Genomic DNA, 55,795 nt, shown 5'->3' with positions numbered 1-55,795 from the left:
TCGACGTACGGTTCGAGGGCGGCGAGGATCTCGGCCTCCGGATTGGCCTTCGCCGCGTAGTACAGCTCCACGCGCTCGGGCAGGGCGGCCCGTACGGCGGCGGCGTGCGCACGCAGGGCCGTCAGGTCGTAGAGGTAGGCGGGCAGTTCCGTGGCCGCGAGGCCGAGGGCGCGCTCGCGTACGGCTGCGGTGGGGGCGGTCAAAGGGTGCTCCGGGGGGCTTCGGCGTGGTCGTCTTCGGTGTGGTCGTCTTCGGTGTGGTCGCGCAGGACCTGGGACAGCACGTCCTCGGTGAGCGGGGAGGCCAGGCGGACGTATCCGGCGTCGCGGTCGGCCTTGCGCTCCCAGCGGGTGAGGAGGTTCGCCTTCGCGGGCAGCGGCACTCCGGCGAGCAGCGCCGCCAGCCGCGGCGGGCAGCCGTACCGGTCGGCGTGCTCCTGGATCACGGTGCGGACTTGGGACCACAGGGCGGCCTCGGTCTGCGGGTGCAGGTCGGCGAGGGCGGCGAGCATCTCGGCGATGTGGTTGACCAGGAGGCAGTAGACGACCCGGTCCCAGCCGCGCTGGGCGTCGTAGGTCATGGGGGCCGCGACCTCGGCCGGCAGGTCGGCGAGGAAGCCTGCGTGGTGCTCGGGCACGAGCTTGGTGCCCTCCAGGTCGCGGAAGAGCACCTGGGCGGGCATGCCCTCGTCGTCGACGCAGACGACGACGTTCTGCAGGTGCGGTTCCAGGACGAGGCCGTGGTCGAAGTACGCGGACAGGACGGGCGGCACGAGCAGCTTCACGTACGCGGCCCACCAGTCGAGGGCGGCCTGCGGGTCGGCGGTGTCGATGAGACGGGAGATGTGGCCGGGGCCGGTGGGGTACTCGTCGGCGACGGCCGCGGCCAGCAGCGGGGTGGTGCCGGGCATCAGCCGGGCGTGCAGGCCCTCGCGGACGATCACGCCGAAGCCTTCGAGGAGGGCCCGGTCGGGGGTGCCGTCGGCGCCCGGCAGGGCGAGGCTGCGGTAGGCGGGCTCGCGGAGCATGGCGGTGCCGGGGAAGCGGTTCTCCAGTTCCGCGAGCACCGGGGCCAGCAGACGGGTCAGGGCGACGGCGCCCGAGAGCTCATAGCTGGCGTTCTTGCGCAGGCAGTTGGTGATGCGGACGTTGAGGCTGAACTTCAGGAAGGCGTCCCCGTCGTACAGCGTGCGGACCGAAGCGGTGGCGGCGAAGGGCTCCCCGCCGTCACCGAGGTCGAGGATGTCGCCGCGGTCGAGGGCGGCGCCCAGCCCGGGGTGGCCGCTGAGCATCTCGTACTGCCACGGGTGCGCGGGGAGCAGCCGGTAGCCCGGGGGCACGTCGGCGCGGAGCCGATCGAGCGGCCGGGTCGCGCCGTCCTCGGCGGTCTCCTCGATGACCAGGTGCTCGCGCACGGCGAGGTGGCGCAGCCGGAAGGAGGCGCCGGTCTCGGGCGCGTACGCGAGCCAGGACGCGGTGTCGCCGCTGCGGGCCTTGGGGGTGGGGTGGAAGCGGTGGCCGAGGACGAGGGACTGCTCGGACTCCAGGTAGGCGGCGAGTCCGTCGCCGGTCCCGACGGCGGTGTCCGTGGCGGGCCGGCCGGCGCGTACGGCGAGTGCGGCGGAGACGGCCTCGTGGCTGGAGGCGATCTGCTCCAGGAACTCCTCGTTGCGCACGTCGGTCCGCAGGGCCAGCTCGTCCTGGACGTACTCGGCGAGGCGGCGCCAGCCGACCTCGGCCCAGCCGCCGTCCTGCCGCTCCCGCACCGGTCCGGTGAACCGGTGGGCGCCGAGCAGCGAGGTGCGGCGCAGGGCGGCGCGCAGCAGCACCCCGCGTCGGGGCAGCCAGAGCATCAGGTGCCCGTCGGCGACGGCGGTCTGGTGTTCCGGTCCGGACAGCTCGCGCAGCAGGCAGTTCAGGAGGGTGTGCGCGACCGCGTCGTCTGCCGTGGGCAGCGCGGCCGGGGACGCGTGGGCACGGGAGGCGGCGGAGCGGGCACCGATTGCATCGGTCAGGGACATCAACGGCTCCAGCGGGTGCGGAGAGAGCGGAGGGAACGGAGGTGTGGGGCCGGGAGGGCGGTCGCGGCGACGGTGGCCAGGGCCACCGCGGTGCCGGTCAGCACGGGCGCGGACGGCCCGTACAGGCTGTTGCCGACGGCGGCGGCGAGGCCTGCGGCGACGGCTCCGGCCTTGGAGAAGAACTCGATCGAGCCGAACAGCCCGCCGGGGGCACGGCCCCTGGCGCAGTCCGAGGCGATCACGGAGAGGCAGACGAGGCCGAGGGTGAGGCCCGCGCCCAGCAGCAGGCGGACGGCGGCGAGGGTGGCGAGCGAGTCCGCCAGCCCGTGACCGGCCAGCCCGAGGGCTATGCAGGCGAAGCCGAGCGCCACACCGAGCCGGGGGTTGCGGTGGAAGGCGGAGTGCACCCACATCGCGGCGGCGAGGTAGCACAGGTGGGGCAGGGCGAAGAGGACGCCGGAGACGGCGGTGGAGGTGCCGGGGATCCGCTCTTCGACGAGGGAGATCAGGTACGGGAAGGAGATGACCGTGGAGAAGACGAAGGCGAACTCCAGGGCGTAGAGCCCCCGCAGTGAGGTGGCGCGGCCGCGGCCGGTCTCCTCCTCGGCCCGTGCCCCGCCCGCCGCGCCGTCGGCTTCGGGCGTACGGGGCTCCGCGCGCACGCCGCGCGATTCGGGCAGCGCGGCGATCAGCGCCGCGGCCGCCAGCGGCAGGACGGCGAGCAGGGCGTACTGGCGGTGCGGGGACAGCCAGGGCGAGAGGCCGCCGACCACGATCGGGGCGAAGACCAGCGCGGCGCGCGCGGCGCCCTGCATCAGGGTCAGTGCCTTGGACAGCTGCGGGCCCTCCAGGGCGGCGCCCAGGTAGCCGTTGGAGGCGGCGAAGGTCCCGCCGAGCACCCCTTGGAGCACCAGGGCCACGGTGAAGGTGGCGATCGAGTCGGCCCAGCCGGCCAGCAGGAAGGACACCGCCAGGCCGAGCTGGGCGCGGAGCAGGAGCCGTTTGCGGCCGAACCGGTCGGCGAGCCGCCCCCAGAAGGGGGCGCCGACGGCGGCGAAGATGGTGGGGACGATGTAGAGCACGCCCGCCCAGCTCGCGTCGCGGTCGCCGAGTTCGGGGAGGATCTTGGTGAGGAAGGGCGGCAGGCCGAGCGCGGCGAAGGAGGCCACGAAGTAGCAGCCGGCGACCGCGTTCACCTGTCTGCGGGCGAGGACGGGACGGGCCTCGGGGCCGGAGCCGGCGTGGCCGGCTTCGCGCTGGGCCGTGGGCGCGCCGGCGCTCATCGTGAAGCCTCCGGACGCAGCAGGTAGTTGGGTCCGGTGGTGTAGTGCTTGTTGATGTCGGCGGCGCCGGAGCGCTCCTTGCTGAGCAGGGTTCCGGCGGTGACCATCGCCTTGACGGGCAGCTGCGGGGCGTCCAGGACGTGGGCGCGCAGTACGGCACCGGGTTCGCCCGGGCCGGTGCCGAGGCGTGCGGCCGCCTCGGCGAGCCGGTCGCGTACGAGGTCCAGCAGGATGCCGGTCTCCGCACGGCCGTGGCGGGCGAGTCCGAAGGCGTAGGAGCCGGCGCACAGGTGCAGGGTGATGGTGGTGAACAGGTCGGTGAGGGGCCGGTCGTCGTCGCAGAGGGCGCGGGCGTCGTCGAAGCCGAGGGGGGCGTCGGCGCCGAGCCGTTCGCGCACCCGTACGGGGTTGACGCGCGGGGCGTCGTTGTCCTTGAGCAGCAGCCGTATGCGGGTGCCGCCGTCCGGCCCGTGATCCAGGACGAGCGAGATGTTCTGCTGGTGCGACTCCAGGGCGATGCCGTAGCCGAGCAGGGTGGTCTGCCAGTCGAGGAGCAGCGTGAGGTAGGCGTCGAAGAGGGCGAGGACATCGCCGCCGTAGAACCGGGCGGCGAGGTGGTCGGCCACCAGCCGGCCGCCGGGGGCCTCTCCGAGCAGTGCGGCGAGGGGGGTGACGACGGCGTCGTCGAGACCGGCGGGGTAGCGGCGGCAGAGCGCGGCGAGGAGTTCGTGGCCGGCGTGGGCGTAGACGGTTTCGTCGGCGTGCAGGACCGTGTCGCGGAAGCGCGGTTCCGCGGTGATGACGGCTTCCAGCAGGCGCTGGCCGGCGACGCCGTCGATGAGGAAGCCGGGCCGGATGATCCGGCGGTTGCGCAGGCCCAGGGTGGCGGTGGCCATCGGGACCTTGATGTGCAGGGTGGGGTCGTCGGTGACGGCGACCGTGCGCATGGACAGCGTGGGGACCACCTCGAGGTACGGGCGCTCGGCGAGCACCGCGCGGCCGGCCAGGCCCGCGGCGTCCAGGGCCTCGCGCAGCGGCGCCCCGACGGTGAGCGGGTGGACGGGCAGGGCAAGGTGGCTGCCGTCGAGGCCGGGCAGGCCGAGCGCCGCGGGGGTGGGCCAGCAGGCGGGGAGCGCCCCGGGTCCGCCGGCCACGGTGAGGTCCTCCCGCGGTACGGCGATCCAGCGCAGCGGGAAGCGGGGGTGGAACTCGGGGGCGTGGGAGCGCAGCTGGGCCTCGTCCAGGCCGGACCGGCCTCGCGCGGTGGGGTACACCGGGTGGTCGAGGCGTGCGGCGAGGGTGTCGTGGGCGAGCCCGCCCGCGAGGCCGGTCCAGTCGGCGGGGTCCGCGCCGAGTTCGGCGGTCAGGACGGCGGCGACCTCGTCCGCGGTGTCGACGTGCAGCCGCATGGTGGCGAGGGTCTGGCGGCACTCTTCGGCGAAGGCGTCGAACCCGCCCCGGTCGGCGGGGTCGGCAAGCGCGCGCAGGGCGTCGAGGACCTCGTCGGGGGTGGTCAGCTCGCGGCCGTCCGACTCCCGGGCGAGCAGCGGCAGCCGGGCGGCGTACACGCTCTGGTAGCCGTCCTCGGTGACCGGGAGGAGCAGGGCGTCGCCGTCCTGGGCGGGCAGCCGCAGCCAGCGGCCGTCGGCGCGGTCGACCGTGGTGGTGCGGGTCCGCAGGCCGGCGACGTCCTCCCGCAGGAGGGCGCCGAGGACGCGGAGCAGGAGCTCCGCCCCGGTGGCGTCGGGGCGGGCCGGGGCGGCCGGGGTGGTCGTGCTCACGGGGTGATCTCCCAGCGCTGGGCGGCGAGGAAGTCGGCGACGACGCGGTCGACCGTCTCCTGGTCGGTGTTGCGGCCGAGCGCGCGCAGTGCGCCGATGAAGTCGCGGTTGGTGTGGTAGAGGTCGTGCCGCTCCCCCACCGCGCGCAGCGGACGGTAGGTCAGTTCGACCCCGTCCACGACGAGGTCGGCGGCCTCGGGCGCCGCCGTGAGCGTGCCGGCGCTCTTGGCGCACGGGTTGTCGACCAGGGCGACGCCGTCGGTGCGCGCACCCAGGTCCGCGGGCAGCGGCTCCCCCAGGTGGGTGCGCAGGACGAGCTCGAACAGCGGGATGTCCAGCAGCTGGGCGAGCATCAGGTCCGCCTGGTCGCCTATGGCGCGGTAGTTGACCTCGATGATGCGGGCGCGGCCGTCCTTGACGACGAACTCGGTGTGGCAGATGCCGAACCCGACGCCCAGGGCGTCGAGCTGGGCGAGGATCTGCTCGACGACGGGTTCGGGGTGGGCGCCGACGTAGGTGCAGCGCTCCTCGATGAAGTACGGCGGTGCGGAGAGCCGGGTGCGGAAGCCGCCCAGTACGTGGCGGACCCGGCCGTCGCCGAGGGTCTCCAGGCTGCAGAGGTCGCCCGCCAGGTACTCCTCCACCACGAGGGCGGCCTCCGGCCGGCGGGCCTGGATTTCCTTGCAGCGCAGGACCAGTTCCTCGGGCCCCTCGACCAGCACGACGTCCTCGCTGGCGACGCCCTCCCGGGGCTTGACCACGCAGGGGAACGGCACGTCCGGGGTGACGAGTCCGGCCGGGTCCCGGCCGGCGGCCAGCTCCGTCGACCAGACCGAGTCGAGTCCGCTCGCGGCAAGGTGGCGGCGCATCTGGGCCTTGTCCTTGACCCGCAGCGCCGCACGCCAGTCCTTGGCCGGGAGGCCGAAGTAGTCGGCCGCCAGAGCAGCCTGGGTCTGGAGGTGGTCACTGTTGGTGAAGACCGCGTCGGGCGCGTGGTGGGTCGCGATCCGGGTGATGACCGCGCGGAAGTCCCGTACGTCGCACTCCAGGACCTCGACGCCCGGTGCCGACGGGCCGTGGCCCTCGGGGCGGTCGGTGAGGACCGTGACGTCCAGGCCGAGCCGGGCAGCCGCGGGAAGGAACCCCTCGGTGACCGAGTCGGTCGGGTTGAGTGCGAGCAGGTACAACCGCATGGGCTGAGGCCCCTTTCGAGGTCTGGGCGGTGGGGGTGCGCGTGGCTGTTTTCCGGCATGCCGGGGAACCGACGTCTTCCGTGACCGCCGGCAAGGTCAGCTTAGGTTAGCCAATCCTTAGTCTCAACTCCCGCTGGAGTAACAAAGGCTGATGCGTCGGCCGTGATCACAAGCCGCTGAGTTAAGGTAAGCCTTACCTACCGCCTTCGCACCGGAGCTTCGTCCGCACATGAACGAGAACCCATGACCACGCTTCCGCGCACCGCCCCCGGCGCCCTCGGCGCCGCCGCCACCCTCGCGCGGACCTACGGCCGCCTCGCCGAGCAGTGCCCGGCACTGGACGTCCGTGTGGCCGAGCCCACGGCCGCCCGGCCCTCACGGTGTGTCGGCGGCGCCGAGCTGGCGCGGGACCCGCGGGCCCTGGACGCTTTCGTCGCGGCCGAGGCGGCCCGCATCCGGGACGGCCACGGCCACGAACCGCGGCCGGACGTCGCGGCCTCGCGCGCCCTGCACGACTACCTCTGGTCCGTCAGCCTGCTGATGAGCGGCGCCTGGTACCTGGAGCGGCGCGTCCCGCGCGTCCGTCCGCGCGAGGTGTGCGTGGACCTCGCGACGGGCACCTTCGAGATCGTGCCGGGAGCGGGGTTCGCCTGCCTGCCCGGCGATCCGGCGGCGCACCTTCCGGGCGCCCGGACCGTGGCCGGCGAGGAGGCGCTGCGCGCCGAGCTGCGCGCGGCAGTGGCCGATCACGTGCGGCCGCTGCTGGCGGCCGCCGGGCCGCGGGTGCGGCGCCGGGACCGGGCCCTGTGGGGAATGGCGGCCGACGACCTCGTCTCCGGCATCTGGTACCTGGGCCGCACCCTCGGCCAGGAGGACCGGGCCGTACGGGAGGCGGGCGAGCTGCTCCCGACCGCCATCGCGCCCTTTCCCGGCGGCGCGGACTTCAGGCGGCTCGCCACCCGCGACGGCCGGCTGCACCCGACCCGGACCCGGCTCGGCTGCTGCATGTACTACACGCTGGACGCGGCCCAGGCGTGCGCGACCTGCCCCCGGACCTGCGACGCGGAGCGGATCCGCCGCATCGAAGACGCGGCCTGAGCCCCGCCCCGGAACGCCGGCGGCCCCGGGTGCGTACCGCAGTACGCACCCGGGGCCGTCCCGTCGGGGCACCCTACTTGGCGGGGTCCACCTGGAAGGTCTTGGCCAGGTCGTCGAGGATCACGTCCGCGCCCTGGAGGGAGACCGAGGTCATCCACATGGCGTCGTCGACCTCGTGGACCTGGTTCTTCTGGACCGCGTTCAGCCGCTGCCAGAGCGGGTTGGCGGTGAACTTCTTCTTGCGCTCCTCGCCGCCCGAGAAGGAGGTCATGAAGATGTGGTCGGCGTCCGCCTGCTGGATCTGCTCTTCGCTGATCTCGATGTTGAACTTGGCCTCGTCGCGCTGGTTCTCGGGGCGCGTCAGACCCATGTCGTTCAGGACGATGCCGCTGAAGGTCTTCGGCAGGTAGATGCGCGTCGGGCCGTCGACGAAGCGGACGACCGAGAAGGTGGGCTTTCCGTTGGCGCCGCCGCCCTTGGCGTTGATGGCGTCACCGATCTTCTTGGCGCGGGTCTGGTACGCCGTCAGCTTCGCCTGCGCCTTCTCCTCCTGGCCCAGCGCCTGGCCGAGGAAGGTGATGTTCTCCTTCCAGATCGGGCCGGTGGTCTTGACGAACACGGTCGGCGCGATCTGGCTCAGCCGGTCGTAGAAGTCGGCGTGACGGACCGTCGCCGAGACGATGAGGTCGGGCTTGAGGGCCGCGATCGCCTCGAGGTTGGGGTTGTCGAGCGGACCGACGTCCTTGGTGTCCTTCACGGCGTCACCCAGGTAGGCCGGGAAGCCCTTCTGGTCGCGGTACGAACCGATCCCGCCCACCAGCGGCGCGTCGAGCGCCACGACCGCCTCGACCAGGCTGTTGTCCAGCGCCACCACACGCTTGGGCTTGGACTTGAGCTCGGTCTTGCCCTTGTCGTGGGTGATGGTGCGCGGGAAGCCGGCGGACTCGGCGGCGGACGGCTTCGACGGCTCGGCGGCCGACTTGCCGTCCTCGCTGCCGCCACCGCAGGCGGCGAGCGAGAGGGCCATGGCCGCCGTGAGGACGGCGGCCGCGATCCGGCCCGGCCGGCGACGCTGAGTGAAGCTGTTCATCGGTTCTCAGTTCTCCAGAGGGAACGCATGGGGAACGCATGCTGTGAGGCGAGGAAGCCTTAGGTAAGGCTTGCCTGAGTAGCGCGCTGTGAACAGTAGCGGCTCTTCGTGGCCAAATCCAGACGTGACCCGAAGAGGGAATTCGGTTAGGCATCCCTTACCTTGTCTGAGTGTCTCTTAAGCCCGCCACCGCCGATGCCGCCGCGGTCCCCGCCCCAGCCGTGCCACCACCCCGACGGGTCGTGTCCCGAACCCTCGTGCTCACGGTGCTGCTCGCCACCCTGGGCGCCATGGTGTGCGCCTCGTTGGCGATCGGCACGAAGTCCGTGCCGCTCTCCGACGTCCTCGCCGCGATCGGCGGCAGCGAGGAGGGCGACGCCGTCGTCGTCCGGGAACTGCGCATGCCCCGGACCTTCCTGGGGCTGCTGGTCGGCCTCGCCCTCGGCGCCGCCGGCGCCGTCGCCCAGGACATCACCCGCAATCCGCTGGGCGACCCCGGTCTCATCGGCATCAGTGCGGGCGGCTCGTTCGCGGTCGCCGTCAGCATCGGCGTTCTCGGCCTGACCAGTTCGTACCAGTACGTCTGGTTCGCCTTCCTCGGCGGCGCGTTGGCCGGAGTCATCGCCTACGCCGTCGGCGGCACCGGCTACGGAGGCGCCACCCCCGCCAAACTCGCCCTGGCGGGTGCGGCGGTGACCGTACTGCTCGACGCGGGCACCAACACCCTGGTCCTCATGGACGTCCGCACGCTGGACCAGTACCGGTTCTGGGCGGTGGGCTCACTGGCCGGCCGGGACGCGGAACTGGGCACGGAGCTGCTTCCGTTCCTCATCGTCGGACTCGCCCTCGCCCTCGGCCTGAGCGGCCGGCTGAACGCCCTGGCCCTGGGCGACGACCTGGCCAGCTCGCTCGGCACCCCGGTCCGCTCCACCCGCGCCCTCGGCGCGCTGGCGGTGGTCCTGCTGACCGGCGCCGCCGTGGCCGCCGCCGGGCCCGTGACCTTCGTCGGCCTCGTGGTCCCGCACGTCGTACGGTCCTTCACGGGGCCCGACGCCCGCTGGCTGGTGCCGTGTTCCGCCCTGGGCGGGGCCTCGCTGATGCTCGCCGCAGACGTGGTGGGCCGCATGGTCGCCCGGCCCGGCGAACTGGAGGCCGGCGTGGTGACCGCCCTGCTCGGCGCGCCGTTCCTCGCACTGCTGGTCAAGCGCGGCAAGCTCAAGGAGCACGCCCGATGAGCGCGACGAGCACGACCGGCGGGACGGCGCCCGCCGCGGTCCGCCGGAAGTCCCGGCCCCTGCTGAGGCTGGAGGCCGGCCCCTTCGGATTGGCGGTGCGCCCCCGTATCGCCCTCGTGGTGCTCGCCCTCGTGGCGACCGGCTTCGCGGGCCTGATCGCCTCCGTCTCCATCGGCACGTTCGCGATCCCGGTGGGCGACGTGCTGGCCGCCGTACTGGGTACGGGCTCCGGCTCGGCCGACCTGATCGTCCACCAGCTCCGCCTTCCGCGCGCCCTGACGGCCCTGCTGGTGGGGGCCGCCTTCGGGCTCGCCGGAGCCGTGTTCCAGGCCGTCACCCGCAACCCGCTGGCCAGCCCGGACCTGATCGGCATCGCGGCCGGCTCCGGGGCCGGCGCGGTCACCGCCATCCTCATCGGCGGGGTCACCGCGGCCGGCGCGGGCACCTTCGGGGCGGTCCCCTTCGGCGCTCTCGCCGGCGCCCTGCTCACCGGGGTCGCCATCTACCTGCTGGCGTACCGGGACGGCACCATCACCGGCTACCGCTTCGTCCTCGTCGGCCTCGCCGCGAACGGCGCCCTCATGGCGCTGACCCGCTGGATGCTGGCCCGCGCCGACATCGACCAGGCCTCCCGCGCCATGGTGTGGCTGACCGGCAGCCTCAACGGGCGCGGCTACGAGCACGTCCAGTGGGCCGGGCTTGCCCTGGCCGTGCTGCTGCCGCTGACGCTCGCACTGGCCCGCCCGTACCAGCTGCTCCAGTACGACGACGACACCGCGCGGAGCCTCGGCATCCCGCTACGGCACGCGCGGATCGCTCTGCTGGTCCTCGCCACCTGCCTCACCGCGCTCGCCACGGCGGCGGCCGGCCCGATCGCCTTCATCGCCCTGGGCGCACCGCAGATCGCCCGGCGGATCGCCGGCACCGCCGGCATCCCGCTGGTCACCAGCGCGCTGACCGGAGCGGTCCTGCTCATCCTCGCCGACCTCGGCGCCCGCACCGCCCTCGCCCCGACCGAGCTGCCCGTCGGCGTGCTCACCGGCGCCGTCGGCGCCCCCTACCTGCTGCTGCTACTCGCCCGCACCAACCGGGCCGGAAAGGGAGGCTGAACATGACCGCCCCGCTGACCGAGACCCAGCCGACCGGCACCACTCCCTCGACGCTCCGCGCGTCGGGGCTGCGGCTCGGGTACGGCGACCGAATCGTCTCCGAGGACCTCGACCTGGACATCCCGGCGGGGAAGGTGACCGCGCTGGTCGGCCCGAACGCCTGCGGGAAGTCCACCGCGCTGCGGGCCCTGGCCCGGCTGCTGAAGCCGGCCGGCGGCGCCGTCCACCTGGACGGCGAGGACATCGCGGGCCTGTCGGCCCGGGAGTTCGCCCTGCGGCTCGCCCTGCTGCCGCAGACCCCCAGCGCCCCGGACGGCATCTCCGTGCGCGACCTCGTGTCCCGGGGCCGTACCCCGCACCAGCGGTGGTGGCGCCAGTGGTCCTCCTCCGACGAGGCCGCGGTGGACGCGGCCCTGGCGGCGACGGGGTCGCAGGAGCTGGCGACCCGTTCCATCGACGAGCTGTCGGGCGGACAGCGACAGCGGGTGTGGATCGCGATGGCGCTGGCCCAGCACACGCCGGTCCTGCTGCTGGACGAGCCGACGACCTACCTGGACCTCGCCCACCAGGTGGACGTCCTCGAACTCGTCGCGGAGCTCAACCGCGACGAGGGCCGCACCGTCGTCATGGTCCTGCACGAACTGAACCTCGCGTGCCGCTACGCCGGCCACCTCGTCGCCATGCGCGGCGGACGGGTCGTCGCCGCCGGCCCGCCGTCCGAGATCGTCACGCCCGAGCTGGTCCACGAGGTCTTCGGCCTGCGCGCCGCGGTGATCGAGTGCCCCGTCGCCGGCACCCCGCTGGTCGTCCCCCAGGGCGGACGCCGCAGCGAGATCGTCTGACCCGGCCGCGGCCGCAGCGCGCGGTGACGCGCTGCGCCCGTGCGGGGTGCGGGCGGAGGCGCACCGGTGGCTCAACGTGGCACGTGGACGTGGATGGTCTTGCCCTTTCGCGGGCCGTGGTGGTGGATCTCCACGTCGGTCCCGAGCCGGTTGACCAGGTGCCATCCCCAGCCGCCCTCACCCTGCTCACCGGGCGGGCGGGCCCGTGGCTCCTGGCTGCTGCCGTCCGTGACCTCTACGTCGACGCCGTCCGCCCGCAGGCGCAGTTCCAGCGCGCAGTCGCCGAAGGCGTGGCGGACGGCGTTGGTGACGAGTTCGCTGATCACCAGCAGCGCGGCGTCCAGGGCGAGGGCCGGGAAAGGGGGGCCGCCGCTCACCGCCGGGTCGAGGAAGTCACGGGCGGCGCGGCGCGCCTCGGCGGCCGCGCCCCGGCCGTGCAGGGCCAAGTGGAGCGTGGCCGGTGTCGGATGGAGGGGCATCGTCATCGTCTTCCCCGGAAGCGCCTCGTGTCGTAGGTCGCGGAGCACACGGTGCGGGGGCGCTGGCCTGCCCGGGCCGGGGCCTGCGAAGCGGGGGGCGTCAGTGACCGAGGGCGCGCTTCAGTTCGGACTTGTCCATCTTCGAACGGCCCTCGATGTTCTTCTGCTTCGCCTCGTTGTAGAGCTGCTCCTTGGTGGGACCCTGCGAGCCGCTGTGCGAGCGCTGTCCGCCCCGCTTGGAGGAGGAGGTGTCCTGGGTGGAGGAGCGGCTCGCGGTCTTCGCCTCGCCGGAGCGGGCACGTTCCTTGTTGACCGTTCGCGCCGCGATCTCCTTGGCACGCTCCGTGCTCTCGCCGCGCTGCTCGGCACTCTCCTTGATGTGCTCGTACTGACGTTCTCGCTTGGGGCTGGATCCGCGAGGCATGGTCACTCCTCGGCTCGTATGGGGATTCACAGGGCGGATCCGGCGGATCCGCACCATTCGCCTGCCCGGGTGCGGGCGGCTCATTCAGACTGTTTCAGCCGCCCGGGCGTCCCAGTGCGGCGGCGGCCACCGACAGGTCCGCGACCAGCCCCGCGAAGGCGGCCCCGCGGTCCGCGGAACGCAGCACGGCCGACGGGTGGACCGTCGCCAGCAGCTGCCCGGACGCCGGGCCCGCCCCCTCGCCGGCCGGCGAGGGCATCGGCACGAGCACTCCGCGCCGCTCGCCCACCCGGAACGAGGAGCCCAGCAGGGCCTTGCCCGCGGTGCCTCCCAGCACCACCAGCACGTCGGGAGCGACCAGCCGCAGTTCCTCCAGGAGCCACGGCCGGCAGGCGGTCATCTCGCGCAGGCTCGGCGCCTTGTGGATCCGGCGCTTGCCGCGCGGGGCGGGGACGAACTTGAAGTGTTTGACCGCGTTGGTCAGGTACGCGCCCTCGTCGCCGAGCCCGGCCTCGTCGAGCGCCTCGCGAAGCAGCCGGCCCGCCGGTCCCACGAAGGGTTCGCCGCGCAGGTCCTCCTGGTCCCCGGGCTGCTCGCCGACCAGCATCAGCCGCGCGCGGGCGGGGCCGCTGCCGAAGACGGTCTGGGTGGCGTCCCGGAAGAGCGGGCACCCCTTGCAGCCGGAGGCCGCCCGCTTCAGGTTCCGCATGCCTCCCCTCGCGGGGAGGTAGGGCCCGGCGTCGTACTCCTGTCCGGCGGCCCGTTCCGGGCCGGTGCCCGCGCCCATCGCCACCACCTCCGCGCCGTGGACCCGGCTCGTGCGCCCGGTCCGCCCCGCGACCAGGACCGCAGGGCGGCAGACGGCTTCTGCCCGACGGCCCCCGACCCAAACCGGCGGCCCGGACGGCCGGCCCTGAGCGGCCGCTCCGGACCGGTCACGGCCCTCACCCGTCCGGCCCTGCCGGAACCGGGGCCGATTCCCCGTATTCCTGCCGCGGGGAGGTGTCCTGCGTGTTCTGTCAGCCGCACGGGTCACAGTGCGCGACCATACGGACGCCGAGAGCAAGCAGCCCGCATGGTGGAAACACCGAGACAGGAAGAAGGACGGACGTGTCCGGCAGCGAAAGCGAGAACCCCGCAATCCCCTCCCCGGCCGCCACGCCGACCCGCCCCATGACGAACCGGGACTGGTGGCCGAACCAGCTGGACCTCCAGGTTCTCCACCAGCACTCGCCCCGGTCCAGCCCGATGGGCGAGGACTTCGACTACGCGAAGGAGTTCGCGGGCCTGGACGTCGAGGCCCTGAAGCGGGACGTCTTCGAGGTCATGACGACCTCGCAGGACTGGTGGCCCGCCGACTACGGCCACTACGGGCCGCTCTTCATCCGGATGAGCTGGCACGCGGCGGGCACGTACCGGATCGCCGACGGCCGGGGCGGCGGCGGGTCCGGCGCGCAGCGCTTCGCCCCGCTCAACAGCTGGCCGGACAACGCGAGCCTCGACAAGGCGCGCCGCCTGCTGTGGCCGGTCAAGCAGAAGTACGGCCGGAAGCTCTCCTGGGCCGACCTCCTCGTCTTCGCGGGGAACTGCGCGATGGAGTCCATGGGGTTCAAGACGTTCGGATTCGGATTCGGACGGGAGGACATCTGGGAGCCCGAGGAGATCTTCTGGGGTCCCGAGGACACCTGGCTCGGGGACGAGCGCTACAGCGGTGACAGGGAGCTCACCGGCCCGTTCGGCGCCGTGCAGATGGGTCTCATCTACGTCAATCCGGAGGGGCCGAACGGGAATCCGGATCCCCTCGCGGCCGCCAGGGACATCCGCGAGACGTTCGGGCGGATGGCGATGAACGACGAGGAGACGGTCGCCCTGATCGTGGGCGGGCACACCTTCGGGAAGTGCCACGGCGCGGTCGATCCCGAGTACGTCGGTCCGGAGCCCGAGGCCGCGCCGATCGCGCAGCAGGGCCTGGGCTGGATCAACTCGTCCGGCACCGGCGTGGGCGTCGACACGATCACCAGCGGGCTGGAGGGCGCCTGGACGACCGAGCCGACCAAGTGGGACAACGGCTACCTGGACAACCTGTTCCGGTACGACTGGGAGCTGACCCGCAGCCCGGCCGGCGCGCAGCAGTGGACGCCGACGGATCCCGCGGCCCAGGGGACGGTGCCCGACGCCCACGACCCGTCGAAGCGGCACGCCCCCATGATGCTGACGACGGACCTCTCGCTGAAACTGGACCCCGTCTACGAGCCGATCTCAAGGAGCTTCCACGAGAACCCGGCCAAGCTCGCGGACGCGTTCGCGCGCGCCTGGTACAAGCTGCTGCACCGCGACATGGGGCCCGTCTCGCGCTACCTCGGCCCGTGGATCCCCGAGCCCCAGCTGTGGCAGGACCCGGTCCCCGCCGTCGACCACGAGCTGATCGGGGACGCGGAGATCGCCGACCTCAAGGCCCGGGTCCTCGGCTCGGGGCTGTCCGTCTCCCAGCTGGCCGCCGCCGCCTGGGCCGCCGCCGCGTCCTTCCGCGGCACCGACATGCGGGGCGGCGCCAACGGCGGCCGGATCCGGCTGGCGCCGCAGAAGGACTGGGAGGTCAACGCCGGATCCGAGGTGGCCGAGACGGTGGCCGCCCTCGACCGGATCCGGCAGGACTTCGACGCCGCGCAGACCGGCGGGAAGAAGGTGTCCCTCGCCGACCTGATCGTCCTCGGCGGCTGCGCGGCCGTCGAGAAGGCGGCCAGGGACGCCGGGCACACGGTCGCGGTCCCGTTCGCGCCGGGGCGTACGGACGCCTCTCAGGAGCAGACCGACGTGGAGTCCTTCTCCGTGCTCGAACCCAGGGCGGACGGGTTCCGCAACTACCTCCGGGCGGGCGAGAAGCTGTCGCCGGAGACGCTCCTGCTGGACCGGGCCAACCTGCTGACGCTGACCGCGCCGGAGATGACGGTGCTGACGGGCGGCATGCGGGCGCTGAACGCCGGCTTCAAGGGGTCCCCGCACGGCGTCCTCACCGGGCGGCCGCAGACGCTCACCACCGACTTCTTCGTGAACCTGCTGGACATGCGGACGGAGTGGACGGCCTCGGCCACGGACGAGAACGTGTTCGAAGGACGGGACCGCGCCACGGGCAAGGTCAAGTGGACCGCGACCGCGGTCGACCTCGTCTTCGGCTCGCACTCCCAGCTGCGGGCCCTGTGCGAGGTCTACGCGTCGCAGGACGCGGGCGAGAAGTTCGTACGCGACTTCGTGGCGGCGTGGGACAAGGTGATGACCCTCGACCGGTTCGACCTCAGGTGACCGACGGCCCGACGGCCCGACGGCCCGACCGCCTGACCGCCTGACGTCTGGCCGTCCGGCCGGCGGGGGCCGTCCGCCCCGCCGTCCCGGCCGGCCCCCGCCGGCCGGGACGGGACCCGGCCGGTGGGCGTGCGCCCCGCGGGCGGGGCATCCTGGAGGAGGGGACCTCTTGAGCCGTCCTGAACCCCTTGGGGGACGTCATGGAACTCGGCTTCCTCAAACCGCTCTTCTCCCGCCCCGGTCCCTGGGCCTCCGTGTACGTGGAGGGCAGCCGCGCGACCGAGGACGCGCAGCGGATCCGGGCACTGCGCGAGCGGGCCGTCGCCGCACAGCTGATCGACGCGGGCGCCGACGCCTACACCGTCCGGGCCGTGGTGAACCGCCTCCTCGGGGAGCCGGTCAGCGGGGCTCCGCCCGGCCGGGCGCTCTTCGCCTCGGGCGCCGAGGTCCTGCTGGACGTCCCGCTCGCACGGGCCCCGGCGGCCACCGAGGCGACCTGGTCGGTGCTGCCGCACATCGCCCCGCTGGCCGGGCTGCGCGGCGAGGAGCCGGCCTGCCTGGTGGCGTACGTCGACCGCACCGGCGCCGACCTGGAGCTGCGCGACGGCGCCCGGCGTCAGGCCCTGGGCCGGGTGCGGGGCGGCCGGGAACAGGACCGCGGACACCGCGGCGTGCCGGCCGACCGGTACGAGTGGCACTACCGGAACCGGGCCGAGAACGCCTGGAACGAGACGGCCGAGGCCATCGCCGCCGAGCTGTCCCGGCAGTGGCCCGGGAGCGGCGCCGGTCTGCTGGTGCTCGCGGGCGATGCCCGGGAGCGCCGGGCCGTCCACGGCCGGCTGCCCGAGCGGATCCGGGCGGTGGCCGTCGAGGCCGACGGCGGCGGGCACTCGCCGGGGGCCTCCCGGGAGGTCCTCGACCGCGAGATCGCGCGGGTGCGCGAGGGCTTCGCCCGCGAGCGGCTGGAAGCCGCCCTGGAACGGTTCCGCACGGGCCGGGGCCGCCCCGGCGAGCACCGGGAGTCCACCGTGGACACCGGGCCGGGCCAGGCCGCCGAGGGCATGCCGGCGGTGGTGGACGCCGTACGCAGCCACCAGGTGGCGACCCTGCTGCTCGGGCCGGAGGGCTCCGACGCCGGGCGCGAGGTGTGGGTCGGTCCCAGCGTGGACCAGGTCGCGGTGCAGCGCGGCCAGGCGAAGGCGATGGGCGTCGGCAAACCCGTACGGGCGCGCGCGGACGACGCGCTGCTGCGCTCCGCGGCGGCGGCCGGCTGCGAAGTGCTCGTCGTACCGGCGGGCATGCCGGGCCCGGCGGGCGGGCTGGGGGCGGTGCTGCGCTGGACGGTGTGACGGGCCCCGCGGGGCGGAGCGGCCGCCCGGCGCCCGGCTCGTCGCCCACCCGCCGGCGCTGCGCCGGTCAGTTCGCGTCGTGCTCGATGCCGGGTCGGCGCAGGACCAGGAGGATCAGCAGGGCGAACGCCGCGAACGCGGTGCCGGTGCGGGCGTGGTTGAAGATCTCCCAGCGGTCGAGGATCTCGGCGTGATCGACGGGCGGCGAGGTGACGGCCCACTCCTTGATCCGGCCGTTGATGGGGACGTTGCCGAGCCGGGTTATCAGGAAGGAGGCCAGTACCAGCAGCCCCGCACCGCCGGCCAGCCACCGCGGGGTGCCGCGGGTCATCACGGCGAGCGTCGCGGCGCTGAGTGCGGACAGCGCCATGGCGCCCTGCATGGTGATGCCGTTCATCTCCATCAGCCGGGCGTGGAAGGACAGCCTCATCTCGAGCGGTACGGCGTCGAACGTGGGGACGAGATTGGCCGCGCCGTAGCCGAACGCGCCCGCGAGCGCGCCGGTGGAGAGCAGGGCAAGACCCTTGATGAGTCGGATGAGCATGCGGAGCACCTCTGTGGGTCTGGTGCGGCGAGTGACGGAGGGCGTGAGCTGTGTGCCGCTGCCTCGACGGCGCGCCTCAGGCACCGCTCGGCTGGATCATTCTGCGGCCCGCGGTGCTTCCGCCGTCCACGGCGATCGAGGCACCCGTCATGTAGGGGAAATCGTCGGACGCGAGGCCGAGCACCGCGCTCGCGATCTCCTCGGCAGCGGCCATCCGTTCGAGACCGTCGACGTTGAGCGGGCCCCACGCCTGCTTGTACTTCAGCCAGTCCGCGTCCGGGATTCCGGGCGGGCGGACGAAGGCGGTGTCGGTGGTGCCCGGCAACAGGGCGTTGACCCTGATTCCCTTGGGTCCGTACGCGAGTGCCGCGGACTTCACGAGACCCTGCACTGCCCGCTTGCTCGCGGTGTACGCGGCACCGTTCGGCCGGGCCTGCTCGGCCGCTGACGAAGAGGTGCAGATGATGACGCCGCGCTGGGCCCTGAGCATGTGCGGAATCTCGTACTTGACCGCGAGGAACATGCCCCGCGCGTTGGTCGCCTGGACGTCGTCCCACTCCTCGACGCTCATCTCGTGGGGCAGTCTGCCGCCGCCGATCCCGGCGTTGTTGAAGGCCACGTCGATGCCGCCGTAACGGCTCGCGACCCGGTCCACGAAGGCGCGCACCTGGGCGTCCACGCGCACATCGGCCTGTACGTAGGTCGCTTCACCGCCCGCGTCCCGGATCTCCCGTTCCACCTGGCGCCCCAGCTCGGCTCGTCGACCGCAGAATCCGACATGGGCGCCCTCCGCGGCGAACGCCTTCGCCGCCGCCCGGCCGATGCCGGACGTGGCACCCGTGACGAGGACCGACTTCCCCTGGAAGCGGCCCGCCTTGGCGCGGGACGCCGACGGGGTGCCGGCCGCGTGGGCGGTGGTGCCGAAAGCCGCGCCGCCCAGCCCCAGTGCCGCCGCCCCGCCGAGGAGGGACCGCCGCCCCAGGGTCGCGGACTGCGCGTCGGCGTCGGCACTCGTGTCAGTACGCGTGTTCGTGTTCGGGTTCGTGTTCGCTTCCGTATCCATGGCGATCACGCTCGCAGGCCACACGGGGTTCCCGACTCCCTCCACGGGACGGACATCGCGGCCGGTGGGAGGAGGTGGCCTCCTCCCACGGCAGGACCCCGGGCGCGTCGGCGAACACCTATCGTGAGAGGGGTGAACCGACCCTGGATCGAGCTTGCGTTCGACAGAAGATTCGCCACCTTACGGATCCTGGCGCTCGCCAGCGTACTGGTCGGCTACTCCCTGCTGCTTCAACAGCCGTCCGGGACAAGGGACTGGGGCCTGACCGCGGCCGGCCTGGTGCTGTGCCTGGTCGCGGGCAGGTGGGTGTTCGGCTCGCTCCTGGCACAGTCGTGCCTGCTCGTCGTCGCACACGCGCTGGGCTCCGGCACCGTTTCCTCGTTGAAGGTCCTGGCCGCCGTCACCCTCTTCGAGCTGGCGGTCCAGCAGTCCGGGCGCCGCCTCGCGGCCGGGGCGGCCGCACTGACGCTCACCATCGCCGTGAACCGCTTCGAAGAGCTGCCCGGCGGTTTCCTCCCGATCCTCTACAAGATGTGCATCGTCGCAGGCGTGCCGCTGCTCATGGGCTCGTACGTACGCGTGACCCGCGACGCCGCGCTGCACGCGCGGGAGTACGCGAAGCAGCAGGAACTCCGCGCCGAACAGAGCCTCCTGGCCGCCCGCGCAGCGGAGCGCACCACCATCGCGCGCGAGTTGCACGACCTTGTCGCCCACCACGTCTCCTCCATGGTGCTGCGCGTCGGTGTCGCCCGGCACGTCACGGCCGCGCCCGGCACCACCGCCACGACCGACCCGCGGATCACCGAAGTCCTCGACGATCTGCACGCCAGCGCCGGCGCGGCCCTGACGGATCTGCGGCGCCTGGTGGCCGTTCTGCGCTCCCCGGACCGCACCCACCGCGACATCGGTTCCCTGGTCGCGCCCGGGGCCCTGCCGGCGGCACTGGAGTCGGTGGTGGAACACAGCCGCCAGACCGGCCTGACCGTGACCGCTTCCGTGGATCCCCTTGTCGCGCGGCTCGACGCGGTGCGCGGCCTCGCCGTCCTCCGCCTGGCCCAGGAGGGCCTGGCCAACGCGGCCAAGCACGGCGGGCCGGGCGCACGGGCCGAGCTGGCCGTTCGGGTGGCCGACGACGCCGTCCACGTGTCGATCCACGACGACGGGGCCGGAAAGACCCGGACACCGGCCCCCGGCCCTTCCGGACACGGCCTGATCGGCATGCGCGAACGCGTGGACCTGCTCGGCGGCCGGCTGGACGTGGGCCCCGCAGCCGGAGGCTGGCGGCTCTCGGCCGAACTACCCGCCCTCGAAAGCCACATGGAGCCCCAGCCGTGATCGGTATCCTCGTCGTCGACGACCAGCAGCTCGTCCGAATGGGACTGCGCATGCTCTTCGAGCAAGCGCAGGACATCAAGATCCTGGGCGAGGCGGACAGCGGCGCGGAGGCCGTACGACTGGCCGAACGCCTCGCTCCCGACGTCGTTCTCATGGACCTGAGGATGCCCGGCACGGACGGCATCACGGCCACCCGCCGCATCCTGACCGTGCGCCCTGCCACCCGGGTCGTCGCCCTCACCACGTTCGACGACGACGACCATCTGTACCCGGCGCTCGCGGCCGGAGCCTGCGGGTTCCTCGTCAAGGACACCCCACCGGCCGAACTCCTGGAGGCCGTACGCCGGGCCGCCGGCGGACAGGCCCCCTTCAGCCGGGACGTACTCGACCGCCTCGTGGCCCAGGCGCTCCACACCCGCTCGTCCTCCGACACACCGTCGGACACCCCGAAGGACACCGCGGTATCGGCCATCACCCCGCGCGAACGGGAGGTACTCGGACTGCTGGGCGTGGGCCTGTCCAACAAGGAGATCGCCGACCGGCTGCATCTCGGGGTCACCACGGTCAAGACGCACGTGGCCAGCCTCATGGCGAAGACGGGCCGGGACAACCGCATCCGTCTCGCGGTTCTCGCCGTCCTCACCGGCATCACCCCGGAGTGACCGACGGCCCACCTGCGGATTCGCCGGCGCAGGTGGGCGGACAGGTTGTCGGGGACCACGCAGACGGGGGCGCCGTCCCATCACCGCGGCAGCCCTCGTGACGTGGCTCCGCGGTGATCGGCCGGACAGGTCCTACGGGGCCATCTCGTACGACCCGGACAGCGCCTCGACGCGCTGCCAGATCCGCGCCGCGCGGGCCTCGTCGACGACCGGACGGCGTACGGCGCCCAGGGCCCAGGCCTGCTGCGCCTCGGTGGCGGAGTCCTTGCCGTGCAGTTCGACGGCGTGGCCGGAGAAGTCGCGGACGAGGACGGAGAACAGCTCGTCGAGGACGTCCGGGTCCAGGTCCGTCAGGCGGGCCTGCTCCAGGATCAGCTGGGCGTGCACCACCAGGGCGAAGAGCTGCCCGACGGAGAGGAGGAAGTCGAGGTCGCGGCTCTGCGCCTCGTCGGGGGCGATGGTGGCGACGAACTCGCACAGGGCGTCGGCCTGTTCGCGGAAACGGGCCACGTTGGCCACGTCGGCGTACGCGTCGAACGCGGGCCGCCAGTCGTGGAAGCGCACGGAGCCCAGGCCCCGGGCCGGGCCCTGCCGGAAGAGGAAGTCGTCGTCGGCGGCGTCGAGCCGGGTGGGCACGGCCGGGTAGTCGACCGGCTCCAGCAGGTGGTTGCGCATGAACTTGAGGATCAGCGCGAGGTTGACGTGGACGGTGCCCTCGAGCTTGGGCAGGCTGCGGATCTCGACGGCCGCCTCGGCGAAGTAGGTGTCCTTCTCGAAGCCCTTGGCGGCGATGACGTCCCACATGAGGTCGATGACCTTCTCGCCCTCGGTGGTCACCTTCATCTTCGTCATCGGGTTGAAGAGGAGGTAGCGGCGGTCGTCGGGGCCGGCGGAGCGGAAGTAGTCGACGGCGCGGTCGCTGAAGAGCTTCATGCCGACGAGGCGGACGTAGGCGTCGGCCAGTTCGCGGCGCACGTGCGGGAAGGCGGTGACGGGGCGGCCGTACAGGACGCGGTTCTGCGCGTGGGTGACGGCCTCGTACATCGCGTGCTCGCAGATGCCGATCGAGGCGGTGCAGAGGTTGAACTTGCCGACGTTGACGGTGTTGAGGGCGGCGTCGAAGGCGGCACGGCCGGTGTGCAGGACGTCCTGCGGGGACACCGGGTAGGCGTCGAGGCGGAACTCGCTGACGTACTTGGAGGAGTCGACGACGTTCTGCACGAGGTGGTAGGCAGGGTGGCGGCTGTCGGCGGCGAAGAAGACGTATCCGTCCGGGCCCTCGACGTCGGTGCGGCGGCCGAAGACGGAGACGAGCCCGGCGGCGTTCCCGTTGCCGATGTAGTACTTGGAGCCGGTGGCGAGGAAGCCGCCGTCGCCGTCGGGCTCCAGCAGCATGTCCGTGGAGTAGATGTCGGCGCCGTGGGTCCGCTCGGACAGGCCGAACGCGAACACCTCGCCCTGGGTGAGGAGTTCGGCGGCACGGGCGCGGGCGTCGGCGTTCTCGCTCTGCCAGACGGGGCCGAGGCCGAGGATGGTGACCTGCCAGGCGTACCAGTAGTCGAGGCCGTAGAAGCCGAGGATCTCGTTGAGGGCGGCGATCCGGGCGGTGTCCCAGCGCTGGTCCTCCCGTCCGGCGGCCGAGGCCGGGGTGAGGAAGGTGGCGAACAGGCCCTCCTTGGCGGCGAAGGCGAGGAAGTCCCCGAGCCAGGCGCGGGAGCGGTAGTCCTCGATCAGCTTGCGCTTGCCGCGCTCCTCGAACCAGTCGACCGTGGCACGCAGCAGGCGGCGGGTCTCGGGGTCGAAGTGCGCGGGGTCGTAGGTGCGCGGGTTGAAGAGCAGGGAGTCGGCCATGAGGGGTCGCCTTCCGGGGAGTGGATGGTGGGTGGTGCGCGTACGTCTGCGGGTTCAGGCGGGCGGGGCCGCGGCCGGGGCCGCGCCGAGCCGGTGCAGGGTGGCCAGGACGTCGTCCAGCCAGGCGATCGTCATCCGCTCGTACGCGATGCCGCCGCGCAGTACGGCGTGCTGGAGCTCCTGCCCGGCGTCGAGCGGGGCGGGGGCCTCGGGGCCGGTGAAGTCGCGCAGTTCCCCGGCGAGGTAGTGCGCGAGCCGCTCGCCGTGCACCCGGTGGTGCCGTTCGACCTCGCGGATCAGCGCGGCCGGGTCGTCGAAGGCGGCGCCGCGGATCTTGACGGCGAGGTCGTGGCGCATGCTCTCGGGCTCGATCGGCTCGTGCAGCCACCGGGAGAGCACCGACCGGCCGGGGCCGGCGACGGAGTACTCCTTCTTGTCCGGCCGGCCCTGCTGCGCCACCGTGCGCACGGTGAGCAGCCCGTCGCGCTCCATACGGCCCAGTACCCGGTAGATCTGCTGGTGGGTGGCGGTCCAGAAGTACCCGATGGACCGGTCGAACCGCCGGGCCAGTTCATACCCGGAGCCGGGCATCTCCAGCAGGGAGACGAGGATCGCGTGGTCGAGCGCCATGCCCCCGATCCTCTTATGCAACTCGTTGCATAGACAAGTGCCGGAGCCCGGGTGAGACGCGGCTCACCCGCCGGCAATTCGGTGGCGGCCCTGCCTCGGGGCCCGTGATCATGGGCCGTATGAGTGATCAACCCGCGCGATGGACCCAGGCGACCACGTACCCCGACATGTGGGCGGACCCGGACGACGACCCCCGGAACAAGCACGGCGGCAACAGTCCGGACGGCGAACTGGAGACGCTGCTGGACTTCCTGACGGACTACCGCCTGACCCTGCGGATGAAGTGCGAGGGTCTGGATCCCGAGCAGCTGGCCCGCCGGTCGGTGCCGCCGTCGACGATGTCGCTGCTCGGGCTGATCCGGCACCTCGCCGAGGTGGAGCGGGACTGGCGCAACTGGATCACCGACGCCGAACCGCTGCCGAAGCTTTACGGAGCCCGCGACGCGGACTTCCACGGGGCGGTCGCCGAGCAGGCCGTCGTCGACGCCGCGTATGCCGACCTGGAGCGGGAGCAGGCGGCGATGGACGCCGCGCTGGCTGCGTTCCCCGACCTGGGCGCGCGGGTGGGGAAGGACGGCATCGCGATCCGGGAACTGATGGTGCACCGGATCGACGAGTACGCCCGCCACTGCGGCCACGCCGACCTGCTGCGCGAGTGCGTGGACGGCCGGGTCGGCCAGTGACCGCAGGGCTCAGGCTCAGTGGGTGCTGCGGGCGATCAGGGAGTTGAGCAGGGCGGCGCCGCGCTCGGCGTCGCCGACGCTGACGGCGAAGTCGGCACCCCGGCGGGGGTGGATGACCAGGCATTCGCCCGACCGGAGCATCACCGTCGTCCCCTTGCCGCTGAGCCGGTACCCCCAGCCGCCGACCTGCGCGGGGGTCCGGTGCTCCGCGCGCGCCGACTCGATGTCCTCGGCGCGCCAGCGGCGGACCGGCAGGCCCAGCGGGCCGAAGGCCACTTCGAGGCCCCGCTCGCCGACGCGCGCCCGTACGGAGGAGCACGCCAGCACCACGACGGACGTGAGCGCCAGGGGCGCGATGAGCGCCCACGACGGTGCGACCAGGCCCGCCACGGCGGCCAGTGCGGCGGCGAGCGCGCCGGCTCCGGTCAGGGCCGCGAGGGCCAGGAGCCAGGGGTTCGCCGTGCGGGAGAGCCATGCGAGGGTCTCGCCGTGCGGTATCTCCATGCCCGGCGCGGTTCCCGCCGGCCGGGGTGCCGGGGTGGAGCGGCTCCGGAACGCCAGCCAGCCGGCCAGTCCCGCGACGGCCGCCACCGCGACCGTCACGGCGACCCCGAGGTTCACCGGACGCGCCTGGTGCCAGTCCGTACGGTCCAGGTTCGCCCGGACGATCCAGGCCTGCCCGCCGACCAGGAAGACGGCTCCGGCGGGCAGCGCGGCGTACGCCGTCCCGGCCACGCGCGACCGGGCGACGGCTACGGTCAGCAGTGCGAGGGCCGTCCAGATGAGGGCCGGGAACAGCGCGGCGGCCCACAGCGGCATCGAGCCGTCCGGCCCGCCGGAGCCCCCGCCCCAGTGGGTCGCCAGCCGCTCCGGCAGCCGGCCGCTCGCGGCCCAGGGCAGTGCGAGGAGCACCGCGGACGGCCCCGCCACCCAGATCGCGGCGGACCACGGGCCCGGAGCCCCCCGCCCTTCCGCGCCCTTCACACCGGTCACGTCCTTCACGCCGGTCACGGCAACCCCCTGATCATTTCGATGAGATCGGTCCTGCTGTACCCCAAGTGCGCGGCCTCACCGACGAGTTCGCGCACCCGGTCGACCAGCGCGGACCGCCGGTCCGCCCCCGCCGCCACGGTCACGCCCCGCCCCCGCCGGAACTCCAGCACGCCCTCGTCGCGCAGGGCGCGCAGGCCGCGCAGGACCGTGTTGGTGTTGACCCCCAGCGCCAGGGACAGGTCCCGTGCGGAGGGGAGGCGGTCCCCCGGACCGCACTCGCCGTCGGCGATGGCGCGCCGGACCGCGCCGGCCACCTGCTCGTGCAGCGGGCGGCCGTCCGTGGTGTTCAGTCTCAGCAACATGGTGCCAATGACGATAGCACCATTGTCTCCAATGCCTCTGGCCGCGGGACCACCGGCCGCGTGAGAATGCCGCCATGACGAAACCGCCTGCCGCCCCTGCCGCCCCCGCAGTCCGTGTCGAACGCGACGGGCCCGTGACGACCGTGGTGCTGTCGCGCCCCGCCGCCCGCAACGCCGTGGACGGGCCCACCGCCGCCGGGCTGGCCGACGCGTTCCGGGCGTTCGAGGCCGATGCGGAGGCCTCCGTTGCGGTGCTGTGGGGCGAGGGCGGGACCTTCTGCGCGGGTGCCGACCTGAAGGCCGTCGGCACCGGGAGCGGGAACCGGGTGGAGCCCGACGGCGACGGCCCGATGGGGCCGACCCGGCTGCGGCTGACCAAGCCGGTCATCGCTGCCGTCGCCGGGCACGCCGTGGCCGGAGGGCTGGAACTGGCCCTGTGGTGCGACCTGCGCGTGGCCGAGGAGGACGCGGTCTTCGGGGTGTTCTGCCGCCGGTGGGGGGTACCGCTGATCGACGGCGGCACGGTGCGGCTGCCGCGGCTGATCGGCGAGAGCCGGGCGATGGACCTGATCCTGACGGGCCGTCCGGTGCCCGCCGCCGAGGCCTACGCGATGGGGCTCGCCAACCGCCTCGTACCGCCGGGGCGGGCCCGGGAGGCCGCGGAGGAACTGGCCCGGGAGATCGCCGCGTTCCCCCAGCTGTGCCTGCGCCACGACCGGCTGTCCGTACGGGAGCAGCACGGCCTGCCCGAGTCCGAGGCGCTGGCCGCCGAGCTGCGGCACGGCATGGTCCCGCTGCGGGCGGGCGAGACTCTCTCGGGCGCCGCACGCTTCGCCTCCGGGGCGGGCCGGCACGGCTCCTTCACCGGCTGACCGGCCTCGAAGGCGGCGGGCCGCAGGACGGAGCCCCGCTTCGCCGGGCAGCTGCCCTCCGCGCGTCCGTACGGCCATACGGGCGGGCCCGGCGTGTGGCGTCGGCGGCTCCGGCCCGCCGCCCGTAGGTTCGCAGGGAAACGCCCCCGCGGGGGCGCGGAACGCGTGCGGGAGTGGGTGACGGCGATGACCGGGAAGCGGACGATCGCGGTGTTCGGCGCGACCGGGCAGCAGGGAGGCTCCCTGGCCCGGTCGGTCCTGGAGGACCGGGACGGTGAGTTCGCCGTGCGCGCCGTGACGCGCGACCCCGGCTCGGACCGGGCGCGGGAGCTGGAGCGGCTCGGGGCGGAGGTGGTGGCGGCCGACCTGGACGACGAGGCGAGCCTGGGGCCCGTGTTCGAAGGGGTGTACGGGGCGTTCCTGGTGACCAACTTCTGGGAGGACATGGACGCCGCGCACGAGAAGCGGCAGGCGGCGGCCCTCGCCCGGGCGGCCGGCCACGCGGGCGTGCAGCACGCGATCTGGTCGACCCTGGAGGACACCCGCCACTGCATTCCGGTCGACGACGACCGGATGCCGACGCTCCAGGGCCAGTACAAGGTTCCGCACTTCGACGGCAAGGCGGAGGCGGACCAGTACTTCCTCGACGCGGGCGTGCCCGTCACCTTCCTGCGGTCCACCTTCTACTGGGACAACCTGCTGGGTGCCTTCGCGCCCCACACGGCGGAGGACGGCAGCCTGGAGCTGCTCTTCCCGATGGGTGAGAAGCGGCTCGCCGGCATCGCCGTCGAGGACATCGGCAAGACCGCGCACGCCATCTTCAAGGGCGGCGCGGACTTCGTCGCCGCCACCATCAGCATCGCCGGCGAGCACCTGCGGCTCGCCGACATGGCGGCGGCCATGACCGAGTCCCTCGGCCGGCCGGTCCACTACCGGCCCCTGACGCCGGACGCCTTCCGCGCCCTCGGCTTCCCGGGCGCCGAGGAGTCCGGGAACATGTTCCAGTTCTACGCCGACTGCGAGGCCTCCTTCACCGGCGCCCGGGACCTGGACGCCGTCCGCCGCATCAACCCGGCCCTGCAGGACTTCGCCACCTGGCTGGCCGCCCACCGCGACCGGTTCTGACCGGGCCCGGCGGCGCCGCGAGGTTTGCCGCCCGGCGGCCGGGGCACGCGCCGACCGAGAGCGGTGACGGCCCCGGCCGAGGTGCCGTACGCCGCAGCGGAAGGAAGGCGACGCCATGGGCTGGGCTTCGTGGACGACTCGATCCGTCGTCGCGGGAGGGGGCGGCGTGCGGACGACGGGAGCGGGTGTCCTGACGGGGGAGCTGGAGGTCCGCACGGACTGGTCCGACGGCCTGGCGTACGTGACCGTCCGCCAGGGGGCCGGCTCCCCCTGGCAGACGGTGGCGGGAAGTCCCGTCCCGTGCCCGAACGGATACGCCAGCAGGCGCCTGCACGACACCGTCCTCGACTCCGTCCGCGGCCCGGGCACCACGACCCTGGCGGGCGGGCGGCCGCACGCTGACGCCGGCCGGTTCCGGGGCCGCGCCACCGCCCGGCCCGTCCTGAGCGAAACCTGACAAAACGCGGCGGAACGTCAGCGAGCCTCTTACCCGCTCCGCCCGGCGCCGCGCCAGGATGGGGCCCCGCGGGCCCGTCGCCCGCGCGGGTGATGGAAAGGGGAACGTATTGATCACCACGGACGTCCAGTACCGCGGGACCACCGTCCTGGTCAGCGCCGGCGGAGAGCTCGACGAAGAGTCGGGCGCGGCCCTGCGGCAGGCGCTGGAGCACGTCACCCCCGGCGAGCGGGTCCTCATGGTCGATCTGCACGGAGTCCCGCTCATGACCGCGCGCGGCCTGCTCCACCTGCTGGACCTGCACCGGCGCGCGGAGGACCGGGGCCTGCGGGTCCTGGTCGTCGGCTGGCAGCCGCAGCCGCGTGAGCTGATGGCCCGGATCGCGGGCCTGCCCGGTCCCGCGTCGGCCACCGCCGACCGGTACGCGACGCCGGGCTTCCGCCGGCTGCTCGCGGAACGCGCGCAGCGCGCGCACGAGTTGACGGAGTCCGGTTCGGGCCGGGTGCCGGCCGGCGGGTGAGCCGTCGCCCGCCGCCTCCCGCACCTGCCGGGAGGGGCGGCGGGCCGCCGTTCGCATCGTGACCGCAGTGCCGTCCACATGGTGGGCGCCGTAGTGGCGGATCTTGCCACTTCCCCGGCGAAACAGCAGGTCAGAGCCCTCCACACGCGGCGTCAGGTGGCGCAATACTGCGGCAACACCACCCGGAGGGCTCTCCCGGTACGTTCCTTGCCATGCCAGCCGAACCCGCCCCCGCCGCCCGCCCGGTCGCCGCCGCGCGCCGCCGACGGCTGCGTGCGGACCAGGCCCGGCAGCTCGCCGACCTGCTGCGCCACCAGATCCTGGCGGGCGGCTTCCCCGGCGGGGTGCTGCCCCTGGAGGACGTCATCGCCGCCGACTACCGGGCCAGCCGCAACACCGTCCGGCAGGCCCTGGACCTGCTGCGCGGCGAACAGCTCGTCGACCGGCAGCCCGGCGTCGGCACGGTGGTGGTGTGCGAGAAGTACCCGCACGGGCTGGACCGCCTCCAGGGCCTGGCCGAGACCCTGCACGAGCACGGCCGGGTCACCAACGAGGTCCGTACCGTCGGGCCCGTGACCGCCCCCGGCCCGGTGGCCCACCGGCTGGGCCTGCCCGAGCACACCGACGTGCTCTGTATCGAGCGGCTGCGCCGGCTGAACGGGCTGCCGCTGTCCCTGGACCTGTCCTACCTGCCCATGGACGTGGGCGGTGAACTGCTCGGCTGCGACCTGGAGAACACGGACGTGTTCCGGCTCCTGGAGGCGCTGACCGGGGGTCCGCTGGGCCATGCGGAGATCACCCTGGAGGCCGTCAACGCCGACGCGCACTCCGCCGCCGTGCTCCAGGCTCCGCGCGGGGCCGCCGTGCTGATGCTGGAGAGGCTGACGTGCCTGCCCGACGGGCGGCCGGTGGACCTGGAGTTCATCCGCTTCCGCGGCGACCGCATCACCATGAGCGGCGTACTGCGCCGCTCCCTCTGAGCCCCTCCCCCTCTTCCTGTCCCTCCCCCCTCCCGCCCTCCCCCGTTGCCCCGCCCTCGCGGGTCCTTTGGAGAAGTCATGCCCCTCGTCCCCCAGCGCGCCGACGTGCCCGTGACCATCGACGAGTCCAAGTGCATCGACGGCTGCACGCTCTGCGTCGACATGTGTCCGCTCGACTCGCTCGCGATCCGCGCGGACAACGGCAAGGCGTACATGCACGTGGACGAGTGCTGGTACTGCGGCCCGTGCGCCGCACGCTGTCCCACCGGTGCGGTGACCGTCAACATGCCCTACCTGCTCCGATGAAAGGCCCCGCCCCGATGAGCCGCAGATGCGTCAGTCCCGCCGTCCCGCTCGCCCTGCTCCTCCCCCTGGCCGCCGCCTGCGGCGGCGGTGACGGCGGTGGTGACGGCAAGGCGGGCGGCAGCCCGTCGAAGACGGTCACCGTGACCGTCGGCTACCAGTCCAAGACCATCAACACGGTCACCGCGGGCACCCTGCTGCGCTCCCTCGGCTACTTCGAGGAGGAGCTCGCGGCGCGCGGCGAGAAGGAGGGGGTGACGTACAAGGTCGACTGGCAGGACTACGCGACGGGCGCCCCCATCACCGCGCAGATGACGGCGGGCAAGATCGACATCGGTTCGATGGGCGACTTCCCGCTGCTCCTCAACGCCGCCCGGGGCAAGGAGCTGAAGCAGCCGACCTCGCTGGTCTCCGTCACCGGCTACAACCTGCGCGGCGGCCTCAACACCGTGGTGACCGCCCCGGACTCGAAGCTGGAGTCGCTGGCCGACCTGCGCGGCAAGAAGGTGTCCACGAGCGTGGGCTCGGCCGCCGACGGGACCCTCGTCCGGGCCCTCCAGCGCGCCGGGATCGACCCCGTCAAGGGCATCCGGAAGCTCAACCAGCAGCCCAGCGTGGGTGCTTCGGCCCTCCAGGCCGGCAGTGCGGACGCGCTCTCCCAGTTCGTGGCCTGGCCCGGCCAGCTGGCCTTCGAGGGCCGGGCGAAGGCCCTGTACGACGGGGCCGAGCTGAACCTGCCGACCTTCCACGGGGTCACCGTCCGGCAGAAGTTCGCCGGTGAACGGCCCGGCGTGATCGACGACTTCCTCAAGGCGCAGCGCCGGGCCACCGACCACCTGCGCCGGCAGCCGGTGGCGGCCGCCGAGTCGGTGGCCAAGGAGACCGGGCTGCCGGCCGAGGTCGTCTACCTCTACAACGGCGCGAACGGCATCGCCACCTTCGATCCGGAGCTGCGCCCCGAGCTGATCGCCGCGCTGAAGGAGGACGTGCCGGTGCTGAAGGACGCCGGGCTGGTGGGCGACGTCGACGTCGACGCCTTCGTCGACCCGGCGCCGCTGAAGCGGGCCGTACAGGAGGCGGCGTACCCGGGCGCGGGCACCGCCAGGTCCGAGCTGTGGCTCAAGGGCCAGGCCACCACCGCCTCCTTCGACAGCCCCAAGGAGCTGCTGAGGGCCGCCCGGGGAGCGGACGTGCGGGCCGCGTACGTACCGGACGCGGTGACCGGCACCCTCTGGTTCGCCGACAAGGCGGTGTGGGTCGCGGACGGCGCCGAGCTGCGGGCCTTCGTCACCCCGGCCGGCGCGAAGGGGTACGTCGGGCAGCACCCGGGCGCCCGCGTCATCGGCTACGAGGACGCCGTGGGCCTGGCCTCATGAGCGCGGGCCGCCGGCTGCTGCGGGCCGCCTCGCTCGCCGCGGCCCTCGGACTGTGGCAGCTGCTGACCTCGCTGGACGTGAACCTGTGGCTGCGGTTCGAGCAGTTCCCGACGGTCGGCGAGGTGGCCTCCGCCTTCGCCGACCGGGTCGGCACGGGACCGTACTGGCAGGACCTGGGCCACAGCCTGCGCCGGATCGGGGTGGGCTTCGCACTGGCCGCCGTGCTGGGGGTGGCGGTCGGCACGGCCGTCGCCCGCTCCCGTTGGGCGGCCGACCTGCTGGGCCCGCTGGTGGAGGTGGTGCGCCCGGTGCCCGCCATCGCCCTGGTGCCGGTCGCCATCCTGCTGCTGCCGACCAACGAGCAGGGCATCGTGTTCATCACCTTCGCCGCCGCCGTCTTCCCGGTGGCCGTCTCGACCCGGCACGCGGTCCGGGCCCTCACCCCCGTCTGGGAGGAGGCCGTGCTCACCATGGGCGGCGGGCGGGCGCGGGTGCTCCTCTCGGTGGTGCTGCCCGGCGCCCTGCCGGGCATCTTCGGGGGCCTGTCGGTGGGCATCGGCGTCTCGTGGATCTGCGTGATCTCCGCGGAGATGATCTCCGGCGAGTACGGGGTGGGCTACCGCACCTGGCAGGACTACACGGTCGTCGACTACCCCGGCGTGTTCGTCGGCATGACCACCATCGGCGCCCTCGGCTGGCTCACCTCCACGGCCGTGGAGCTGCTCGGCCGCCGCGCCACCGCCTGGCTGCCCCGCCCGGCCGTACGCCCCGCCGGCCGGGCGGCAGCGCCCCGTACCGCCGTTCCCCGGAAGGAGCCGGTCGCATGAGCACCACCACCCTGCCCGCCGCCCCGCCCGCCCCGGCCGGAACCGAGCTCGTCCTGGAGGACGTACGGCTCGGCCACCCGGGCGGCGCGGTCCTGCCGGGCACCGTCACCCTGCGGATCGCCCCCGGCGAGCTGCTGACGGTGGTCGGGCCCTCCGGCTGCGGGAAGTCCACGCTGCTGCGCACCCTCGCCGGACTGCTGCCCCCGCTCGGCGGCCGGGTCACCCAGGGCGGCGAGCCCGTGACCCGGCCCGCCTCGGACCGGGCGCTCGTCTTCCAGCACGACGCGCTGCTGCCCTGGCGCAGCGTACGCGCCAACGTGGAACTGCCCCTGGCCATCCGGCGGGTCCCCCGTGCCGAGCGGCGCCGGTCGGCGGCCGACTGGCTGGAGCGGGTCGGGCTGGCCGAGCACGCCCACAAGCTGCCGCACCAGCTCTCCGGCGGGCAGCGGCAGCGCGTCCAGCTGGCCCGCGCGCTGGCCGGCCGGCCCCGGGCGGTCCTGATGGACGAACCCTTCGGCGCGCTGGACGCCCGCACCCGCGCCGAGATGCAGGACCTGCTGGTGGACATCCTCGCGGGTACCGGCGCGACCGTCGTCTTCGTCACCCACGACGTGGACGAGGCGCTGTACCTCGGCGACCGGGTCGCGCTGCCGGGCTCCGGAGCGGTCCTGGACGTCGCGCACCCGCGCCGCCGCGACGCGCAGCACGCGCCGGGCACGGCCGAACTGCGCCGCCGCATCCTCGAATCCCTCTGAAAGGCACCCCGTGAACACCCTGGTGGACGCCCCCCCGGCCATCCCCGCCCTCGCCGTCCCCGCCCTCGCCGACGCGACCGAGCTGTCCTGCGACGTCCTCGTGATCGGCGGCGGTACCGCCGGCACGATGGCCGCGCTGACCGCGGCCGGGCGCGGTGCGGACGTACTGCTGCTGGAGAAGGCGCACGTACGGCATTCCGGCGCCCTCGCCATGGGCATGGACGGGGTCAACAACGCCGTGATCCCGGGCCGGGCCGAACCCGACGACTACGTCGCCGAGATCACCCGCGCCAACGACGGGATCGTCGACCAGTCCACCGTCCGGCAGACCGCCACCCGCGGCTTCGACATGGTGCGGCGGCTGGAGTCGTACGGGGTGAAGTTCGAGAAGGACGAGCACGGCGAGTACGCGGTCCGCCAGGTGCACCGGTCCGGCTCCTACGTACTGCCGATGCCGGAGGGCAAGGACGTCAAGAAGGTCCTCTACCGGCAGCTGCGGCGCCGTGAGATGCGGGAGCGGATCCGGATCGAGAACCGGGTGATGCCGGTCCGGGTGCTCACCCACCCGGAGGACGGCCGGGCCGTCGGCGCGGCCGGGTTCGACACCCGCACCGGCGCGTTCGTCACCGTGCGGGCGGGCGCGGTGATCCTCGCCACCGGGGCCTGCGGCAGGCTCGGCCTGCCCGCCTCCGGCTACCTGTACGGGACGTACGAGAACCCCACGAACGCGGGCGACGGCTACGCCATGGCCTACCACGCGGGGGCCGCCCTGACCGGGATCGAGTGCTTCCAGATCAACCCGCTGATCAAGGACTACAACGGGCCCGCCTGCGCGTACGTGGCGAACCCGTTCGGCGGCTACCAGGTCAACCGGCACGGCGAGCGGTTCGTGGAGTCGGACTACTGGTCGGGGCAGATGATGTCCGAGTTCGCGGCCGAACTCGCCTCCGACCGGGGCCCGGTGTACCTCAAGCTCAGCCATCTGCCGGAGGAGACCGTCTCCGCCGTCGAGTCGATCCTGCACAGCACGGAGCGGCCCACCCGCGGCACCTTCCACGGGGGCCGCGGCCACGACTACCGCACCCACGACATCGAGATGCACATCTCGGAGATCGGGCTGTGCGGCGGGCACTCCGCCTCGGGCGTACGGGTCGACGCGCACGCCCGCACCACCGTGCCCCGGCTGTACGCGGCCGGCGACCTGGCCTGCGTACCGCACAACTACATGATCGGCGCGTTCGTCTACGGGGACCTGGCCGGCGAGGACGCGTCACGGTACCGGGCGTACCGGGGGGAGCTGCCGCAGGACCAGGTCGCCGCCGCCCACGAGCTGGTCTACCGGCCGCTGCGCAACCCGGACGGGCCGCCGCAGCCGCAGGTGGAGTACAAGCTGCGGCGGTTCGTCAACGACTACGTGGCACCGCCGAAGTCGGGGGCGAAGCTGTCCCTCGCCGTGGAGGCCTTCACCCGGATGTCGGGGGAGATCGCCGGGATGGGGGCGCGCACCGCGCACGAGCTGATGCGGTGCGCCGAGGTGTCCTTCATCCGGGACTGCGCGGAGATGGCCGCCCGGGCCTCGCTGGCCCGCACCGAGTCCCGCTGGGGCCTCTACCACGAGCGGATGGACCACCCGGAGCAGGACGACGCCGGCTGGCTGCACCACCTCGACCTGCGGAAGTCGGCCTCCGGGGCGATGGAGTTCACCGCGCGGCCGGTCGAGCCGTACACGGTTGCGGTCCCGGAGTTCACACCGGTGGCGGGGCCGGAGCGGTGGCTGGGCGAGGTCGAGCTGGTCCCGGTGGCGACGGCCGGGCCGCGGGAAGCCGCTCCGGCTGCGCGTCCGGGGACCACGGCCGGGGGGCCGGCCCCGGCTCCGGCCGCGCCGTCGGACGCCGGCCCCGGTGCCGGGGGCGTCCCCGCGCCCAGCCCCGCGCTGCTGCGCCTGCTCGCCCTGGCCGAGGAGTCCCCCGGGCTGGAGGCGCTGCGCCCCTTCCTGGCGGACGCCGATCCCGGGGTGCGGGCGGCGGCCGTGGCCGTCCTCGGGGAGACCGTGCCGGACGGCGCCGGGCCCGCGCTGGCCGAGCGCCTGCGGGACCCCGCGCCGGGGGTCCGGGGCGCCGCCGCGGCCGCGCTGCGCGAGCTCGTCGAGGTGCTGCCCGCCGAGCCGGGGCTCGGGGCCGGGCTGCGGACGGCCCTGGAGGTCGCCGACCCGGCCGTCCGGGCCGCCGCACTGGAGGTCCTGCGGGCGCTGCGGCTGGGCGACGCCGGGGTGTACGCCCGGGCGTACGGCGCCGCCCTCGCGGATACCGACATCGAGGTCCGCGTCACCGCCGTCCGGGCACTGGTCGCGGTGGACGCCGTCCCGGAGCTGGCGGCGGCCGCCGCCGACCCCGCCCGCGAGGTCCGGGTCGCGGTGGCCCGGGGCCTCGCGGCCGTCCACGACCCGGCCCCGGCGCCGCTCGGCCCGCTGCTCGACGACGCCGACCCGCTGGTCCGGGGCGCGGCCCTGGCGGCGCTGGCCGCCACCGGCTGCCCGCCGGGGTACGCCGCGCTGGCCGGGGCGGCCCTCGGTGACCCGGCGTGGCAGGTGCGGGCCGGGGCCGCGACGGCCCTGCGGGCGGCCGCGCCGGACCGGGCCGTGCCCGCCCTGACGAAGGCCCTGGCCGACGCCAACGCGGACGTCCGCAAGGCAGCCGTGCTGTCCCTGCTCCGCCACCGGGACGACGCCGGCGCCCGTACCGCGCTGGCCGCGGCCACGGCCGACCCCGACGCGGACGTACGCGCGTACGCCGCCCGCGCGGGGTCCTGACGGCCGACGGGCGGGGGCCGGGGTCCGGTGCCAGGCTGGGGAGTCATCGGACCCCGTGAAAGGCCGGCACCATGATCACCACGGACTACGTCCCCGGCTCCCCCTGCTGGCTCGACCTCGGCACCCCCGACGTCCCGTCCGCCGCGGCCTTCTACGGTGCCGTGTTCGGGTGGTCGTACGAGTCCATGGGCGGCATGGAGGGCGGGATGTTCCGCAGGGACGGGAAGACCGTCGCCGGGCTCGGCAAGCTCACCGAGCAGGGCGCGCGCTCGGCGTGGATGATCTACTACGGCGTCGCCGACGCGGACGCCGCCACCCGGGCCGTGGAGGCCGCGGGCGGTACGGTCAGGGTGGCTCCGATGGCCCTGGACGACGCGGGGCGGATGGCACAGTACAGCGACCCCCAGGGCGGCCAGTTCGCCGTCTGGGAGCCGGGTACGGACAAGGGCGCCGAGCTGGTCGACGAGCCGGGCTCGCTGTGCTGGACCGAGCTGTTCACGAGCGACGCCGAGGCCGCGCGGGAGTTCTACGGCGGCGTCCTCGGCTGGCGGTTCAGCGACATGGAGCTGCCGGGCGGCGGGGGCACGTACTGGCTGATCACCCCGGCGGGCCTTCCGGAGGAGCGGATGCACGGCGGGCTCATGCGCCTCGACGAGGAACACCTCGGCCTCACGCAGGGGCGGCCGTACTGGCACCCCGTGTTCGCCGTCGCCGACTGCGACGCGGCCGTGGCGGCGGTCACCGGGAACGGCGGCAACACGCAGACGGGCCCGCAGGACGTGGAGGGCATCGGCCGCCTCGCCGTCTGCCTCGACCCGTGGAACGCCGACTTCGTGGTCCTCACCCCGGCGGGCGCCGAAGGCTGAGGGACCGGAGAACCGTGCGGGACCGGGGCACCGCCCTGCCCTGCCCGTGCTGCGGCCCATGAGTGGGGCGACGTGACCGCCGGGGCGGCCCGCCGCGGCCGGGGCCGTGGGCCTGCCGTAGGAGGCGGGGGGATCCCGGCGCCGTTCGGGTCAGTGCCGGGCCGCGCCTGCCCGGTGCACCGGGCCGCGCTGCGCATGCTGGGCGCGGGGCCGTCGCGTACCCGGCCCTCCCCCCCAGCGACAAGGAGTACGGGATGTCCTCGGACGTGGTGGAACGCTTCCTGGCCGCTCTCGACCCGGCCCACCGGGAGTCCGTGGGCGGGCTGCCGCGCGCGGAGCAGGAGCGGCTCGCCGAGGAGTGGGAGCGGGAACTGGAGCGGGACACCGACCTCGACACGCTGGACGAGCTCTCGCCGCCGGCCGCCGAGCACGAGGCGGCCCGCAGGGTGGTGGAGCGGCCCGCGGAATAGCGGGCGGGGCGGCGGAACCCTCCCCGCATCGAAAATGGGGTGATATGCGCGCATACATCCCATCCGGGCCGGGTATCACGCCAGCCCGAACCCACCTAGGTCCCGTAGCGGTACGGGACGGCTCCTGGAGGCCTGATGACCTGGGCATCGTGGACCACCCGCGGCGTCTTCGCCGGACGCGGCGGCGTGCGGACCGCAGAGTCGGTCCTCCTCACCGGTGAGCTCGACGTCCACACGACCTGGACCGAGGCCGACCGCCTCGCCCACGTCGCCGTGCAGCACAGCGGCGCGACGGAGTGGCTCACCCTGGCGGGCAGCCCCGCCCCGTGCGCGAGCGAGGAGGCCAGCCGCGCCCTGCACGACGCCGTGCTGCTGGCCGTACGCGAGGGGGGCGCGGCCACTCTCCCGCATCCCGGCCTCACCGCCCCCACGGGCTGAGCCGGCCCACCGGACCGGGTGCGCGGCGCACGGCGTGAGCGGCTCAGAGCCGGACGCCGTCGCCCCGGACGACGTCCGGGACGTCCTGGCCCCAGCCGGCCCGCACCACGGAGCCGCCGTCCGGCCAGTCGGGCAGTCAGGTCGCGAAGCCGCCGGGCCAGTCGGGCGACGAGGCCGCCGGGCTGGCGGTCCGCACCGGAGTCCTCGTCGACCACACGCGATCGGCGACTGCGCCGAGTCCCTGGACGGCGGCGCTCAGGGCCCCGCCGCCGGCCCGGGCCCCACCGGGCGGGTGCCCTCCGGCGGGTTCACCTCCGCGTGGAACCAGGCGGAGGCCCTGGCAGCGCTGCTCACCGGCGGCCGGAACCGGCACTGCGGGGGCCATGGCGTACTGCGGCTGAAGGTTGCGGAGCTGGACCTGATGCGGGTCGGCACGACGGCCGGTGCCGACGAGACCGTCGTCCTCGGGGACGCCGCGGCGGGCCGGTACGCCCGCCTGTCGCTGCGCTCCGGACGGCTGACCGGCGCGGTGCTGGCCGGGCTGAGGGGCCGGAGCGTTTGCCAGCCGCTACGGGCGGCAGGAGACTGGTGGTATCAGCGTGGCCCCGCCGCGGGAATCAGGGCTGGTCGGCGCCAACGCCTCTCCTCCCCTGGCCAGTTGACAGTCAAGGGGCCCCTCTGGTTACCGGTATCTCAAATCCTGCGGCGAAAACGATGAACCGTCAACCGTTGGTCCTCTCGCTCAGGAGGTACCCCATGAGTAGGACCCGCCCCATCAACTGCATCATCCCGCCGTACATCCTCGAAAGGCTCATGGAGAGCGAAGACGGTGCTGTGCGGCAGGCCGCTCTGGACACCCTGCTGACCACCGCCCGCCTGCGGGGCATGCGTGCCGTCCGCTCGGCGCTCTCGGGCCTGTCCGTCGCGCCCGGCAACGGCCGGCGCACCATCTTCGACTGCGAGCAGAGCGAAGACCTCTCCGACGCGGTCACGGCCAGGTCGGAGGACGGACCGGAGTCCCCGGACCAGGCCGTCAACCAGGCGTTCGACTCGCTCGGCCTGACCCGTGATTTCTACAAGGAAGTGTTCCAGCGCAATTCGATCGACGACCGCGGAATGCCCCTGCACGCGTTCATCCACTTCGGCAGGAAGATCAACAACGCGTTCTGGGACGGACAGCAGATGCTCTTCGGCGACGGAGACGGAGTGGAGTTCAGCGCCCTCACCGGATCCCTCGACGTGGCCGGACACGAGTTGGCGCACGGAGTCACCGAACACACCTCGAACTTCGAGTACCACAACCAGTCCGGAGCCCTGAACGAGTCGATGTCGGACGTCTTCGGGTCGCTCGTCAAGCAGTGGTCGCTGAAGCAGACCGCCGAGGAGGCGGACTGGCTGATCGGCCCTGACATCTGGACGCCGGGGATCGAGGGCGACGCCCTGAGGTCGATGAAGGCACCGGGGACGGCGTACAACAACCCGCTGGTCGGCAAGGACCCCCAGCCGGACCGGATGAGCAAGTTCGTCCACCTGCCCGACACCCCGAGAGGGGACAACGGCGGGGTGCACTTCAACTCCGGCATTCCGAACAAGGCGTTCTACCTGGCGGCCATCGGCATCGGCGGATTCGCCTGGGAGATCACGGGCAAGATCTGGTACGAGGCCCTCAAGGCGTCCGGCTCGCGGGACAAGTTCCAGGACTTCGCGGACACCACCTTCCAGAAGGCCGGCCAGCTGTTCGGCGTCGGCGGCCCCGAGCAGGCGGCCGTGCTGGCGGCGTGGCAAGGGGTGGAGATCCAGATCAGCGGAGTCCCGGCCGGAATCACCCGGACGCGGGCCTTCACCACCAACGGGCACGGCGGCGCGGGCCGGGAGGCCGACCTCACGGCCCTGACCCGGCAGATCACCGCGCTCAGCGACAAGGTGACGGGGCTGGCCAAGGAAGTGGCCACCCTGAAGGTCTCCAGGTGAACACCGGGAACGGCAGGCCGGAAGGCCGGGCACGATGAAGGTGACCCTGGAGTCGTACGGCGGGCTGGCGGCGGCCAACCTCCGCCGTCCGCCGGATGTGCTGGACTCGGCAGCCCTTCCCGAGGGCGCCGCGGCCGAGCTGGAACGGCTGGTGGCAGCGGCCGTGGCGGCGCCGGCACCGGACGCTTCCGGACGCGCCAGGGACGCGACGGGCTACGCGATCACGGTGGAGGACGGCGGCCGCTCGACGGTCCTCGAACAGTCGGACGGCGCCAAGTCCCCCGCCTTCGCGGCCCTCGTCGCCTGGCTCAGGGAGCACCTGCCGCAGGCGTGACTCCGCCGGCGTCCCGCTCGAAGGTCCGGAGCAGGTCCGCCGCGACGCCGACCGCGATGACGGCGGGCTCCTTGCCGGTGATCTCGGTCAGGCCGATCGGGGTCTTGATCCGGTCGATGGCGGCCGTGTCGTGGCCCCCTTCGGTCGCCAGGCGCCGGCGGAACCGCGCCCATTTCGCGGCCGAGCCGATCAGTCCGATCGAGCCGAGACCGGGGGTGCGCAGGGCGGCGTCGCACAGGGCGGCGTCCTCCGCGTGGTCGTGCGTCATGATCAGGACGTGCGTGCCGGGCGCCAGCTCCCCGAGCACCTCCTCCGGCAGCAGCGGCACGTGGTGCACGTGGACCTGCGCGACCGCGTCCGCGAGCACCGCGAGCCGTTCGTCTGCGAGTTGGCCGGGACGGGTGTCGATCAGGTGCAGATCGAGGTCGTGCCGGGCCAGGATCCGGGCCAGCTCCATGCCGACGTGCCCGACGCCGAAGACCGCCACCGCCGGGACCACCGGCAGCGGTTCGAGCAGTACGCTGACCGCCCCGCCGCAGCACTGGACGCCGTGCGGGCCGGTGACCTTGTCGTTGAGGGCGAAATCCATCAGCTCGGGCTCCGGATCCGGTGTACCGATGACCTCGCGGGCCCGGTCGATCGCGACGGCCTCGATGTTGCCGCCGCCGATCGAGCCCCAGGTCCCGGTCCGTCCCACGACGAGTTTGGCGCCGGCCCTGCGGGGCGCGTGGCCGCGCACGGCCGCGACGGTCACGAGCGCGCCGGGTTCCCGGCGGGCCCGCAACCGCGCGACCGCGGCCACCCAGGTCATGTCAGACATTGCTCAGAACGCTCGTGTCGGCCGGGATCCCGCTGCCACCGCGCGCGTCGCCGCGACGGGCGGACTCGATCGCCCAGTACACCGCCTCCGGCGTCGCGGGCGAGGCGAGTTCCACGCTGGCTCCGGCGGGCCCGAAGGCCGCGGCGGCCTGCCGCAGCGCCTCCCGTACCGAGAAGGCCAGCATCAGCGGAGGTTCACCGACGGCCTTGGAGCCGTAGACCGCTCCCTCCTCGGTGGCGTTCTTCAGCAGGGTGACGTTGAACTCCTCGGGCATCTCCGAGAAGCTCGGCAGCTTGTAGGTGCTCGCCGCCTGGGTCAGCAGCCGGCCGCGGCCGGGCCCGTCGCCGGTGTCCCAGCGCATGTCCTCCAGGGTCAGCCAGCCCGCGCCCTGGACGAAGCCGCCCTCCACCTGGCCGATGTCGATCATCGGGGACAGGCTGTCGCCGACGTCGTGCACGATGTCCACCCGCCGGATGCGGTAGGCGCCGGTGAAGCCGTCCACCTCCACCTCGGCCGCGGCGGCACCGTGGGAGAAGTACTTGAACGGCGAACCGCGGAAGGACTTCGCGTCCCAGTGCAGGCCCTCGGTCCGGTAGAAGCCGGCCGCGGACAGCTGGACCCGCTGGAAGTACGCGGCGCGCACCAGGTCGTCCCAGGCCAGCTCCTTGTCACCGCCGACGACGCGTGCGACGCCCTCGACGATGCGCACGTCCGAGGCGTTCGCGCCGAGCTGGGTGGCGGCGACCTGGAGCAGCCGCTCGCGCAGCTGCTCGCAGGCGTTCTTCACGGCCGCGCCGTTGAGGTCGGCCCCGGCGCTGGCCGCGGTGGCGGAGGTGTTGGGCACCTTGTCGGTCCGCGTCGGCGCGAGGCGCACCTTGTGCAGCGGGATGCCGAGGGAGGTCGCGGCCACCTGGAGCATCTTGGTGTGCAGGCCCTGGCCCATCTCGGTGCCGCCGTGGTTGATCAGGACCGAGCCGTCCTTGTAGATCAGCACCAGTGCGCCGCCCTGGTTGAAGGCGGTGAGGTTGAACGAGATGCCGAACTTGACGCCGGTGAGCGCCAGGGCCCGCTTGGTGTTCGGGTGCGCGGCGTTGAAGGCCGCGATCTCCCGTTCGCGGTCGGCCAGGCGGCCGTTCTCCTTGACCTGCTCCCAGACCGCGGAGATCCGTTCGGGCTGGATCACCTGCTGCCCGTACGGGGTGGACTGGCCCGGACGGTAGAAGTTCCGTTCGCGCAGCTCCTTGGGGTCGAGGCCGAGCAGCGGGGCGCAGCGGCCCATGATGTCCTCGATCACCAGCATGCCCTGCGGTCCGCCGAAGCCCCGGAAGGCGGTGTTGGAGACCTTGTTGGTCCTGGCGATGCGGCCGCGGACGTGCGCGTTGGGGATCCAGTAGGTGTTGTCGATGTGGCACAGCGCGCGGGCCACGACCGGTTCGGACAGGTCCAGGCTCCAGCCGCCGTCCGCCGTCAGGGTGGCGTCCAGGGCCTGGATGCGGCCCTCGGCGTCGAAGCCGATCTTCCACTCGGCGTGGAACCCGTGGCGCTTGCCCGACATGGTCAGGTCCTGGGTCCGGTTGAGGCGAAGCCGCACCGGCCGGCCGGTCAGCTTGGCGCCGAGCGCGGCGACGGCCGCGAACCCGTGGGGCTGCATCTCCTTGCCGCCGAAGCCGCCGCCCATCCGCAGGCACTGCACGGTCACTTCGTGGCTGTGCAGGCCGAGTACGTGGGCGACGATCTCCTGCGTCTCCGAGGGGTGCTGGGTGCTGCTCTGGACGAAGACCTGCTCGGCCTCGTCGACATGGGCGAGTGCGGCGTGGGTCTCCAGGTAGAAGTGCTCCTGGTCGGAGAAGCGGAACTCGCCGGTGAAGACGTGCGCGGAGTCGGCGAAACCCGCTTCGACGTCGCCGGTCAGCATCTCGGGCCGGGCGCCGTGGAAGCTGCCGGCCGCGATCGCCTCCTCCAGGGTGACCACGGAGGGCTGCTCGTCGAGTTCCACCTCGACGGCCGCCGCCCCGAGCCGGGCCGCTTCCAGGGTCTCGCCGAGCACCCAGGCCACGGCGTGGCCGTGGAACATGACCTCGTCGGGGAAGAGCGGCTCGTCGTGCTTCATGCCGGCGTCGTTGACGCCGGGTACGTCGGCCCCGGTCAGTACGCGGACCACGCCGGGGACGGCGAGCGCGGGCCCGGTGCGCAGGGCGGTGATCCTGCCGCGGGCCTTCATGACCTGGACCGGGTGGGCGTGCAACACGTCCTTGGTGCGGTGGACCAGGTCGTCGGTGTAGAGCGCGGCGCCGGTGACGTGCAGGCCGGCGCTCTCGTGCGGCAGCGGGAGGCCGACCGCGGGCTTCTCGGGGCGTTCGGACAGTTGGCTCATGACGACACCGCCTCGGTGGTCTGTGCGTACAGCTTCAGCAGGCTCTGGCCGAGCATCGCGGAGCGGTACTCGGCGCTGGCACGGTGGTCGTCCATCGGGGTGCCCTGGGCCCGCAGGATCCCGGCGGCGGCCTCGACGGTCTCCGCCGACCAGGGCCGGCCCTCCAGGGCCGCCTCGGTGGCGAGGGCGCGGATCGGGGTGGCGGCCACGCCGCCCAGGCCGATGCGCGCCTTGCGGACGACGCCGTCCTCGATGTCGAGCGCGAAGGCGACGGCCACGCTGGAGATGTCGTCGAAGCGCCGCTTGGCGATCTTGTGGAAGGCGGTGACCGGGGACAGGGGCAGCGGGACGCGCACCGCACGGATCAGCTCGCCGGGCCGGCGGACGCTCTGCCGGTAGCCGGTGAAGTAGTCGGCGAGGGGGACCTCGCGCTCGCCGTCGGCGTCGGCGAGGAGCACCGAGGCCTCCAGTGCGAGCAGCACCGGCGGGCTGTCGCCGATGGGCGAGCCGGTGCCCAGGTTGCCGCCGAGGGTGGCGCTGTTGCGGATGAGGCGGGAGGCGAACTGCGGGAACAGTTCCGCGAGCAGCGGGACGGCTCCGTCGAGGCGGCGTTCGATCTCGGTGAGCGTCTGGGCCGCGCCGATCACGATGGAGTCGGATCCGACGCGCAGTTCCCGCAGTTCGGGGAGCCGGTCGACGGCGACGACGCAATCGGCGCGGCGGGCGCGGATGTTCACCTCCACGCCCCAGTCGGTGCTGCCGGCGACCACGACCGCGTCGGGCCGGTCGCGCAGCAGCCGCAGGGTCTCGGCGAGGGTGCCCGGCCGCAGGAACGCGCTGTCGTCCCGGAGGTATTCGGTGGCGGCCGGGGCGGGCGGGGACTGCTCGCGGCGCAGGGCCAGCGGGTCGTCCTCGGCGGGGGTGCCGACCGCGTAGGCGGCGTCCCGGATGGGCCGGTAGCCGGTACAGCGGCACAGGTTGCCGCTGAGGGAGTGCAGGTCGAAGCCGTTCGGGCCGTGCTCGGAGTCGGTGTCGCCGGCCGGCTCCGGGTGCGCGCAGCGGCCGGGCCGGTAGTACTCGGCGGCCATGCTGCAGATGAACCCCGGTGTGCAGTAGCCGCATTGGGAGCCGCCGCGGACGGCCATCTCCTCCTGGACGGGGTGCAGCGCGGGCGGGGTGCCGGGGGCTCCGGCGGTGGCGAGGCCTTCGGAGGTGACGACCTCCTGCCCGTCGAGTGCCGCGACCGGGACCAGGCAGGCGTTGACCGCCACCCAGTCGGTGGGCCTGTCCACGCCGGGGCGTGCCACGAGGACGGAGCAGGCGCCGCATTCGCCCTCGGCGCAGCCCTCCTTGGTGCCGGTGAGGCCGCGCTCGCGCAGGAAGTCGAGCACCGTGGTGTGGGGCGTCGCGGGCGCGATCGGGGTTTCTTTCCCGTTGACCGTGATCCGTGCCGCTACCACGGCCGGTCCTCGCTTCGGTGCGCGGTGGAGCTGATTGTCCTAGTCGCCATTTCAGGAGCCTTCTGTTTCGGTGGCGCGGCCGGAGAACCCGGAGAGCGCACATGGGCACGCGACGGCGCGCCTCAGGCGGTGACAGAAAATCGAAAAAGGAGCCGGGGCCGCAATCGGGCACGCCGGAAGGAGGGGCTGTTCAGCAGCCGTGTGCTACACGGCCCGGGGCCCAGGCGACCTGGTGAGCGAGGCGAAGCAGTGCGGAGATGGTCGACATCCGATTTCGCCTCCTTGCGTCCACTCACGAGCCGGTCCGGCAGAAGCTACGTGGCCGCAGGTCCATCGGTCAAGCCGCCGTGTACGGACCCGCGCCGGCCCTTCCCGGCGTCCGCCGGACGGGTCAGTCGGAGGGGTCAGTCGGCCAGTTGGGCGATCCAGCCGTACGGGAGTTCCTCGCCGTCCACGGTGACGGCCTCGACGGCCCGGCTCTCGGGGTCGATCTCGGCCTGGACCCCGTCGCCCTCGTAGCGGGGGTAGCCGGAGACGCCGGTGGCGCCGGTGGCCTCGACCCGGGCGGTGCGCAGGACCGCGTCGTGGCCCTTGGCGTCCTGGGCGCCGGGCGGGCCGGGGCGGAGGACGACGGTGTACCGGTCGGGGGCGGGGCGGGCGGCGGGAGTCATGGGGTCAGGCTAGTGACCGGTCCCGCCCCAGGGTCAGAGGCGCGGCCGGGGGGCCGGTCTCCGGTGTCGGGGGCGGCGTCAGGGGGGCTGCGTCGGGGTCCGGCGTCGGGGGTCCGGTGTCGGGGGCCGGGGGCCTCACCGGAGGGCGCGCAGCGGAAAAAGTTTTCCACCGGCACCTATCGAATGGCCGTTCGCTGGGAATGCTGCGGGTAATCTCCCGCCCCGGCCCGGCGTTCCGTCCCAGCGTCCCGCCCTGGCGGGCCTTCCGTTCTGAGACCTCGGGAGGCACCACGCCATGCAGTCAGCCCCCACGAAGCCCTCGGCCCCCAGCCGCCGCGATCTCCTCGCCGGCCTCGGCCTGGCCGCCGCCGCCCCGCTCGTCCTCGGCGCCGCACCCCGCCGCGCACACCGCGACCAGCCCTCCCGTCCGTCCGTCCAGGGCGGCCGGACGGTCCTGCTGCGCGGGGCCGCGCTGGTGCTCACCATGGACCCCGCCCTCGGCAGCGGCCCCCTCGGCGCCGTCGAGAACGCCGACGTGCTGATGCGGGACGGCGCGATCGCCGCCGTCGGCCCGGCTCTGCGGACACCGGCCGGCACCTGGGTGGTGGAGACCCCGGGGAAGCTGGTGATGCCCGGGTTCGTCGACACCCACAACCACCTCTGGCAGGCGGCGATCCGGGGCGGGTGCACCGACCGGGACTTATTCGGCTGGTTCCGGGGGTGTACCGACCCCCAGCGCGGCCGCCTGACGCCGGCTGCCCTCCACAGCATCGTGCGGCTCGCCGCCCTGGACGCCGTCCAGTCGGGCGTGACGACGCTGGTGGACTGGGTGGACATCTTCTCGTACGACCTGATCGAGAGCTACGTACGCGCCCTCGCGGGCACCGGTCTGCGGTTCACGTACGCCATGTACCCGCCGGCGCCGGACGCGGTGCTGCTCACGAAGGTGAAGAGGGAGCTCGTCGACCCGGTGCCGCTCGGTTCCTTCCAGGTCGCCACGCACGCGGCGCGGGCCGTCGAGTCCCACAACCGCGCCCACTGGGAGGCCGCCCAGGAGCTGGGGGTCATGCTCAACTCCCATGTCCTGGAACGGCCCGAGCAGCGCGCCGACGACCCCGTCGGGGTCCTCACCGACATCGGCGCGATGGGGCCGCGACTGATGATCAACCACGCGGTCCACCTGACGGACGCGGAGATCGCCGCCGTCGCCGAGCACGACGTCCGCGCGGCACACTGTCCGCTCAGCAACATGCGGCTGGCCTCCGGCATCATGCGTCTGTCCGACCTGGCGAGCCGGGGCGTCAAGGTCGGACTCGGCCTGGACGGCGGGACCAACGACAGTTCGGACTTCCACGCGCTGATGAAGGCGGCCGTCGGCCTGCAACGCGTCCGTGCCACGCGGGCCGACGTCTTCCCGCAGGTGCCCGACGTGCTGCGGATGGCCACGCTGGGCGGCGCCGAGGTCCTCGGCGTCTCGGACCGGGTCGGCTCCCTGACCCCGGGCAAACGGGCCGACGTCCTGGTCGTCGACCCGGCCGCGCTGAACTTCGCCCCGCGCTTCGACTGGGTCGGGCAGATCGTCTTCAACGGGCGGCCCGAGAACGTCGACGCCGTGTTCGTGGACGGGCGCGCGCTGAAGCTCGGCGGCCGACTGGTCGACGTCGACACGCAGCGCGTCGTACGGGAGGCCGAGGCGGCCGCCACCCGCCTGCGCACGGCCTGACAGGCGGGCGGACGCCCCCGGCACCCCGGCACCCCGGCCGGGCACCCCCGCCCCCGGCAGTCGTCCCGGCATCCCCGGCGGCCCTCAAGTGGGCGGGGATGCCGGGACGTTGTCCGCCCCGAGACCGATGGAATCGGTTCGTCCGCAACCCTTGACGGGTTTTCACGGCCCTCACATACTGGCGGCCAAATCGATTTGGCCACATCGATTTGGCTCCCCCTCGGAGCCGGATCGCGGCCAACGCCGGAGCGAGCCGAACGGAGCTCGAACGTGTCCAGTCCCAGCACTCTCCCCCACCCCGTGGACCAGTCCCGCCCACTGAGCCGGATCCTCCTGTTCGGTGTCCAGCACGTCCTCGTCATGGCGGCCACCCCCGTCTCGGCGATCTTCCTGATGAGCGCGACCCTCCACCTCGATCCCGGACTCACCGTGAACCTGCTCTCGGCGGCCTTCGTGCTCTCCGGAATCGGTTCGCTGATCCAGTCGCTGGGCCCCTGGAAGTTCGGGCCCCGGCTGCCGTTCGTCATGCTGCCCGGCGGAGCCCCGCTGATCCTCTTCCTGGCCATAGCCGAGGAGCACGGCGTACGCACCGCCACCGGAGCGGTGATCATCAGCGCGGCCTTCTACTTCGTCGTGCTGCCGGTCTTCTCCCGCCTGCTGAGGTTCTTCCCCACCCTGGTCATCGGCACGATGATCGTCATCGTCGGGGTCAACCTGGTGAAGGTCGGCGCGCTGCTCGTCACCGGACGTCCCGGACAGCCCGGCTTCGCCGACCCCGCCGACCTGGCACTCGGACTGGCGACGATCGGCTTCACCGTCGCCCTCTACTGGCTGTTCAGCGGCGTACTGCGGCAACTCGCGGTGATGCTGGGCCTGATCGCCGGCAGCGTGCTGGCCTTCGCCCTCGGACGGCTCGACTTCGGCGGGATCACCGACGGCGGGGTCCTGAGCGCCCCGCAGCTCATGCCGTTCGGCACGCCCGAGTTCCACCTCGTCGCCGCGCTGCCCCTGATGCTGTACGGCCTGGCCTCCATGGCCGAGGCCACCGGGCAGACCGTCATCAACGCCGAGACCGTCGGCAAGGAGATCGACAAGCGCACGCACGTGCCCAGGACCATCCGCGGTGACGCCCTCGTCTCGCTCCTCGCCGGCTTCCTCGGGCTGCCGTTGATGGTGACCAGCGGCGAGAACATCGGCATCGTCCGGGTCACCGGCGTGCGCAGCCGGTTCGTCACCGCGGCCGCCGGCGTGGTGCTCGTCGCCATCGGCTTCCTCGCCCCGGTCATCCGCGCCATCAGCGCCATCCCGTCCGCCGTCGTCGGGGGAACCGCCATGGTGGTCTTCGCGGTCGTCACCGTGCTCGGCGTCCAGATGCTCGGCAAGGCCGGACTCGACCGGCATTCCAACGCGTTCGTCTGCGCCGTCGCCCTCGCCCTCGGCCTGCTGCCGATCCTCGTCCCCGGCGTCTACGCGGGCCTGCCGTCCGGTGCGCGGATCCTGCTCGAAAGCGGCGTCGCCGTGGGCGCGTTCACCGCCGCCTTCCTCAACGTCCTCTTCCACCACCTGAGGCCCCGGCTGTCCGCCGGACGCGCCGCACGGCCCGCCCACTCCCCCGTCGACGCGGGCGGCCCCCGCCCCCTGCCCCATGCGTGACCCGTACGCGAAGGACGAGATGACCGACCCCATGAGCCATGACACCACCGGCACCGACCCGTACGCCCGGGCCTCGGACGGCCCGCCGGCCCCCCGGCAGGAACTGGCCGCCGACGTACAACTGATCGCCCCCGCGGTCATGATGACACCCGAGGGACCGATGGAGCGGTACGCGGCCGTCGTCGCCGACGGCGTCTTCCTCGCCGTCGGGCCGGCCGCCCGGCTGGAGCGTGAACACCCCGGCCTGACGCCCGTCCGGCTGCCCGGGCACGTACTGATGCCGGGGTTCGTGGACGCGCACCACCACCTGACGCAGAGCTTCGGATCGGCGCTGGCCTTCGGCGAGCCCTCCGAGATCTTCAGCCGTGTGTGGGTCCCCCTGGAGGGCGCCCTGGACGAGGAGTCCGCGTACGTCGCCGCGAAACTGGCGGCGCTGGAATCCCTGCGGGGCGGGTTCACCACCGTCGCCGACGCCGGCACCCGGGCCCCGGTGGACGTCGACGCCGTGGCGAGCGCCACCGCCGGGGCCGGCATCCGCTGCGTGCTGGGGCTCGTCTGCAACGACGCCGACGGCGCCGTACGCGCGGACGGCACCGCCCCCCTGGCCGCCGCCGAGAAGCACCTCGCCCGGTACGCCGGCGCGGAGCTGGTGCACCCGTCGCTGGCGGTCTCCGTCCCGGAAGCCGCCACGGCGAAGACCCTGCGGGACACCGGCCGGCTCGCCGCCGAGGCGGGCGCCGTCGTCCAGATCCACGTCAACGAACACCTCGCCTCCGTGGAACGCTCCCTCGTCCGGCACGGGCTGCGACCGCTGGAGTACCTGCGCGAAGTCGGCGCGCTGGGACCCCAGTTGCTGGCCGCGCACGCCACGCTGGTCACGCCCGCCGAGCTGACCCTGCTCGCCGACACGGGCACCGCGGTGAGCTACAACCCCGTCGCCAGCGCCTGGAAGGGCAACGCCGTGGCGCCGGCCACCACCATGGCCGAACGCGGGATCCGCTTCGGCCTGGGCACGGACGGCACCCGCGGCGACGCGTTCCGCCTCGCCGAGGCGGCCGAGTTCGCCCAGCGCCTCACCTGCGGCCTGGCCACCGGAGACTCCTCCTGCGGCGCCGGCTGGTCCTGGCTGGACCGCGGCGGACCTGGCGGCGCCGACGCCGTCGGCCTCGGAGCGCTCACCGGCCGGATCGCCGCCGGGGCGGCCGCCGACTTCCTGCTCGTCGACGTGACCGGGCCGGAGATGCGGGCGTCCTGGGACCTGCCCTGGGAACTCGTCCGGCGCGGGAACCGCGACCAGATCACCGCGGTGTTCGTGGCCGGCAGGATGCGGATGTGGCGGGGCCGGGCCGTCGGCTGGGACGACTCCGCGCTCGTCGAGCGGGCGGCCGAGCTGGCCGCGGAGGTGGTCGGGCGGGCCGGGGTGACACGCGTGCACCCCACCTCCACGCAGGCCCGGGCCGGGAACGCCTCGAGGTGAGCGCCCAGGCAGTGGCGGTCCTCGCCCTGGTGGTGGCGGCCGCCGCGTTCGTCCAGGGCACCAGCGGCCTCGGGTTCGCGCTGGTCGTCGCACCGGTGGCCGGTCTGCTCGACCCCTCCCTGCTCCCGGTGTTCGTCCTCGCGTCGATGATCCCGCTGAACGTGTACGTGGCCTGGCGCGAGCGGCGGTCACTGGACCTGCGGGGCGCGGGCTGGATCACCGCGGCCCGGCTCGCGGCGACCCCCGGCGGGCTCGCCCTGCTCTGGGCCGTGCCCGAGCAGCGGCTCGGCGTGGTCGTCGGCGTGGCCACCGTACTGGCGGCGGCGGTGAGCCTGGCGGCCCCGGCCTTCGTGCCCGGCCGGGCCGCCTACCTGGGGGCGGGGGTCGTCACGGGCCTCACCGAGACCGCGACCGGGGTGGGCGGGCCGCCCCTGGCCCTGGTCTACCAGCACCGTCCGCCGGCGGAGCTGCGGGCCACCGTCGCCCTGTGCTTCCTGATCGGCGAGGTGGTCTCGCTCGCCCTGCTCCTGCTGACCGGGCGGGGCACCCCGGCGCAACTGGGCTGGGCCGTGCTGCTGTTGCCCGCCCTGGCCGTGGGGGCGTGGCTGAGCCGGCTGGCGCACCACCGGATCGACGCCGCGCGGATGCGCCCCCTGGTCCTGGCCTTCGCGCTCGTCTCCGGTGTGGTGCTCATCCTCGCGCCGTGACGCGCAGGGACGAGGCCCGCGCGATGAGGCGGGGCGCCGGCGCCGTCGGGGGCGGTCCCGCGACGGCGGCGTCCGTACCGCGCAGGCGCGCCAGGAGCAGTTCCACGGCGTCGGTGGCCGCCCGGTCCAGCTGGAGGTCGACGGCCGTGAGCGGGGGTTCGCAGGTCCGGGCGCGCGGGCCGTCGTACCGGGTGGCCACCAGCACGTCCTCGGGGACGCGCCGGCCGCTGTCCCGGATGGCGCGGACGGCGCCCACCGCGAAGACGTCCACGAGGGCGCAGACGGCGTCGGTCTCCGGGTGTTCGGCCAGCAGGGCGGCGCAGCGGTCGTAGCCGGCCTGCTCGCCGCCCTCCTCCGGGGCGGTGGCGATCACGGGCGGCCAGCCCCCGGCGGCCGCGGCGCGTTCGTACGCGGCGCGGGCGTCGACGGAGGAGTGGCGGGTGCCCGCGCCGATGAGGAGCGCCGGACGGCGGGCGCCCTGCTCGCGCAGGTGCTCCAGCAGCAGTTCGGCGACCTGGCCGCCGCGCAGGTCGACGTACGGGGCGTCCGCGGGCGGGGCCACCTCGCGGCCGAGCGCCACGTACGGCAGGCCCCGCTCGCGCAGCTGCGCCACGGCCGGGTCGTCCTCACCGGGCTCGACCACGATCGCGCCGTCGATGTCGAGGGAGTGCAGCGCCGATCCGGACCGCACGGGCGGGACCAGGACCAGCGCGTAGCCGTGCGTCATGGCGCGTTCGGCCGCGGCGGCGGCGATCTCCATGTAGAAGCCGAGCCGGGAGGGGCCGGCGGCCACCGAGAAGGGCATCGAGGAGGCGAGCGCGATGGCCTTGGCCTGTCCCTGACGGAGCCGCTGCGCGCGCAGGTTGGGCCGGTATCCGAGCTCGGCGGCGGTCCGCTTGATGCGCTCACGGGTCCGCGGGTCGACCTTGCCCAGCCCGTTCAGGGCGTGGGACACGGTCGTCGGGGACACCGACGCGGCCCGTGCGACGTCGGCGATCGTCGGCCGCCGTCCGCGGGTGCCGCCGGCGGGAGCGGCACCGGTGCCGGAACCGGGACTGGACATCTGCGCGGGCGCTCCTCATTCGATCGGCCGGGACGAAGCCATCTTCGCCGACCCGCCCGGCGTCCTCCAGCCCCGGTAGCGGGGGAAGGGGCGAACGAAGAGTCGATTGCCGGATCCGGGCGGTCTTCGTGATCAAACGGCCGCCTCGCCCGTTGACGGTGAAAGCCCTTATCGGAAGGGCCACTTGCCAGCGCAGACGGTGCGGGAAGAGGGGTCGTTCGTGTCCGAGAGCTTGGCCGATGTCATCGAGGTCGCCGGGGGCGAGCTCCGCTTCCTGCGGAAGCTGCTGGCGGACGCCGGGGAGAACGCCTGGGAGAGGCTGCTCGAATGGCTGATGGACGAATGGTTCCGGCTGGACGTCCTGGGGCTGGAGAACATTCCCGCCGACGGGCCGGCGGTGCTGGTCTCCAACCACTCCGGCGCCTGGGGGCTGGACGCGTTCGTCCTGCAGAAGGCCTTGGTCCGGTCGCTGCGGCGGTCCTTGCACGTGCTCGCCGCCCCGTTCGTCTTCGGTCTTCCGGTACTGGGTCCGTACGCCGCGAAGAAGGGTGCCGTGCCCATCGACCCGAGGGCGGCGATGCAGCGCCTGGGCGCCGGTGAGCTGATCGCCGTGTTCCCGGAGGGGGTTTCCGGGTTGGAGAAACCGTTCCGGGAGCGCTACCGGCTCCAGCCGTTCAACCCGGGCTTCGCGGTGGCGGCCCTGCACACCGGGGCGCCGATCGTGCCGGTCAGCGTCATCGGGGCGGAGGAGTCCTCCCCGAGGCTCGGGGAGGTGCCCGCGCTGGCGAAGCTGCTGCGCGTGCCCTACTTCCCGCTGACCTCGCCCTTCCCGCTGCCCGTGAAGTGGCTGATCACCATCGGTGAGCCGATCGCGCCGCCCGAACGGCCCCGGGGCTTCGGCGCCCGCTCGGAGGCCGCCCGGCGGCTGTGTTCCGAGGTGCGGGACACAGTGCAGGACATGGTCGAGCGGGAGCGCGAACGGCGGGACGCCCTCCTGCGGTAGCCGCCTCAGCCGCCGAGGCGGCGGGCGGCCGCGCGGACGTCGGAGGCCGCGCGGCCGCACCGCTCCGCGTGCTCCAGCAGCCGGGTCCGGAAGCGTTCGCCGGTCTCGTCGCCGTTCCAGCCCGTCTCGGCGGCGCAGGCGGCGAGGCCGCGCGCGTACCGGTCGAGGCGTTCGGCGCCGGCGCGGGCGAGCACCGCGTACGCCTCGGGGGCGGCGGCCGGCGCGGCCGGCGGGACGGCGCCGTCGGCGGGGAGGGCGAGCAGCAGGGTGTGCGGGGCGAGGGTGAACGGGATGCGGTCCGGGGTGAGGGCCGGGGACAGCAGGGCCGGCCGGGCGGCGCCGGTGAAGTGCCGGACGACCTCCTCGGCGACCTGGACCGCGAAGGCGGAGGCCGTGCACCGGGTGGCGGAGCCGCACAGCGGTGAGGGCCCCCCGGTGTCCACGGTGTGCCCGGTGTCCCGGAGCCAGCCGGGAGCGGCGAGGATCTCGGTCCCGGACTCGACGGCCAGTCCCTCCCACACGAAGCGGGCCCGCACCGGGTGGACGGCGGCCTCGACCGGCGGGTAGTGGCCGAGGGCGAGCGCCACGGCCCCGGCCGGGCTGCCGTCGGCACCCGGTACGCCGGCGGCCGTGAGGGCGAGCGCCTGGAGCGCGGTCGTGACGGCGGCCTCCGAGACCACGGCCAGGGTGTGGGCCAGGGCCTCCCCCGGGTGGCCCTGGCCGGCGGGCGGCGCGGCCTCCGTGCGGGCGGCGGGTACGCCGGGCCCGGCCGCCGGGCCGCGGACCAGGCCGGCGGCCACGGAGCCGGGGTCCGGGTCGGCCAGGTAGGGGGCGATCCTGCGGTTCAGGGCGGCCGCGCGGCTTGGGTACGCGCGGCTTCCGGCGGCTCCGGCCGTCCGCGCCAGCACCTCGCTGAGCAGGGTGTCGTCGGCGGCGGCCGCGCCGGCCACCACCCGGCGGGCGGCGCGCAGCAGGCCGGGCCGCCAGGCCTCCCAGGGCAGGGTGTGGTCGTCCCGGCGGGCGGCGGCCACCCTGTCCAGTTCCGCGGCCAGCGGTCCGGCGAGCGCGGCGGCGGACGGGACGGCGTCCGGCGGGAGCGGGACGTGGGGGTGCAGGCCGTGGCGCCGTCCGGCCGCGTCGAGCCGGACCGCGGGGTCGAGCGCGTCCGCCGCGGTGCCTTCGGCGAGGAGTGCTGCGGTGTCGGCCGGCCCGAGGGGGACGAGGAACGTCCCGAACGGGGTGCGGAGCCGGACTGGGCGTCCGGAGCGGCTGCGGCGCAGGTGTGCCAGGACCCCTCGGGCCGCGCCCTCGCGGGTCAGCGAGTCCAGGCCCAGGGCGCGGGCGGGGGCGTCCGCCCAGGGCAGGCGGTGGGCGAGCATGGCCGCGCCGAACACCGCGTTCTCCAGCGGCCCGGCGGAGGCGGGGGTGGTCATCGGGGGTCGGTCTCCCTCGGGTGGCGTGGGGTGGGTCACTTGTCGCGCAGCATGTACGGCTGGTTGGCGGTGATCTCGCCGTCGTAGCACCGGATCAGCGCGTTCACCTGACCTCGGTAGTGGGCTTGCTCGCCGCGCAGGCTGTCCGAGTAGGCCTGCGGGGCGTGCGAGAGCGGGTAGTCGTACGACTCGTCGAGCCAGGCCAGTTCCAGCCAGCCGTCCGGGGTGTCGTTCGGGGAGGCCGGGCCGCGGCCGTCGAGCGCCGGGATGACGTCGTGCTCGTTCACCAGGCTGATGACCCGGGTGGTGTGGTCGGCGGGCCGCTTGCTGTCGATCGGGGAGCCGAGCGCGATGACGTGGGTGATCCGGTACTCGGAGGCGACGTCCACGTCGGCGGCCAGGTTCATCGCGGTCAGGCCGCCCAGGCTGTGGCCGACCAGCATCAGCTCCGATCCCGCCGGCACACCGGCCCGCAGCAGGAGCTTCCTCGCCGCCCGGGTGTAGGTGGTGTCGGTGCGCAGGAGGCCGTCGAAGGCACCGACCAGGTCCTGCGGGGTGCTGTTGCGGAGCCCGCCGAAGCTGGTGCCGGGGAGCAGCAGCACGTGCCGTACGGCCCCGTCCGCGCAGGCGACGCGGCGCAGCAGGACCAGTCCGTGGTTGCCGAGGGCTCCGATGTCGTTGACGTAGCTGACGATGTCGTTGCGGGAGGTGCCGAGGACCTTGGCGAGGATCGGATCGGGTTCGGCGCGCTCGGCGCGGCCGGGTCCGGGGTCGAGGTACTCGAGCAGGGAGCTGGGCAGGCCGAGGAACGGGTCGGTGGCGGGGACCCCGCCGGCGAGGGTCACCCAGGAGAAGCCGTCGTTGGCGGGGTTCTCGTCCAGCAGTCCGGTCAGCGCGAGGAGTTCCATGACCACGGGGCTGACGGTGGTCAGGGCGCGGGTGAGGCCGAGCCGTTCCACGAGGGCGGACAGGGCGCGGACGGCTTCGAGCCGGTCCCCGGCGACGACGGCGCCGGTGAGGCGGCGGGCGTGGGCGGAGTCCAGGTTGGGGTGGGCCAGGGTGGCCGCCTCGATGCGCAGGGCGAAGGCGTCCACCGCCATGGCGACCGCCGCCGGCCGCCGGCGGGTCACGTTGCCCGCGCTGCGGGCGAGTTCGCCGATGATGCCGCCGTTGGCGCCGAAGCCGAGACCCGCCGGGCTGGTGAGGGCGCGTACGCAGGACAGTGCCGTGCCGAGGGCCCAGGCGGGGCGGCGCAGGGCCCGCAGGCAGGAGCGGCTCCCGGTCAGCGCCGCGGTGAGGTCGGCTCCGGCCTGCCTGGCGGCGAGCGCGGCTTCGCCGAGCAGCACGGAGGCGGAGATGAGGAGTTCGGTGTCGGTACGGACCTCGGCCGGATCCGGTGCGGCGGGCCCCGCGGCCGGGGGGCCCGGGTGCGCGGTGCCGGGGATGCCGGTGCCGGGGATGCCGGTGCCGGGGATGCCGGTGCCGGGGATGCCGGTGCCGGGAGTGGTGTCCTTCCGGTGCCCGTCGGAGAGCCGCCGGGCAGGGTTCCCGGTCGCTGCCTGTGACGTCACGTGCCAGCCTCTCGTCGCATGACCGCTGTTCGCGACGCATGGTGGCACCCGGCGCGGGCGCCTCCGGCGCACCTGGGGCGCGCGTCGGCGCACGTGCCGGAGCCGGCCTCCGTCGCACGCCCCGCCGGCACTGGGATCCGGGCACCCGCGGCACCGCCCGCGGCCCGTTCGGTCCGGGGGGATGACGCCGCGGGCCCGTGGTTGACCGGGAGGTCAGCGCAGGGATTCCCGCGGGGGCCGTTCGCGCAGGGCGCCGTAGCCGATGAAGTAGGCCGGGACGCGGTTCAGCCAGCGCGACTCCGTGACCAGTTCCGTCATGCGCTTCGCGCGGCGCGGGTCGCCGAAGGCGGTCCCGCCCGCCAGCAGGGGTTCGATGACCTGGGCGTGGGCCAGTCGTTGCAGGCCCTGGGT

General features: G+C 73.9%; 52 protein-coding genes (2 of these 52 running past the window's edge). 29 read left to right on the top strand and 23 right to left on the bottom strand.

What is annotated here, in order from left to right; all coding sequences use genetic code 11:
- The 5 genes in view from ACZ518_RS30915 to ACZ518_RS30895 are tightly spaced (each overlapping or abutting the next) and all read right to left on the bottom strand, a layout consistent with a single transcriptional unit that may run on beyond the window.
- On the bottom strand, positions 1–203 hold the 5' portion of the coding sequence (locus ACZ518_RS30915; protein ID WP_469116325.1) for a type III PLP-dependent enzyme. It extends 1,012 nt beyond the left edge of the window; 203 of the gene's 1,215 nt are visible here — the first part of the coding sequence; its start codon is at positions 201–203; its stop codon lies beyond the left edge, outside the window.
- Positions 200–2,020 (bottom strand): IucA/IucC family protein, encoded by a 1,821-nt coding sequence (locus ACZ518_RS30910; RefSeq protein ID WP_469116324.1) that lies wholly within the window; start codon positions 2,018–2,020, stop codon positions 200–202. The genes ACZ518_RS30915 and ACZ518_RS30910 overlap by 4 nt, the downstream gene beginning before the upstream one ends.
- Entirely contained in the window at positions 2,020–3,303 is a 1,284-nt protein-coding gene (locus ACZ518_RS30905; protein ID WP_469116323.1) for an MFS transporter, read from the bottom strand. The genes ACZ518_RS30910 and ACZ518_RS30905 overlap by 1 nt, the downstream gene beginning before the upstream one ends.
- Positions 3,300–5,084, bottom strand: coding sequence for an IucA/IucC family protein (locus ACZ518_RS30900; RefSeq protein ID WP_469116322.1), 1,785 nt, complete (start codon positions 5,082–5,084; stop codon positions 3,300–3,302). The genes ACZ518_RS30905 and ACZ518_RS30900 overlap by 4 nt, the downstream gene beginning before the upstream one ends.
- The gene (locus ACZ518_RS30895; protein WP_469116321.1) at positions 5,081–6,277 is read right to left on the bottom strand and encodes an ATP-grasp domain-containing protein; all 1,197 of its coding nucleotides are present in this window, start codon (positions 6,275–6,277) and stop codon (positions 5,081–5,083) included. The genes ACZ518_RS30900 and ACZ518_RS30895 overlap by 4 nt, the downstream gene beginning before the upstream one ends.
- Positions 6,278–6,520: 243 nt before the next feature.
- Here ACZ518_RS30895 and ACZ518_RS30890 point away from each other — a divergent pair, with 243 nt between their 5' ends.
- The gene (locus ACZ518_RS30890) at positions 6,521–7,375 is read left to right on the top strand and encodes a (2Fe-2S)-binding protein (protein WP_469116320.1); all 855 of its coding nucleotides are present in this window, start codon (positions 6,521–6,523) and stop codon (positions 7,373–7,375) included.
- Between the two features lie 73 nt (positions 7,376–7,448).
- Here ACZ518_RS30890 and ACZ518_RS30885 read toward each other — a convergent pair whose 3' ends face one another.
- Positions 7,449–8,465, bottom strand: a complete 1,017-nt coding sequence (locus tag ACZ518_RS30885) for an ABC transporter substrate-binding protein (protein ID WP_469116319.1) — start codon at positions 8,463–8,465, stop codon at positions 7,449–7,451.
- Positions 8,466–8,707: 242 nt separating this feature from the next.
- Here ACZ518_RS30885 and ACZ518_RS30880 point away from each other — a divergent pair, with 242 nt between their 5' ends.
- From ACZ518_RS30880 to ACZ518_RS30870, 3 genes are read left to right on the top strand one after another with little or no spacing between them, the layout of a single operon-like run.
- The gene (locus ACZ518_RS30880) at positions 8,708–9,700 is read left to right on the top strand and encodes a FecCD family ABC transporter permease (protein ID WP_469116318.1); all 993 of its coding nucleotides are present in this window, start codon (positions 8,708–8,710) and stop codon (positions 9,698–9,700) included.
- Positions 9,697–10,809, top strand: a complete 1,113-nt coding sequence (locus ACZ518_RS30875) for a FecCD family ABC transporter permease (RefSeq protein ID WP_469116317.1) — start codon at positions 9,697–9,699, stop codon at positions 10,807–10,809. The genes ACZ518_RS30880 and ACZ518_RS30875 overlap by 4 nt, the downstream gene beginning before the upstream one ends.
- A gap of 2 nt (positions 10,810–10,811) precedes the next feature.
- Positions 10,812–11,651: an ABC transporter ATP-binding protein gene (locus ACZ518_RS30870; RefSeq protein ID WP_469116316.1), complete on the top strand. Its 840-nt coding sequence runs from the start codon at positions 10,812–10,814 to the stop codon at positions 11,649–11,651.
- A gap of 71 nt (positions 11,652–11,722) precedes the next feature.
- On the opposite strand, the gene ACZ518_RS30865 is transcribed toward ACZ518_RS30870, so the two are convergent.
- The 3 genes from ACZ518_RS30865 to ACZ518_RS30855 all read right to left on the bottom strand — a co-directional run bounded on the left by ACZ518_RS30865 (position 11,723) and on the right by ACZ518_RS30855 (position 13,341).
- Entirely contained in the window at positions 11,723–12,136 is a 414-nt protein-coding gene (locus ACZ518_RS30865) for an ATP-binding protein (RefSeq protein ID WP_469116315.1), read from the bottom strand.
- A 94-nt stretch (positions 12,137–12,230) separates the two neighbouring features.
- The gene (locus ACZ518_RS30860) at positions 12,231–12,554 is read right to left on the bottom strand and encodes a plasmid stabilization protein (RefSeq protein ID WP_469116314.1); all 324 of its coding nucleotides are present in this window, start codon (positions 12,552–12,554) and stop codon (positions 12,231–12,233) included.
- Between the two features lie 94 nt (positions 12,555–12,648).
- Entirely contained in the window at positions 12,649–13,341 is a 693-nt protein-coding gene (locus tag ACZ518_RS30855; RefSeq protein ID WP_469116313.1) for a UdgX family uracil-DNA binding protein, read from the bottom strand.
- Between the two features lie 323 nt (positions 13,342–13,664).
- On the opposite strand from ACZ518_RS30855, the gene katG reads away from it, so the two are divergent.
- Positions 13,665–15,854 (top strand): catalase/peroxidase HPI, encoded by a 2,190-nt coding sequence (gene katG, locus ACZ518_RS30850; protein ID WP_469116312.1) that lies wholly within the window; start codon positions 13,665–13,667, stop codon positions 15,852–15,854.
- A gap of 200 nt (positions 15,855–16,054) precedes the next feature.
- Positions 16,055–17,203 carry a baeRF2 domain-containing protein gene (locus tag ACZ518_RS30845; RefSeq protein ID WP_469116311.1) on the top strand — a complete coding sequence of 383 codons (1,149 nt, stop codon included), beginning with the start codon at positions 16,055–16,057 and terminating at the stop codon, positions 17,201–17,203.
- A gap of 67 nt (positions 17,204–17,270) precedes the next feature.
- Here the strand turns inward: ACZ518_RS30845 and ACZ518_RS30840 are convergent, their stop codons facing one another.
- Both ACZ518_RS30840 and ACZ518_RS30835 read right to left on the bottom strand, forming a co-directional pair.
- On the bottom strand, positions 17,271–17,747 hold the full coding sequence (locus tag ACZ518_RS30840) for an anthrone oxygenase family protein (protein WP_469116310.1): 477 nt from the start codon (positions 17,745–17,747) through the stop codon (positions 17,271–17,273).
- 76 nt (positions 17,748–17,823) lie between these two features.
- Entirely contained in the window at positions 17,824–18,810 is a 987-nt protein-coding gene (locus ACZ518_RS30835; RefSeq protein ID WP_469116309.1) for an SDR family NAD(P)-dependent oxidoreductase, read from the bottom strand.
- A gap of 132 nt (positions 18,811–18,942) precedes the next feature.
- On the opposite strand from ACZ518_RS30835, the gene ACZ518_RS30830 reads away from it, so the two are divergent.
- Together ACZ518_RS30830 and ACZ518_RS30825 are read left to right on the top strand one after the other, a co-directional pair.
- Positions 18,943–20,145, top strand: coding sequence for a sensor histidine kinase (locus tag ACZ518_RS30830; protein WP_469116308.1), 1,203 nt, complete (start codon positions 18,943–18,945; stop codon positions 20,143–20,145).
- Positions 20,142–20,807, top strand: a complete 666-nt coding sequence (locus ACZ518_RS30825) for a response regulator transcription factor (RefSeq protein ID WP_469116307.1) — start codon at positions 20,142–20,144, stop codon at positions 20,805–20,807. Before ACZ518_RS30830 ends, ACZ518_RS30825 begins: the two co-directional genes overlap by 4 nt.
- Before the next feature lie 132 nt (positions 20,808–20,939).
- Here ACZ518_RS30825 and ACZ518_RS30820 read toward each other — a convergent pair whose 3' ends face one another.
- Both ACZ518_RS30820 and ACZ518_RS30815 read right to left on the bottom strand, forming a co-directional pair.
- Positions 20,940–22,658 carry an acyl-CoA dehydrogenase family protein gene (locus ACZ518_RS30820; protein ID WP_469116306.1) on the bottom strand — a complete coding sequence of 573 codons (1,719 nt, stop codon included), beginning with the start codon at positions 22,656–22,658 and terminating at the stop codon, positions 20,940–20,942.
- Positions 22,659–22,712: 54 nt separating this feature from the next.
- Positions 22,713–23,288, bottom strand: a complete 576-nt coding sequence (locus ACZ518_RS30815) for a PadR family transcriptional regulator (RefSeq protein ID WP_469116305.1) — start codon at positions 23,286–23,288, stop codon at positions 22,713–22,715.
- Between the two features lie 110 nt (positions 23,289–23,398).
- Between ACZ518_RS30815 and ACZ518_RS30810 the strand changes: the two genes are divergently transcribed.
- Positions 23,399–23,971 (top strand): DinB family protein, encoded by a 573-nt coding sequence (locus tag ACZ518_RS30810; protein WP_469116304.1) that lies wholly within the window; start codon positions 23,399–23,401, stop codon positions 23,969–23,971.
- A 15-nt stretch (positions 23,972–23,986) separates the two neighbouring features.
- On the opposite strand, the gene ACZ518_RS30805 is transcribed toward ACZ518_RS30810, so the two are convergent.
- On the bottom strand, positions 23,987–24,973 hold the full coding sequence (locus tag ACZ518_RS30805; RefSeq protein WP_469116434.1) for a DUF1648 domain-containing protein: 987 nt from the start codon (positions 24,971–24,973) through the stop codon (positions 23,987–23,989).
- 5 nt (positions 24,974–24,978) lie between these two features.
- The gene (locus ACZ518_RS30800; RefSeq protein WP_469116303.1) at positions 24,979–25,326 is read right to left on the bottom strand and encodes a GntR family transcriptional regulator; all 348 of its coding nucleotides are present in this window, start codon (positions 25,324–25,326) and stop codon (positions 24,979–24,981) included.
- A gap of 74 nt (positions 25,327–25,400) precedes the next feature.
- Between ACZ518_RS30800 and ACZ518_RS30795 the strand changes: the two genes are divergently transcribed.
- The 15 genes from ACZ518_RS30795 to ACZ518_RS30725 all read left to right on the top strand — a co-directional run bounded on the left by ACZ518_RS30795 (position 25,401) and on the right by ACZ518_RS30725 (position 39,429).
- The gene (locus ACZ518_RS30795; RefSeq protein ID WP_469116302.1) at positions 25,401–26,198 is read left to right on the top strand and encodes a crotonase/enoyl-CoA hydratase family protein; all 798 of its coding nucleotides are present in this window, start codon (positions 25,401–25,403) and stop codon (positions 26,196–26,198) included.
- A gap of 186 nt (positions 26,199–26,384) precedes the next feature.
- Positions 26,385–27,323 carry an NmrA/HSCARG family protein gene (locus ACZ518_RS30790; protein WP_469116301.1) on the top strand — a complete coding sequence of 313 codons (939 nt, stop codon included), beginning with the start codon at positions 26,385–26,387 and terminating at the stop codon, positions 27,321–27,323.
- Positions 27,324–27,489: 166 nt separating this feature from the next.
- The gene (locus ACZ518_RS30785) at positions 27,490–27,780 is read left to right on the top strand and encodes a hypothetical protein (protein WP_469116300.1); all 291 of its coding nucleotides are present in this window, start codon (positions 27,490–27,492) and stop codon (positions 27,778–27,780) included.
- Positions 27,781–27,889: 109 nt separating this feature from the next.
- A complete protein-coding gene (locus ACZ518_RS30780) occupies positions 27,890–28,300 on the top strand; it encodes an STAS domain-containing protein (protein ID WP_469116299.1) in 411 nt (136 codons plus the stop codon).
- Positions 28,301–28,512: 212 nt separating this feature from the next.
- Positions 28,513–29,280 (top strand): GntR family transcriptional regulator, encoded by a 768-nt coding sequence (locus tag ACZ518_RS30775; protein ID WP_469116298.1) that lies wholly within the window; start codon positions 28,513–28,515, stop codon positions 29,278–29,280.
- A gap of 78 nt (positions 29,281–29,358) precedes the next feature.
- Positions 29,359–29,586 (top strand): 4Fe-4S dicluster domain-containing protein, encoded by a 228-nt coding sequence (locus ACZ518_RS30770; RefSeq protein WP_384532328.1) that lies wholly within the window; start codon positions 29,359–29,361, stop codon positions 29,584–29,586.
- A gap of 14 nt (positions 29,587–29,600) precedes the next feature.
- Complete coding sequence (locus ACZ518_RS30765) at positions 29,601–30,959, top strand: ABC transporter substrate-binding protein (RefSeq protein ID WP_469116297.1); 1,359 nt, start codon at positions 29,601–29,603, stop codon at positions 30,957–30,959.
- Positions 30,956–31,786: an ABC transporter permease gene (locus tag ACZ518_RS30760; protein ID WP_469116296.1), complete on the top strand. Its 831-nt coding sequence runs from the start codon at positions 30,956–30,958 to the stop codon at positions 31,784–31,786. Before ACZ518_RS30765 ends, ACZ518_RS30760 begins: the two co-directional genes overlap by 4 nt.
- On the top strand, positions 31,783–32,541 hold the full coding sequence (locus ACZ518_RS30755) for an ABC transporter ATP-binding protein (RefSeq protein ID WP_469116295.1): 759 nt from the start codon (positions 31,783–31,785) through the stop codon (positions 32,539–32,541). Before ACZ518_RS30760 ends, ACZ518_RS30755 begins: the two co-directional genes overlap by 4 nt.
- A gap of 10 nt (positions 32,542–32,551) precedes the next feature.
- A complete protein-coding gene (locus ACZ518_RS30750; protein ID WP_469116294.1) occupies positions 32,552–35,350 on the top strand; it encodes a fumarate reductase/succinate dehydrogenase flavoprotein subunit in 2,799 nt (932 codons plus the stop codon).
- Positions 35,351–35,421: 71 nt separating this feature from the next.
- Complete coding sequence (locus tag ACZ518_RS30745) at positions 35,422–36,216, top strand: VOC family protein (protein WP_469116293.1); 795 nt, start codon at positions 35,422–35,424, stop codon at positions 36,214–36,216.
- A gap of 254 nt (positions 36,217–36,470) precedes the next feature.
- The gene (locus ACZ518_RS30740) at positions 36,471–36,686 is read left to right on the top strand and encodes a hypothetical protein (RefSeq protein WP_469116292.1); all 216 of its coding nucleotides are present in this window, start codon (positions 36,471–36,473) and stop codon (positions 36,684–36,686) included.
- Positions 36,687–36,821: 135 nt separating this feature from the next.
- On the top strand, positions 36,822–37,124 hold the full coding sequence (locus ACZ518_RS30735) for a hypothetical protein (RefSeq protein WP_469116291.1): 303 nt from the start codon (positions 36,822–36,824) through the stop codon (positions 37,122–37,124).
- Positions 37,125–37,880: 756 nt separating this feature from the next.
- Entirely contained in the window at positions 37,881–39,095 is a 1,215-nt protein-coding gene (locus tag ACZ518_RS30730; RefSeq protein WP_469116290.1) for a M4 family metallopeptidase, read from the top strand.
- Positions 39,096–39,129: 34 nt separating this feature from the next.
- Positions 39,130–39,429 carry a protealysin inhibitor emfourin gene (locus ACZ518_RS30725; protein ID WP_469116289.1) on the top strand — a complete coding sequence of 100 codons (300 nt, stop codon included), beginning with the start codon at positions 39,130–39,132 and terminating at the stop codon, positions 39,427–39,429.
- Here ACZ518_RS30725 and xdhC read toward each other — a convergent pair.
- The 4 genes from xdhC to ACZ518_RS30705 all read right to left on the bottom strand — a co-directional run bounded on the left by xdhC (position 39,404) and on the right by ACZ518_RS30705 (position 44,754).
- Positions 39,404–40,240: a xanthine dehydrogenase accessory protein XdhC gene (gene xdhC / locus ACZ518_RS30720; protein ID WP_469116433.1), complete on the bottom strand. Its 837-nt coding sequence runs from the start codon at positions 40,238–40,240 to the stop codon at positions 39,404–39,406. The genes ACZ518_RS30725 and xdhC overlap by 26 nt on opposite strands.
- 1 nt (position 40,241) lies before the next feature.
- On the bottom strand, positions 40,242–42,623 hold the full coding sequence (gene xdhB / locus ACZ518_RS30715; RefSeq protein ID WP_469116288.1) for a xanthine dehydrogenase molybdopterin binding subunit: 2,382 nt from the start codon (positions 42,621–42,623) through the stop codon (positions 40,242–40,244).
- Positions 42,620–44,083, bottom strand: a complete 1,464-nt coding sequence (locus ACZ518_RS30710; protein WP_469116287.1) for a xanthine dehydrogenase small subunit — start codon at positions 44,081–44,083, stop codon at positions 42,620–42,622. Before ACZ518_RS30710 ends, xdhB begins: the two co-directional genes overlap by 4 nt.
- Before the next feature lie 404 nt (positions 44,084–44,487).
- Positions 44,488–44,754 (bottom strand): hypothetical protein, encoded by a 267-nt coding sequence (locus tag ACZ518_RS30705; RefSeq protein ID WP_469116286.1) that lies wholly within the window; start codon positions 44,752–44,754, stop codon positions 44,488–44,490.
- Positions 44,755–45,049: 295 nt separating this feature from the next.
- Between ACZ518_RS30705 and ACZ518_RS30700 the strand changes: the two genes are divergently transcribed.
- The 4 genes from ACZ518_RS30700 to ACZ518_RS30685 all read left to right on the top strand — a co-directional run bounded on the left by ACZ518_RS30700 (position 45,050) and on the right by ACZ518_RS30685 (position 50,314).
- Entirely contained in the window at positions 45,050–46,477 is a 1,428-nt protein-coding gene (locus ACZ518_RS30700) for an amidohydrolase family protein (protein ID WP_469116285.1), read from the top strand.
- A 270-nt stretch (positions 46,478–46,747) separates the two neighbouring features.
- Positions 46,748–48,130 carry a uracil-xanthine permease family protein gene (locus tag ACZ518_RS30695; RefSeq protein ID WP_469116284.1) on the top strand — a complete coding sequence of 461 codons (1,383 nt, stop codon included), beginning with the start codon at positions 46,748–46,750 and terminating at the stop codon, positions 48,128–48,130.
- Between the two features lie 19 nt (positions 48,131–48,149).
- Positions 48,150–49,607: an amidohydrolase family protein gene (locus ACZ518_RS30690; RefSeq protein ID WP_469116283.1), complete on the top strand. Its 1,458-nt coding sequence runs from the start codon at positions 48,150–48,152 to the stop codon at positions 49,605–49,607.
- On the top strand, positions 49,604–50,314 hold the full coding sequence (locus tag ACZ518_RS30685) for a sulfite exporter TauE/SafE family protein (RefSeq protein ID WP_469116282.1): 711 nt from the start codon (positions 49,604–49,606) through the stop codon (positions 50,312–50,314). The genes ACZ518_RS30690 and ACZ518_RS30685 overlap by 4 nt, the downstream gene beginning before the upstream one ends.
- Here ACZ518_RS30685 and ACZ518_RS30680 read toward each other — a convergent pair.
- Positions 50,298–51,377, bottom strand: a complete 1,080-nt coding sequence (locus ACZ518_RS30680) for a LacI family DNA-binding transcriptional regulator (protein WP_469116281.1) — start codon at positions 51,375–51,377, stop codon at positions 50,298–50,300. The genes ACZ518_RS30685 and ACZ518_RS30680 overlap by 17 nt on opposite strands.
- 220 nt (positions 51,378–51,597) lie before the next feature.
- Between ACZ518_RS30680 and ACZ518_RS30675 the strand changes: the two genes are divergently transcribed.
- Entirely contained in the window at positions 51,598–52,380 is a 783-nt protein-coding gene (locus ACZ518_RS30675) for a lysophospholipid acyltransferase family protein (protein WP_469116280.1), read from the top strand.
- A gap of 5 nt (positions 52,381–52,385) precedes the next feature.
- Here the strand turns inward: ACZ518_RS30675 and ACZ518_RS30670 are convergent, their stop codons facing one another.
- The 3 genes from ACZ518_RS30670 to ACZ518_RS30660 form a co-directional block, all read right to left on the bottom strand.
- Positions 52,386–53,813, bottom strand: a complete 1,428-nt coding sequence (locus tag ACZ518_RS30670; RefSeq protein WP_469116279.1) for a proline dehydrogenase family protein — start codon at positions 53,811–53,813, stop codon at positions 52,386–52,388.
- A gap of 35 nt (positions 53,814–53,848) precedes the next feature.
- Positions 53,849–55,384, bottom strand: coding sequence for a lipase family protein (locus ACZ518_RS30665; RefSeq protein ID WP_469116278.1), 1,536 nt, complete (start codon positions 55,382–55,384; stop codon positions 53,849–53,851).
- Positions 55,385–55,597: 213 nt separating this feature from the next.
- Positions 55,598–55,795, bottom strand: partial view of an FAD-dependent oxidoreductase gene (locus ACZ518_RS30660; RefSeq protein ID WP_469116277.1) — the final stretch only. It continues 1,035 nt past the right edge of the window; the window shows 198 of its 1,233 coding nt (coding positions 1,036–1,233); its start codon lies beyond the right edge, outside the window — the gene reads right to left on this strand; its stop codon occupies positions 55,598–55,600.

This window comes from Streptomyces sp. NPDC033966, from assembly GCF_055575955.1.
This window is presented reverse-complemented; position numbering and strand designations above follow the sequence as displayed.

Bases quoted from the DNA above. Each gene is read 5' to 3' on its own strand.
- ACZ518_RS30910 (WP_469116324.1), bottom strand. From the start codon at position 2,020: ATGTCCCTGACCGATGCAATCGGTGCCCGCTCCGCCGCCTCCCGTGCC.
- ACZ518_RS30905 (WP_469116323.1), bottom strand. From the start codon at position 3,303: ATGAGCGCCGGCGCGCCCACGGCCCAGCGCGAAGCCGGCCACGCCGGC.
- ACZ518_RS30895 (WP_469116321.1), bottom strand. From the start codon at position 6,277: ATGCGGTTGTACCTGCTCGCACTCAACCCGACCGACTCGGTCACCGAG.
- ACZ518_RS30890 (WP_469116320.1), top strand. From the start codon at position 6,521: ATGACCACGCTTCCGCGCACCGCCCCCGGCGCCCTCGGCGCCGCCGCC.
- ACZ518_RS30885 (WP_469116319.1), bottom strand. From the start codon at position 8,465: ATGAACAGCTTCACTCAGCGTCGCCGGCCGGGCCGGATCGCGGCCGCC.
- ACZ518_RS30875 (WP_469116317.1), top strand. From the start codon at position 9,697: ATGAGCGCGACGAGCACGACCGGCGGGACGGCGCCCGCCGCGGTCCGC.
- ACZ518_RS30870 (WP_469116316.1), top strand. From the start codon at position 10,812: ATGACCGCCCCGCTGACCGAGACCCAGCCGACCGGCACCACTCCCTCG.
- ACZ518_RS30865 (WP_469116315.1), bottom strand. From the start codon at position 12,136: ATGACGATGCCCCTCCATCCGACACCGGCCACGCTCCACTTGGCCCTG.
- ACZ518_RS30860 (WP_469116314.1), bottom strand. From the start codon at position 12,554: ATGCCTCGCGGATCCAGCCCCAAGCGAGAACGTCAGTACGAGCACATC.
- ACZ518_RS30855 (WP_469116313.1), bottom strand. From the start codon at position 13,341: ATGGGCGCGGGCACCGGCCCGGAACGGGCCGCCGGACAGGAGTACGAC.
- ACZ518_RS30845 (WP_469116311.1), top strand. From the start codon at position 16,055: ATGGAACTCGGCTTCCTCAAACCGCTCTTCTCCCGCCCCGGTCCCTGG.
- ACZ518_RS30840 (WP_469116310.1), bottom strand. From the start codon at position 17,747: ATGCTCATCCGACTCATCAAGGGTCTTGCCCTGCTCTCCACCGGCGCG.
- ACZ518_RS30835 (WP_469116309.1), bottom strand. From the start codon at position 18,810: ATGGATACGGAAGCGAACACGAACCCGAACACGAACACGCGTACTGAC.
- ACZ518_RS30820 (WP_469116306.1), bottom strand. From the start codon at position 22,658: ATGGCCGACTCCCTGCTCTTCAACCCGCGCACCTACGACCCCGCGCAC.
- ACZ518_RS30815 (WP_469116305.1), bottom strand. From the start codon at position 23,288: ATGGCGCTCGACCACGCGATCCTCGTCTCCCTGCTGGAGATGCCCGGC.
- ACZ518_RS30810 (WP_469116304.1), top strand. From the start codon at position 23,399: ATGGGCCGTATGAGTGATCAACCCGCGCGATGGACCCAGGCGACCACG.
- ACZ518_RS30800 (WP_469116303.1), bottom strand. From the start codon at position 25,326: ATGTTGCTGAGACTGAACACCACGGACGGCCGCCCGCTGCACGAGCAG.
- ACZ518_RS30795 (WP_469116302.1), top strand. From the start codon at position 25,401: ATGACGAAACCGCCTGCCGCCCCTGCCGCCCCCGCAGTCCGTGTCGAA.
- ACZ518_RS30790 (WP_469116301.1), top strand. From the start codon at position 26,385: ATGACCGGGAAGCGGACGATCGCGGTGTTCGGCGCGACCGGGCAGCAG.
- ACZ518_RS30775 (WP_469116298.1), top strand. From the start codon at position 28,513: ATGCCAGCCGAACCCGCCCCCGCCGCCCGCCCGGTCGCCGCCGCGCGC.
- ACZ518_RS30770 (WP_384532328.1), top strand. From the start codon at position 29,359: ATGCCCCTCGTCCCCCAGCGCGCCGACGTGCCCGTGACCATCGACGAG.
- ACZ518_RS30765 (WP_469116297.1), top strand. From the start codon at position 29,601: ATGAGCCGCAGATGCGTCAGTCCCGCCGTCCCGCTCGCCCTGCTCCTC.
- ACZ518_RS30760 (WP_469116296.1), top strand. From the start codon at position 30,956: ATGAGCGCGGGCCGCCGGCTGCTGCGGGCCGCCTCGCTCGCCGCGGCC.
- ACZ518_RS30755 (WP_469116295.1), top strand. From the start codon at position 31,783: ATGAGCACCACCACCCTGCCCGCCGCCCCGCCCGCCCCGGCCGGAACC.
- ACZ518_RS30745 (WP_469116293.1), top strand. From the start codon at position 35,422: ATGATCACCACGGACTACGTCCCCGGCTCCCCCTGCTGGCTCGACCTC.
- ACZ518_RS30740 (WP_469116292.1), top strand. From the start codon at position 36,471: ATGTCCTCGGACGTGGTGGAACGCTTCCTGGCCGCTCTCGACCCGGCC.
- ACZ518_RS30735 (WP_469116291.1), top strand. From the start codon at position 36,822: ATGACCTGGGCATCGTGGACCACCCGCGGCGTCTTCGCCGGACGCGGC.
- ACZ518_RS30730 (WP_469116290.1), top strand. From the start codon at position 37,881: ATGAGTAGGACCCGCCCCATCAACTGCATCATCCCGCCGTACATCCTC.
- ACZ518_RS30725 (WP_469116289.1), top strand. From the start codon at position 39,130: ATGAAGGTGACCCTGGAGTCGTACGGCGGGCTGGCGGCGGCCAACCTC.
- xdhC (WP_469116433.1), bottom strand. From the start codon at position 40,240: ATGACCTGGGTGGCCGCGGTCGCGCGGTTGCGGGCCCGCCGGGAACCC.
- xdhB (WP_469116288.1), bottom strand. From the start codon at position 42,623: ATGAGCCAACTGTCCGAACGCCCCGAGAAGCCCGCGGTCGGCCTCCCG.
- ACZ518_RS30705 (WP_469116286.1), bottom strand. From the start codon at position 44,754: ATGACTCCCGCCGCCCGCCCCGCCCCCGACCGGTACACCGTCGTCCTC.
- ACZ518_RS30700 (WP_469116285.1), top strand. From the start codon at position 45,050: ATGCAGTCAGCCCCCACGAAGCCCTCGGCCCCCAGCCGCCGCGATCTC.
- ACZ518_RS30690 (WP_469116283.1), top strand. From the start codon at position 48,150: ATGACCGACCCCATGAGCCATGACACCACCGGCACCGACCCGTACGCC.
- ACZ518_RS30680 (WP_469116281.1), bottom strand. From the start codon at position 51,377: ATGTCCAGTCCCGGTTCCGGCACCGGTGCCGCTCCCGCCGGCGGCACC.
- ACZ518_RS30670 (WP_469116279.1), bottom strand. From the start codon at position 53,813: ATGACCACCCCCGCCTCCGCCGGGCCGCTGGAGAACGCGGTGTTCGGC.